This window comes from Alistipes sp. D31t1_170403_E11 (assembly GCF_015553985.1).
GTDB lineage: Bacteria > Bacteroidota > Bacteroidia > Bacteroidales > Rikenellaceae > Alistipes > Alistipes montrealensis.
On sequence record NZ_JADNHQ010000006.1, the window covers coordinates 1 to 57,671 of the forward strand.

41 protein-coding genes (1 of these 41 running past the window's edge) are annotated in these 57,671 nt (G+C 59.0%); 11 read left to right on the forward strand and 30 right to left on the reverse strand.

The window, feature by feature from the left end:
• Positions 1-367 precede the first annotated feature (367 nt).
• The 12 genes from I2E69_RS12075 to I2E69_RS12130 all read right to left on the reverse strand — a co-directional run bounded on the left by I2E69_RS12075 (position 368) and on the right by I2E69_RS12130 (position 22,501).
• Positions 368-1,150 (reverse strand): class I SAM-dependent methyltransferase, encoded by a 783-nt coding sequence (locus tag I2E69_RS12075; protein WP_195461485.1) that lies wholly within the window; start codon positions 1,148-1,150, stop codon positions 368-370.
• A 341-nt stretch (positions 1,151-1,491) separates the two neighbouring features.
• Positions 1,492-1,773 carry a zinc ribbon domain-containing protein gene (locus I2E69_RS12080; RefSeq protein ID WP_195461486.1) on the reverse strand — a complete coding sequence of 94 codons (282 nt, stop codon included), beginning with the start codon at positions 1,771-1,773 and terminating at the stop codon, positions 1,492-1,494.
• Positions 1,774-1,978: 205 nt separating this feature from the next.
• Complete coding sequence (locus I2E69_RS12085; protein WP_195461487.1) at positions 1,979-3,025, reverse strand: hypothetical protein; 1,047 nt, start codon at positions 3,023-3,025, stop codon at positions 1,979-1,981.
• A gap of 20 nt (positions 3,026-3,045) precedes the next feature.
• Entirely contained in the window at positions 3,046-4,803 is a 1,758-nt protein-coding gene (locus I2E69_RS12090) for a RagB/SusD family nutrient uptake outer membrane protein (RefSeq protein ID WP_195461488.1), read from the reverse strand.
• A 12-nt stretch (positions 4,804-4,815) separates the two neighbouring features.
• Positions 4,816-7,707: a SusC/RagA family TonB-linked outer membrane protein gene (locus I2E69_RS12095; protein WP_195461489.1), complete on the reverse strand. Its 2,892-nt coding sequence runs from the start codon at positions 7,705-7,707 to the stop codon at positions 4,816-4,818.
• 13 nt (positions 7,708-7,720) lie between these two features.
• Positions 7,721-9,586 (reverse strand): RagB/SusD family nutrient uptake outer membrane protein, encoded by a 1,866-nt coding sequence (locus tag I2E69_RS12100; RefSeq protein ID WP_195461490.1) that lies wholly within the window; start codon positions 9,584-9,586, stop codon positions 7,721-7,723.
• 13 nt (positions 9,587-9,599) lie between these two features.
• Entirely contained in the window at positions 9,600-12,791 is a 3,192-nt protein-coding gene (locus tag I2E69_RS12105) for a SusC/RagA family TonB-linked outer membrane protein (RefSeq protein ID WP_195461491.1), read from the reverse strand.
• Positions 12,792-12,877: 86 nt separating this feature from the next.
• Positions 12,878-14,467, reverse strand: a complete 1,590-nt coding sequence (locus I2E69_RS12110) for a BACON domain-containing protein (RefSeq protein ID WP_195461492.1) — start codon at positions 14,465-14,467, stop codon at positions 12,878-12,880.
• Positions 14,468-14,590: 123 nt separating this feature from the next.
• Positions 14,591-15,688, reverse strand: coding sequence for a glycoside hydrolase family 105 protein (locus tag I2E69_RS12115; protein WP_195461493.1), 1,098 nt, complete (start codon positions 15,686-15,688; stop codon positions 14,591-14,593).
• Between the two features lie 25 nt (positions 15,689-15,713).
• Complete coding sequence (locus I2E69_RS12120; protein ID WP_195461494.1) at positions 15,714-17,141, reverse strand: BNR-4 repeat-containing protein; 1,428 nt, start codon at positions 17,139-17,141, stop codon at positions 15,714-15,716.
• Between the two features lie 2 nt (positions 17,142-17,143).
• Entirely contained in the window at positions 17,144-18,331 is a 1,188-nt protein-coding gene (locus I2E69_RS12125) for a glycoside hydrolase family 88 protein (RefSeq protein ID WP_195461495.1), read from the reverse strand.
• A gap of 111 nt (positions 18,332-18,442) precedes the next feature.
• On the reverse strand, positions 18,443-22,501 hold the full coding sequence (locus I2E69_RS12130) for a hybrid sensor histidine kinase/response regulator transcription factor (protein WP_195461496.1): 4,059 nt from the start codon (positions 22,499-22,501) through the stop codon (positions 18,443-18,445).
• A gap of 433 nt (positions 22,502-22,934) precedes the next feature.
• Between I2E69_RS12130 and I2E69_RS12135 the strand changes: the two genes are divergently transcribed.
• Together I2E69_RS12135 and I2E69_RS12140 are read left to right on the forward strand one after the other, a co-directional pair.
• On the forward strand, positions 22,935-25,358 hold the full coding sequence (locus tag I2E69_RS12135) for a BACON domain-containing protein (RefSeq protein ID WP_195461497.1): 2,424 nt from the start codon (positions 22,935-22,937) through the stop codon (positions 25,356-25,358).
• A 21-nt stretch (positions 25,359-25,379) separates the two neighbouring features.
• Positions 25,380-27,389: a calcineurin-like phosphoesterase C-terminal domain-containing protein gene (locus I2E69_RS12140; RefSeq protein WP_195461498.1), complete on the forward strand. Its 2,010-nt coding sequence runs from the start codon at positions 25,380-25,382 to the stop codon at positions 27,387-27,389.
• 9 nt (positions 27,390-27,398) lie between these two features.
• Here I2E69_RS12140 and I2E69_RS12145 read toward each other — a convergent pair whose 3' ends face one another.
• From I2E69_RS12145 to dapF, 3 genes are read right to left on the reverse strand one after another with little or no spacing between them, the layout of a single operon-like run.
• Positions 27,399-28,199 (reverse strand): alpha/beta fold hydrolase, encoded by an 801-nt coding sequence (locus I2E69_RS12145; RefSeq protein ID WP_195461499.1) that lies wholly within the window; start codon positions 28,197-28,199, stop codon positions 27,399-27,401.
• Positions 28,200-28,210: 11 nt separating this feature from the next.
• Positions 28,211-28,405 (reverse strand): hypothetical protein, encoded by a 195-nt coding sequence (locus I2E69_RS12150; protein WP_195461500.1) that lies wholly within the window; start codon positions 28,403-28,405, stop codon positions 28,211-28,213.
• A 20-nt stretch (positions 28,406-28,425) separates the two neighbouring features.
• Complete coding sequence (gene dapF / locus I2E69_RS12155) at positions 28,426-29,232, reverse strand: diaminopimelate epimerase (protein WP_195461501.1); 807 nt, start codon at positions 29,230-29,232, stop codon at positions 28,426-28,428.
• Positions 29,233-29,402: 170 nt separating this feature from the next.
• Between dapF and I2E69_RS12160 the strand changes: the two genes are divergently transcribed.
• Both I2E69_RS12160 and I2E69_RS12165 read left to right on the forward strand, forming a co-directional pair.
• Positions 29,403-30,149 carry a nitroreductase family protein gene (locus I2E69_RS12160; protein WP_195461502.1) on the forward strand — a complete coding sequence of 249 codons (747 nt, stop codon included), beginning with the start codon at positions 29,403-29,405 and terminating at the stop codon, positions 30,147-30,149.
• A gap of 4 nt (positions 30,150-30,153) precedes the next feature.
• The gene (locus I2E69_RS12165; RefSeq protein WP_195461503.1) at positions 30,154-32,529 is read left to right on the forward strand and encodes a BamA/TamA family outer membrane protein; all 2,376 of its coding nucleotides are present in this window, start codon (positions 30,154-30,156) and stop codon (positions 32,527-32,529) included.
• Positions 32,530-32,582: 53 nt separating this feature from the next.
• Here I2E69_RS12165 and I2E69_RS12170 read toward each other — a convergent pair whose 3' ends face one another.
• From I2E69_RS12170 to I2E69_RS12195, 6 genes are all read right to left on the reverse strand, one after another.
• Positions 32,583-33,494, reverse strand: coding sequence for a helix-turn-helix domain-containing protein (locus tag I2E69_RS12170; RefSeq protein ID WP_195461504.1), 912 nt, complete (start codon positions 33,492-33,494; stop codon positions 32,583-32,585).
• A 183-nt stretch (positions 33,495-33,677) separates the two neighbouring features.
• Positions 33,678-34,220, reverse strand: a complete 543-nt coding sequence (locus I2E69_RS12175) for an OmpH family outer membrane protein (RefSeq protein ID WP_195461505.1) — start codon at positions 34,218-34,220, stop codon at positions 33,678-33,680.
• 31 nt (positions 34,221-34,251) lie between these two features.
• Entirely contained in the window at positions 34,252-34,758 is a 507-nt protein-coding gene (locus I2E69_RS12180; protein WP_195461506.1) for an OmpH family outer membrane protein, read from the reverse strand.
• A 166-nt stretch (positions 34,759-34,924) separates the two neighbouring features.
• Positions 34,925-37,507, reverse strand: coding sequence for an outer membrane protein assembly factor (locus I2E69_RS12185; protein WP_195461507.1), 2,583 nt, complete (start codon positions 37,505-37,507; stop codon positions 34,925-34,927).
• Positions 37,508-37,532: 25 nt separating this feature from the next.
• Positions 37,533-38,246, reverse strand: a complete 714-nt coding sequence (locus I2E69_RS12190; RefSeq protein ID WP_195461508.1) for an isoprenyl transferase — start codon at positions 38,244-38,246, stop codon at positions 37,533-37,535.
• A 57-nt stretch (positions 38,247-38,303) separates the two neighbouring features.
• Positions 38,304-39,182 (reverse strand): NAD(+)/NADH kinase, encoded by an 879-nt coding sequence (locus I2E69_RS12195; RefSeq protein ID WP_195461509.1) that lies wholly within the window; start codon positions 39,180-39,182, stop codon positions 38,304-38,306.
• 113 nt (positions 39,183-39,295) lie between these two features.
• Here I2E69_RS12195 and I2E69_RS12200 point away from each other — a divergent pair, with 113 nt between their 5' ends.
• The 3 genes from I2E69_RS12200 to I2E69_RS12210 are packed head-to-tail and all read left to right on the forward strand — an operon-like array spanning position 39,296 to position 42,070.
• Entirely contained in the window at positions 39,296-40,012 is a 717-nt protein-coding gene (locus tag I2E69_RS12200) for a pyridoxine 5'-phosphate synthase (RefSeq protein WP_195461510.1), read from the forward strand.
• A gap of 5 nt (positions 40,013-40,017) precedes the next feature.
• Positions 40,018-40,665: a GDSL-type esterase/lipase family protein gene (locus tag I2E69_RS12205; protein ID WP_195461511.1), complete on the forward strand. Its 648-nt coding sequence runs from the start codon at positions 40,018-40,020 to the stop codon at positions 40,663-40,665.
• A 4-nt stretch (positions 40,666-40,669) separates the two neighbouring features.
• Complete coding sequence (locus I2E69_RS12210) at positions 40,670-42,070, forward strand: CCA tRNA nucleotidyltransferase (protein WP_195461512.1); 1,401 nt, start codon at positions 40,670-40,672, stop codon at positions 42,068-42,070.
• A gap of 26 nt (positions 42,071-42,096) precedes the next feature.
• Here I2E69_RS12210 and I2E69_RS12215 read toward each other — a convergent pair whose 3' ends face one another.
• Positions 42,097-43,056, reverse strand: coding sequence for a DMT family transporter (locus I2E69_RS12215; protein ID WP_195461513.1), 960 nt, complete (start codon positions 43,054-43,056; stop codon positions 42,097-42,099).
• 156 nt (positions 43,057-43,212) lie between these two features.
• On the opposite strand from I2E69_RS12215, the gene I2E69_RS12220 reads away from it, so the two are divergent.
• Positions 43,213-44,121, forward strand: coding sequence for a DMT family transporter (locus I2E69_RS12220; protein WP_195461575.1), 909 nt, complete (start codon positions 43,213-43,215; stop codon positions 44,119-44,121).
• Here I2E69_RS12220 and I2E69_RS12225 read toward each other — a convergent pair.
• The 3 genes from I2E69_RS12225 to I2E69_RS12235 are packed head-to-tail and all read right to left on the reverse strand — an operon-like array spanning position 44,118 to position 45,481.
• The gene (locus I2E69_RS12225) at positions 44,118-44,513 is read right to left on the reverse strand and encodes an acyl-CoA thioesterase (protein WP_195461514.1); all 396 of its coding nucleotides are present in this window, start codon (positions 44,511-44,513) and stop codon (positions 44,118-44,120) included. The two genes, I2E69_RS12220 and I2E69_RS12225, sit on opposite strands and share 4 nt — an antisense overlap.
• 1 nt (position 44,514) lies before the next feature.
• Positions 44,515-45,096 (reverse strand): L-threonylcarbamoyladenylate synthase, encoded by a 582-nt coding sequence (locus tag I2E69_RS12230; protein WP_195461515.1) that lies wholly within the window; start codon positions 45,094-45,096, stop codon positions 44,515-44,517.
• 7 nt (positions 45,097-45,103) lie between these two features.
• Positions 45,104-45,481 (reverse strand): VOC family protein, encoded by a 378-nt coding sequence (locus I2E69_RS12235; RefSeq protein WP_195461516.1) that lies wholly within the window; start codon positions 45,479-45,481, stop codon positions 45,104-45,106.
• Between the two features lie 120 nt (positions 45,482-45,601).
• Between I2E69_RS12235 and I2E69_RS12240 the strand changes: the two genes are divergently transcribed.
• The 3 genes from I2E69_RS12240 to I2E69_RS12250 all read left to right on the forward strand — a co-directional run bounded on the left by I2E69_RS12240 (position 45,602) and on the right by I2E69_RS12250 (position 51,679).
• Positions 45,602-46,327, forward strand: coding sequence for a YebC/PmpR family DNA-binding transcriptional regulator (locus I2E69_RS12240; RefSeq protein ID WP_195461517.1), 726 nt, complete (start codon positions 45,602-45,604; stop codon positions 46,325-46,327).
• Positions 46,328-46,621: 294 nt separating this feature from the next.
• Positions 46,622-49,426, forward strand: a complete 2,805-nt coding sequence (locus I2E69_RS12245) for a GDSL-type esterase/lipase family protein (protein WP_195461518.1) — start codon at positions 46,622-46,624, stop codon at positions 49,424-49,426.
• A gap of 21 nt (positions 49,427-49,447) precedes the next feature.
• Positions 49,448-51,679, forward strand: a complete 2,232-nt coding sequence (locus tag I2E69_RS12250; RefSeq protein WP_195461519.1) for a fimbrillin family protein — start codon at positions 49,448-49,450, stop codon at positions 51,677-51,679.
• A gap of 75 nt (positions 51,680-51,754) precedes the next feature.
• Here I2E69_RS12250 and I2E69_RS12255 read toward each other — a convergent pair whose 3' ends face one another.
• The 5 genes from I2E69_RS12255 to I2E69_RS12275 form a co-directional block, all read right to left on the reverse strand.
• Complete coding sequence (locus tag I2E69_RS12255; RefSeq protein ID WP_195461520.1) at positions 51,755-52,735, reverse strand: PorV/PorQ family protein; 981 nt, start codon at positions 52,733-52,735, stop codon at positions 51,755-51,757.
• A gap of 11 nt (positions 52,736-52,746) precedes the next feature.
• The gene (locus I2E69_RS12260; protein WP_195461521.1) at positions 52,747-55,137 is read right to left on the reverse strand and encodes a S8 family serine peptidase; all 2,391 of its coding nucleotides are present in this window, start codon (positions 55,135-55,137) and stop codon (positions 52,747-52,749) included.
• Positions 55,138-55,205: 68 nt separating this feature from the next.
• Positions 55,206-56,174, reverse strand: coding sequence for a DUF4302 domain-containing protein (locus I2E69_RS12265; RefSeq protein ID WP_195461522.1), 969 nt, complete (start codon positions 56,172-56,174; stop codon positions 55,206-55,208).
• 9 nt (positions 56,175-56,183) lie between these two features.
• Positions 56,184-57,068, reverse strand: coding sequence for a putative zinc-binding metallopeptidase (locus I2E69_RS12270; protein ID WP_195461523.1), 885 nt, complete (start codon positions 57,066-57,068; stop codon positions 56,184-56,186).
• A 26-nt stretch (positions 57,069-57,094) separates the two neighbouring features.
• Positions 57,095-57,671: the 3' portion of a RagB/SusD family nutrient uptake outer membrane protein gene (locus I2E69_RS12275; protein WP_195461524.1), read on the reverse strand. Its footprint extends 1,103 nt past the window's final position; 577 of the gene's 1,680 nt are visible here — the last part of the coding sequence; its start codon lies off the right edge, out of view — the gene reads right to left on this strand; it ends in the stop codon at positions 57,095-57,097.

The following is a 57,671-nucleotide window of genomic DNA, read 5'->3' on the forward strand; positions in this document are numbered from 1 at the left end:
GGTACTGCGGTTTTCCCGTGGGAGAGTAGGTAGCCGCCTCTTCAAGGTCAGATCGAAAGGTCTGACCTTTTTTTATGCCCTACTTTGAGGTGCGGCCTTCCCTTGCTGAAAGGCTGCATTTCTTCAATCCCGCTCCTGTATCCAGGGCCGGGGTTTTTGGTGTTTACCGGAGGGAAGGGTGTCGCTACTTTGTTTCCCGATGCCGCGGCAAGAGCCGCCTAACGCCTCTGGAAGGATTGAGATCGTACAACGGCTTGGGATAAGATAGGCTCGAAGATGCTGCCTTGAATCTGTCGATTCCTCTGGATTCTGCTGCCTGATCTGTTATTTGTGAAAAAACCTCCCGGGAAGGAGGTTTTTGAGTTTTTTAGTGCTGTTTATCCCGGTTGGCTAAATATTCGTCGAGTGTGATGGGCGCTGGCCGTTTGTGGATCTTCTGCACGAGTTTTTCCCGGACGAGGTAGTAGCTGGCGCGAAGCGTGCGGTTTATTTCGACGATTCCCCCGCGTGGCGGGAAAATCTTCATGGTCATTTCCCGGTCCCATTTCCGGGTGAAGAAGCTGCTGTAATAGCCGTCTTCGGGATTTATGAGGTATTCGATCGATCCTTCCCATTCGATGCGATTGAGCATCAGGTTGGGCTCGGAGACATAGAGCATTTTGTATGGTAACGACTGGTAAGGCAGGTAGTTGAGAAAAACCTCGCCGTAGTTGTTGCGGTAGTTTCCCGGCATCTTCTCCTTTTCGTAGAATACGAGTTTGTTGTCGATAAGCAGGATTACCCAGCGGTGCGATTCTTTGGGGAACATCAACTCGCCGAGCATGCTCGGGGTCTCGATATATCCGCGTTTGCCGACCCGGACTATCTCCTCGATGAATCGGGCCGGATTGTCGGCGTGCTCGAGGACCTGGTTGCAGACCACATAGTCGAACGCATCTTTTTCGAACGGGAGTTGTTCGCCGTCGGCCTCGATGAATTGCTGGTGGGGGTAAATCAGGACCTTGCCGCAACGGTGGGTGTTGTCGTGTGGAAATTTGTCGGCTATCACATCGGAACGAAACATCGGATCGTGTCCGGGACCGATTTCGAGTACCTTATCCCTGCGCTTGATGCGGAGATCCTGGCGTCCCAATGGATGGCGGGTTATCATAGAGTGAGTTTGATGAGTGTCCTCGCAAATATAGGAAAAAACCGGCGTAAAAAATAAATCGGCCAAATATTTTCAGCCGATTTGTAAACGATTTTGTCCGAATTGTGAATCTGTTTCCGAAATTGTCGTGTAATGCTCTTTGTTCGTGAGGTTTATGACGCGATTGATCCTCGGAAAATTGCCTGGAATGCCGCGTTGATTTGCCTGCTTGGAGCCGATTTCACAAATGAAGAAGAGGGCGGGGGATCCGAAACCGAAAGCTTTCCTGTCGGACTGCTGTCTTTCCGGTTCTGTGGATGAACACTTCCCTTAAGAACTCCGGACCTAAGCCCGGGTTCTCATTATTTCCGCCATCGTTTGAGGCTCGGAAAAAACTGCTGCATGCCTGCAACCGCTTCTTCACGGGTGTAGCTGCTGCCGTCCTCGTGCTTGAACTCTTCGTAGAACTGTGCGCAATGCTGGATCATCTCCTCCATCGTGCAATCCTGCGTGAAGGCTCCGTCCTTGTAGCAATAGACGCAGTAATCGGCGCTTGCCGTTCCGTCAGCTTCCGTGCCGAAATCGGCTGCCGCCTGCAGCGGCATCCCGCAACACTGGCAAAAAATCATCTCATCCATCTTCATAGGCTTTTGTTTTGTATCCGCGGCAGACCGTTATTGCCGGGATCGGTTGTTTTTGTGCAGTCCGCCGAAAGGCGGCTCCGTTACAAAGATAACCAATTCCGGGACTCCGGAACTGTCCGGGACCTGAATTTGTTTTCGGCGGTACAAAAAACGACCTCCGGGAGGGGTATCCTGCCGAAGGTCGTTCTGTCCGGAAAATTCGAGATCAGTTGTAATTTTTCGGATTTTCGTCCTGCCATTCGTTCACGCCGTCGCGTATGCGGTTGCGAAAAGTCAGCGTATCCTTGACGACCGTGTAGGTGTTATCGCCGTTGGCGTACCGGTAGTGGAGGAATATTTTCCGGTTCTGGAGCAGCCTTGCCCGGTTGAAACTGCTGCCGAGGTCCTCGATGGGCTGTGCGGCGTCGGTCGTGGCGACCGTGACGTTGGCTCCGTCGAGCGTCAGCCGCAGCGACCCTTCCTGCGTCCCTTTGAAATTTGTCGTGAGGGCGTCGGGCGCTACGGTCGTGAGCGTGTAAACGCCGTGCGTACCTTCGTCGCTGGGAATCTTCGTGGGATATACCTCGGACGAAAGCACCGTGCCTGCGGCATCTACGACGGAGGTTGTGCCGCCGTGGTAATAGTTGCCGAAGAGCATGTTTTCGTAGCGTACGGCGATTACTTCGAACGATTTGGAGAGCAGGATCGTGTCGGCGTCGGCGCTCGTGATGCGGAATCCGAAGGCGTAGTAGGGTTTGTTGCTTGCCTGCGCGTCGGCGAGGAATGCCGCCGAATCGGCCTTGACGGTGATTGTTCCCGTATGACGGCCTCGTGAAACGGTCATTTTTTCCTCCTGGCTCACCCGGAAATATTCGCGCGGCAGGGGTGTCAGTTCCCGGATTCCGCTGGACTTGATCGCTTCGGTGACGTAGCTTTGGCTGACGTTTCCCGATGTCGATGCGCCGCTCATCACCTCGAAGGCGGTGAACGGCTCGGAGGGTTGCCCCAGTTCGTCCAGGCCGTTGTAATGCGCGAGGTTTCCGGTCACCAGTTCATCGTCCAGCAGGTAATAGACCGAACGGTCGCGGTCGTTCGACAGGACCCCGGCCAGCACCGAACCGATCTGGAATTTCATGCCTTCCCCGACCACGAACGTGCGCAGGTCGTATTGGTAGGCGATGTATACGCCGCTGTAATCGTAATCCTTGACGTATTTTTCGTAGCAGCCCGTGAGGACTGCGCTGGCCAGTAATGCAGCAAATATCTTTTTCATAAACAACATGTTTTTCGGATTTATTCCCAGTTGGACCATCCTTCGTTTTGGACGAGGCCTTTCATGCGGATCATCTCCGAGTAGGGAATGGGAACGTACAGCGAGGTGTAATTCCGCTTCTCGACTTCGGCGAACGACGTGCCCGAGCCCGTGATGACGGGTTTGCGGATCGTCTCGTTCAGTTCCGCGACGTTCGACGCCCAGCGGCGCAGGTCGTAGAAACGATGTCCTTCGAAACAGAGTTCGATGCGGCGTTCGTTGCGTACGAGAGTCTCGAAAGCCTCTTTGCCGGCCGCTGCGCATTCGTCGAGATAGGGGTCCGCCGTAGCTCCGACGCCCGGCGTTCCGTCGTTCGTGGGGCGGCTGCGCAGGTAGGCGATCGCCTGTTTGGGCGTGTAGCCGTAGAGGGGCGTTGTAGGGCCTGAAACCCGGTTGGCGGCCTCGGCGAAGGTCAGGCACATCTGTGTCCAGCGGAGGAAAAAGATCGACTTGGGCATCGTCTGGATCTTGTCGTCGGCTTTGTTCCAGCCCAGGTAGACGAATTTGCGGATGTAGTAGTTGGTCATCGTGTTGTTGACGCCGCCCGCTTCGTCGCGTCCGCCGACCTTTGTATCGAAGGTGTACATCACTTCGTTGTTCGTGATGCGCCGGACTTGGGCCCCGTTGTAGAAAATAGTGCTGTAAAACCGCGGGTCCCGGCCGATGTAGGGGTTCTGCGGGTCGTTGTCGGCCGACGGATGGCCCACCGGATAGCCGTTGGCGGCGGGAAAGGCGTCGACGAGGTTTTGTGTCGGACCCACGCCGCCCGAGCCGAGGAACCCGTCGGGATAGAACAGGTTTTCCATCGTGCTGCTTTTCGAATAGTCCGACGACCAGATGATCTCGGGGCTGTTCGGGTCGGTCCACGAGAACGATGCCGCCGGGTTGAATCCATGCGCACCGTCCTGGGTAAGTTTGAAATCCATCACTTCGGCAGCATAGCGGGCGGCCTGTTTCCAGCGCTCTTCGTCGTTCGAAGGGTTGAAGGCCGGAGACGCCCATTGCAGGTAGGTCATGGCTTTCATTGCTTTGACAGCCAGGCCGTCGAACCGGAGCCAGCGCACGGCTCCCTCGACGGCAATGTCCCCGGCCAGCCAGTCGCGGTTGGCCGCCGGGAGGTAGTAGAGCGCCGAGTCGCAGTCGCGCAGGATCTGCTCGACGCATTCGTCGTAGGAGGCGCGCGTGAAATCTCCGGCATCGGCATCGAAAACGTCGATCGGTTCGGTGACGATCGGGAATCCGAGCAGGCGCCCGTCCGTGCCCCTGCCGCCCCATTTGCGGAGCAGGTCCAGTTGATACCATGCCCGGAGCGCATAAGCATCGCCCTGCAGGGAGCGTTGTACGCGGAGGTTCTGTTCGTTGTCGATCATGTAGCGGGTGTTGAGCCCCAGGAACTTGTCGAGAAACTTGTTGGCGTACATGATGCCTTTGTAGTCGCGTATCCAGTAGGTTTTGAAGGGGTCGCTCGCCGGAGTGCCCGAACCGACGGCGAAACGCCGCATGGCGTTGGTCTGGGCGGTGATGACCACATCGTCGGTCGCCCCGTCGAGGTAGACGTATTCGCCGCCCGAATAGGACGTGGGCAGCAGGGCGTAGCTCTTTTCGACGAATCCCCGGATCATCGAGGGGTAGTCGAGCAGGTTCTGGTCGGTATAGTGGCCGTTCGGCAGCGGGTCGAGGAAATCGGAACAGCCCGCGAACGGCAGTGCGGCAAACAGGACGATCAGGAATCTTTTCATGGTCATGTTCGGTTAAAAGGTGAATTTGAATCCGGCGGTAAAGGTCCGGTAGAGCGGGTAGGTCGAGACGCCTGCATTGATATTCTCGGGGTCGACATCCTTGATGCCGCTGATCGTGCAGAGGTTTGCGCCGCGCAGGAAAATGCGCAGCCCCTTGACGGCGGATTGGCTGCGGAAGCGCACGTTATAGCCCAGTTCGATGTTCTGGATTTTGAAAAATCCGCCGTCGCGCAGCCAGAAGTCCGAACCCTGGAAGTTGTTCGTGGCCTTGATGTAGGTCAGGCGCGGGTAGTCGCCGCCGATGTTGTCGCGGACGAAATTCGAGATGCTGCCGGTGCTCCAGCCGTTCCAGAAATAGCGGTTGGTCATAGCCGTAACGTATCCGGCACGTCCGGTCCCGACGACGGTGAAATCGAAATTGCGGTAGCGCACGTTGATGCTCAGCGAGTAGTCCACCTTCGGCGAGGTGTTGCCGATCACGCGCGTGTCGTTGCTGTCGATCAGGTTGTCGCCGTTCAGGTCGGCGTATTTCAGGTCGCCTACTTCGACATTGTCGTCGAAAAGCTGCCGGGGCGAGGTCTCGATCTCTTCCCGGGAGGTGAATTTGCCCAGGCAGACATATCCGCGGTAGGCTCCGGTCATCGTGCCGGTTACCCGCTGGTAGTCGTAGACAACGTTTTCGTTGTAACGCAGGTACTTGCCCTTCGTGGTCGTAAGGCTTCCGCCGATGGTGTAATGCACGTCGCCGATCCGGTCCGACCAATAGAGCGCCGCCTCCCAGCCCTGGTAGCGGATGCGGTTGTAGTTCTCGTAGGTGTTGATGCCGTCCATGCCGTAGAGGGCGGGCAGCGTGCCGCTCATGTCGGTGATGATGCCGTCGCGCAGGGCGTTGTAATAGCTGGCCTCGACCGAAAGGCGGTTGCCGAACAGCATGGCGTCGATGCCCACGGTGACCTCCTTGCGTTTCTCCCACGTGAGGTCGGGGTTGCCCAGCCGCGAGATGGTGTTGACGTAGGACTGGTAACTGTTCGTCGAGCCGATCCACTGGTAGCCGGTGGTATAGGGGCCGAAGTTGATGCCTTTGCTCTTGACGTAGTAATCCTCGTAGAGCTCCTGCGACCCGAAGGTGTCGTGGCCGATGATTCCGGCCTGGCCGCGTAGTTTCAGGTAGTTAACCCATTTTACGTCCTGCATGAAACCCTCCTCGGAGATCACCCAACCCACTCCGAACGACGGGAAGGTCCCGTAGCGCTTGCCGCGCTGGAACATCGACGATCCGGCGTAGTTGACTACGGCCTGGAACAGGTATTTGTCGCGGAAGGCGTAGTCGAACGTCCCGATGAGCGTCTGCTGGCGTTCGCGGAAACTGTTGCCCGAGCGGTCCACCGATTCGAGGTAGTAGGTCGCCGATGCGCCGACGCGGTGGCTGTCGTTGTGGTATTCGTAGCTCAGTTTCTCATGGAGGTAGAGTCCCTGGTGGGTCCATTTTCCCATGTTCGACTTGCCCGATACCTGCGTGCCTTCGTGCGAGGTCTTGACGCTCTCGCCCGTAGCCGGGTCGTAGATTACGGCCGTGTAGTCGGGATTTTTACCGATGCGGGTCATGTTGAAGAGGTTCAGACCTACGTAGGACTGGAATTTCAGCCCTTTGACCAGCGACCCGAGGTCGTAGGTGAGCGTGGCGTTGACTACGCCCGAACGCCCGCGGTCGGTCGAGAATCCGTTTTCGGTCAGCGAGGCGTAGGGGTTGTTCGGGTAGGTCGAACTGACACCGTAAATGGTGTTGCCCGTCTCCTCGTCGCGCGAAACGACCAGCGGGAAGGCCAGCGCCGGAACCGTGAGGACTTCGCTGATGGCGTTTTCGAACTCGATCGTCGCGGAACTGCCGTAGCCGTAGCGGGGCTGGCGGCGGAAGGTAAGCCCTCCGGCAAACCCGAAGTCGATGTCGAGGTCTTTCGTGATGGCGGCTTTGAGGTAGGTGCGGACGTTGATGCGGTTGAAATCGGCTTTGCTCCCGACCTTGTAGATGTCGCCCTCGCCCGTATAGCCGATGTAACTGCTGTACTGGAGCTTCTGCGTGCCTCCGTCGATGGATACGTTGGCCTTGTAATAGGGCCTCGTGTCCGAAAACATCATGCTGCGGTAGTCGACGTTCGGATATTGCAGGTCGTTGGGGTCCTTGCGGGCATAGGCCGCGATCGCCTCGTCGGAGTAGAGCGGGGTATAGCCGCTGTTGATGCGCGCCTGGTTGTTGAGCCGGGCGTATTCGACGCCGTCGACCCATTCGGGAAACCGGTCGACGACGCTGACGCCGCTTTCGAACCCGAATTTGATGCTCCGGCCGTGGGTCAACCCGCGCTTGGTGGTGATGTTCAGGATGCCGTTTGCCGCCCGCGATCCGAACAGCGCCTTGTCGGCCACGTCGCGGATGAGCGTCATGCTTTCGATCTCCTCGGGATCGAGCTGCAACTGGGTCATGTAGACCGGCATACCGTCGACGACGTATACCGGGGAGAAGCTGCGCGTGTAGAGGACCGTGCGTGCCGTTCCTCCGGCATAGGTTACGCCGGGAATACCGGCTTGTTCGCGGACGGCGAGTCCGGCGATGACGCCCGTGAGCGAGTTGCGGAAATCGTTGGTCGGGTATTTGTCGATGTCCTGCTCGTAGTAGGTCGTGGCGTTGCCGGTCGCAACCGCCTTGCGGGTCGTACGGCCATAGGGCATGTCGAGTTTCTGGTAGATGCGCATTGCCCGGTCGGCCTTGACGATCGAGTCGGTCCGGAGTGCTTCCACGGTCGTTATGGCCTCGCCGGAATCCGGCCCGGCGTGGCGCGCTGCGCCGTAGGCCGTTGCTGCAAAGAGCAGCAACGCCGTGCCCATCAGGTATTTGTAGCTGTTTTTCATAGTCGGTCGGGGGCTACCAAAGTTCATTGTTGACGAAGTTTTGCATCTTGTTGGCCTCTTCGGTGGGGAACGGCAGGTAATACATGGCGTTCTTCCAGTTGGCCTGGCGGTTCGAGGGGATGCCCCGGCGGATGTAGCGGCGTCCCCGGGGGTATTCGGCCGAGACGGCTGTTTTCTCGATGTACATGCCCATCAGGGGCTGAGTCATCGTCTGCGGGGCGATCTTCCAGCGCCGGATGTCGTGGTAGTAGTGATGTCCTTCGAAGGCCAGTTCCACGCAGCGCTCATTGCGGATGCGCTCGCGCATCGACAGGGCGTCGCCCGTGAATTTGTCGAGTACGTCCGGCATTCCGGCCCGCGACCGGATTTTGTTGACAGCCTCCGTGGCCGTGAGGGCCAGGCCTCCCGCCGTACCGTTCGGGCCATAGGCTTCGTTGACCGCTTCGGCGTAGTTCAGGTAGAGTTCGGCCATGCGGATCAGCGGGTCGGTGTGCTGGTGGGCGGCCGAGGTTCCCAGCGCGCCGTTCCACAGCTTGTTGACGTAATAGCCCGTGTTGGAGTAGCCTTTCTGGTCGTTCGAACCCCAGGCAATGCCGAACGTGCGGGCGTTGTTGTTGAGCGACGAGGTGGGATAGGTTCCCGTGGCGGGGTCGTAGTGGATGTTGACGCCCGACGGGCATCCCGCCACGACGCTGCCGTCGTGGAGAATCGTCTTGTCCATGCGCGGGTCGCGGTTGGTGTAGGGGTCCTGTTCGTTGTAGTGGCCCGCGGCTGCGGCTGCAATGCGGTCGGTTTCGGTCAGGAGCGGATCGCCGTCGAGGGTTTCGAAGCGGTCGACGAAATTCTGCGTCGGGCAGTCGCCGCTGGCATTCGTGTAGTTCGAAACGGGGTAGCCGAAGCTGGCCGACCACGTGGAGGTGTTGATCTTGCTGCTGCCGTAGTTCCAGGCCCAGATGTGTTCGTTGGTGTATTTCGTGCCGTAGAAATTGCTGTTCCATTCCGCAAAGGGAACCAGGTCGTATCCGTATTGCCCGGCCAGGCGGATGGCTTCGGCGCAGGCTTCGGCGGCGTTCTGCCAGTCGCTCTGGCCGTGAAGGTTGTTCAGTTCGCTGGCGGCGTAAACCAGGCAGCGGGCCTTGAGGGCCTTGGCCGCCACGCCGTTGGGATAAGCCATGTCGCTGCTCGTGAGGTGTCCTTCCGAACCGGGCAGGGCGTCGCGGCGCACTTTCCCGGCGGCCACGAAGTAGTCGTAGGCGCGGTCGAGGTCCTCGGCGCAGCGGGCGTAGGTTTCCCAGGCCGAGAGGCGTGTCATGTCCCAACTGTCGTCGGCTTCGAGCGCTTTGTCGAGGTAGGGCATGCCGCCGAAGACGCGGCAGAGCGTGAAGTGGGCGAAAGCCCTGACGAAATAAGCCTGCCCGATGAGGTCGTCTTTGTCGATCTGCTTGGCGTTCTGCACCATGTCGATATTTTCGATACACTTGTTCGCGACGCGGATAATGCGGAACATCGAATAGGAGATCGGGCGGAGCGAGGTGCTGGTGGTCCACTCCGTAACGTTGGCGCCCAACGCTCCGGCCTTGATCTGCTGCGCGCGCAGCCAGCGTCCGCCGTCGCTCATGTCGGTCAGTGCGTACCACGTAAAGCGACGGGTGTTGAAGTCGATGTAGAGCGGATAACCTAATTTGATGTTGATGTTGTCGCCGCTGTCCTTCTGTCCCGTACGTCCTTCGTAGACGTTGTTGAAATAGGCCTTGAAGTTGTCCCAGGTCGAGAAGACCTGGTTCTCGTCGAGTCCGGTTTCGGGATCCATGTCGAGGTAATGGCAGCCCGGAGCGGAGAGCGTGCAGGCCAGCAGGAGGGATAGTATCAGTTTTTTCATATGCTTTCCGTTTTTAGAATCCGATTTTGACACCCAGTTTGACGCTGGTCATCTGCGGATAGAATCCCGAGGTGAAGGTCGTGCTCTGGGGATCGCCTTCGACCAGGCTGGAGAAGGAGAACAGGTTGGTCGCCGTGAGGTAGAGGCTCAGGCTGCGGAAACCCACACGCTGGCGGAGACGCTTGGCGTTGAACGTATAGGCGAAGTAGACCTCTTTCAGGGTCACATAGTCGGCCTTGCGCCATGTGCGGCCCGCAAGCATCATGTTGACCCCGGCGTCGCCGCTGCCGCCCGCCCACATATACATCGGGTGTCCCGACGTGCCGCCGTAAACCAGTGTGGCGTGGTTGGCGTCCCGGTTGTCCGGACGCCAGTAGTCGAGCTGCGATTTGGTAATGCGGTAATCGCCCTTGTTGAATTCGATTTCCCAGCTCTTGTTGTATTCGACCCACTTGCCGAAGTTGGCGTACCACAGCATGCTGAATTCGAATCCCTTGTAGTTGAACCCGGCGTTGAACGAGCAGATGGCCAGCGGGTACTGGCTGCCGGCGATGGCGTGCAGGTCCTTGTCCGAGAGTTGTCCGTCGGCCGAGTAGTCGAGGTATTTGTAGGCGCCGATGTTGACGAAGTTCCAGTCGGTCGTATAGGCGGGGTAGTTGTGGATGTCGTCGATGGATTCGTAGTAACCCGAGTCGACGATGTCTACGCCGCTGGTTTGTCCCTTGTAGGGTTTTCCGGCGGTTTTCTGGTAGTCGGGCGCATAGGGCGCATCCTCGTAGTTGGTGATGCGGTTTTCGTTGAGCGAGACCATTGCCGAGAGGTTGTAGCCGAATCCCGAAGCGGTTTTGTCGGCCCAGCCCAGTTCGATGTCGATGCCGTGTTTCTTCATGCTGCCGCGGTTTACCTCTTTGTAGGAGGTTCCCACCAGCATCGTAACGTTGGGCGAAACGAGCATGTTGGTACGTTTTTCGTCGAAAAGGTCGAGGTTCAGCGTCAGCCGGTTGTTCAGCCACCCCATTTCGATACCCAGATCGCGCTTGCGGGCCTCTTCCCACTGTGCGACGAGATTGGCCGCCGCGCTTTCGTAAATGTAGCCGTCGCTGCCGCTCGAATAGCTGCTGAAATAGAGCCAGCGCGAGTCGGAGCTGTCGCTGCCGACAAGGCCGTCCGAATAGCGGATTTTCAACTTCGACCACCAGGGCATGGCGCGTTTCCACCATCCTTCCTGCGACGGAACCCATCCCACGGCTACGGCGGGGAAGAATCCGTACCGGTTCTCGGGCGAGAACTGCTCCGATCCCGTGTATCCGAGGTTGCATTCGAACAGGTATTTGTGCTTGTAATCGTACGTTACGCGGCCCACGAGTCCCTGCGTGCGGTAGGGGAAGTTCGTGGTTTTGATGTTTTCGCGCTGGTTGAACAGGGCGAGCGCCGTGACGGTGTGGTCGCCGAACGTGCGGTTGTAATCCACCGCTCCCTCCCAGTAGAAGGTCGCGTAGTAGGTGTTCTCCATCGAACCCCGCGTCACGGAATAGGGAGTCTGTTCGTAGACGACCTCGCTGGCCGCGGAGTAAACCCACGGATTGCCTACCCCCGAGTCGTACCGGTCCCAGTCGATGTAGAACGTGGGATTGCTGTTGGCGGCCGTCTGCGAGATGCGCGAATAGTAGGTGCTCAGCGAAACGTTGGCTTTCAGCGAGAGTCCCTTGGTGATGAAGTCGAGTTTCTGTTCGAAATTGAGGTCGGTGTAGAGTTTGTTATCCGTAATCTGGTCGAACTCGCCCGTCGAGAGCGTCGTTCGGGCGTTCTTGAAGTAAGCCGTGCGGTGGCTCGAAATGCGGCCTCCCGTGGCGTCGGGATAGTCCGTGTCGGGAATCTCGTCCAGCACCCATGCCGGGAAATAGTCCGGGTACATCATCGGAGAGGCGGAATACATCATGTTGAAAAGTCCCGAGACACTCGATCCCGTGGGTTTATCGCGGATGCCCAGCACGCCGCCCACCTTGACCGACAGTTTGGTCGTTTTCGTCACGTCGAAATCGAGGTTCGAACGGTAGTTGATGCGGTCGTAACGGAAGTTGGCGTTGCTCCATTCGGAGAAATCCTTGAAGATCGAACCCTCGTGGGTGTATCCCAGCGAGAGGAAGTATTTGACGCGCTCGGAGCCTCCCGAGACGTTGTAGTTGGCATTGATCGTCTGGGCGCAGTTGCGCATGACGATGTCGAACCAGTCGTTGTCGGGATAACGGATCGTGTTGAGCCGCGACGAAGGCCGGGCGTATTCGTCGATCTGCGACTGGGGGATCAGCGAGCCGTAGCTCTGGGCGTTTTTCAGCGCCACGTTGAGCAGCGAGGCCGTCTGCGCCGAACTGATGTGGTCGGGAATTTTCGTCGGGAAGTCGAGACCGTAGGAGAGCGATACGTTCATGCGCGGCTTGCCCGTCTTTCCCGTACGGGAGGTCACGATGATGACGCCGTTGGCTCCTTTGGCGCCGAATACGGCAGTCGCCGAAGCGTCTTTCAGCACCGAGATCGACGCCACCTCGTTGGGGTCGAGGTCCGTGAAACTGCGTTCCACGCCGTCGACGAGCACCAGCGGCGCCGAACCGTTCCAGCTCGATACGCCGCGGACGAAGATATTCGCGTCGTTGTTGCCCGGCTGGCCGCTCGCCTGGATGGTCGTCACGCCCGAGAGTTTACCCGTAATGGCGTTGGTGATGTTGGTCGTGCCGGAATTGACGAGCTGTTCGTTGTTCACCTGAGAGATGGCGCCCAGCACGCTCTCCTTCTTCTGCACGCCGTAGCCCACGATGACTACGTCTTCGACCTTGTGGGCCTCCTCGGCGAGCGTCACCTTCAGGGGCGAGGTGTCGACGACGGCGATTTCCCGCGCCTGGTAGCCCAGGAACGAAATATGGAGTACGGCGCCTTTGCGGACGCGGAGCGAGAATGCTCCCTGTCCGTCGGTGATCGTGCCGCCGGCGGTTCCTCCTTTTATCGTGACCGCTGCGCCTGCGATCGCTGCGCCGTTGGTGTCGACGACACGCCCTTTGGCCTGAATCGTCGGTTGCTGCGCCTCGGCAGCCTGTTCCCTGGCGGCAACCGGTCCTGCCGCGACTGCGAACAGCAGCATCAACAGCGTCGCGCCCAGGCAGCGAAGCCTGGCGGACGTTATTGAAAACGGGTTGAGGTAGATTTTTTCCATGTATGAAGTTTATTTAGGTTCGGGGATGTGGCTGCGGGCCGCCGGCCGGTACGAAGGCCGGCCGGCAGTCCCTGCGGCTCGGTTTTTCAGGGGTCGATCCGGTAGAAGGCGATGGCGTCGAGTTCGCCCGTCGACCATTGGCGCAGGCGGATCGTTCCGGCGCTGCCCGGTTTGGCCAGCAGCGCCTTACCGTCCGTGCGGCAGGCTCCTGCGGCGCAGCGGAGGCGTATGCGGACATTGCCGTCGGCGATGGGCTGGGCGAAGGTGATGGTCTCATTGATGTCGATCACTTCGTTGGCCTTCACGAGTTCGAAGCCCGCCGTCACCGTCGTATTGTCGACCGGGAAGATGAATTCCTGCGTGCGGGAGGCTTTCCATTCCCCTTCGTCGAAATAATCGATCGACCAGTATTTGGGCGCTGTTCCCGTTCCGCTCAGACCGCAGCGGAAATTGACCGACGTTCCGGCCGCGAAGTCCTTGACCGGGATGACGAACTCCATATTGTCTCCGGTCCAGATCTGCTGGATGGCGTAATGTCCGTTCCCGTCGCTGCTGATGATGAATTTAGTCGTATAGTCGGGTGTTTCGGCGACGTGGTTCCACTGTCCGTAAGCCGTCGTTCCGACAGGCTGGTCCGGAAGGATTTTTCCGCTTGCCGGCCAGTCGGCGTTGACGGTTTTCAGCGTTTCGTCGGTGAGCGTCCACCAGGCCAGCAGGAGGTTGCCTTTCGCCTCCTGTGAAACCGCGATCACGACATCTTCCAGCGCCGGGTCGTCGGCATGGATGGTCAGCGTGCCGTTGCGCGCCGCGCCGCCGTTCGGTTCTGCCGTAAGCGTCACTTCTGCCGGGGCCGCGGATGCTGCGCCCTCGGCGGGCGATACGGTGAGCCAGTCGAGGTCTGTTTTGGTGACGGTCCAGTTGCGGTTGCTCTGGATATGCAGGGTCGTGGGAGTTTCCGGTGCATTGGCGAAGGCGAGTTCGTTCTCTTCGGCTCCCGTGACCACGAGCATCGGCTCGTCGCGGTAGGCCGTCTGGCGGACCGTTACGACGACCGGTTCCATGCCTGCGGCGCGGAACGAAACGGAACCTTCGCGGGCGTCGCCGCCGTTGGCCGTCGGGGTCACGGTGATCGTGGCTTCCTGTTTGCGCGAGCCGGACAGCGGGGCGACTTCGGCCCAGCCGAGGTCCTGTTTGTCGGCCGTCCAGTCGACATTGCTGTACAGCTTGAAGGTGACGGGCTGGATGTCGGTGAATTCGAACGCCAGCGTGTTGTCCGTGAGTCCGCTCAGGGTGATGGTCGGCGTGATGGGATAGGCGTCCTGCGTTACGGTTACTGTTTGCACGCAGGCTCCGGCGTAGATGGTCAGTTCCCCGCTGCGTTCCAGGTCGTCGTTCGCTTCGGCCGAGAGACGGATCGTCGCCGGGAGTTTCGAGCCGCCGTTCATCTGCGATACGGTGAGCCAGTCGAGGCCGCTTTTGGCGATCGACCACGTTTTGTTCGATACGATGGTGAATGTGATGTTCTCCTCGGCGTCGCAGGTGAATCTCACCCTGTCGTCCAGTCCGCTGACCTCCACCCGGTCGGCGGCTTCGGTGGCGGGGTCCGAGGAGCAGGACGCCGCAACGACTCCCGACAGCAGGAGCATTGCCGCGCATGCAATTTTTAAGGTCGTCATTCTGATGGTTGTTTAGGTTCGGTGGTCAAAAGTATCTCAAAGCATCCGATTCGTTTTTCACGAGTGTCTTTGTTTTTTGTCGCAAAGTCGCATCCGGCTCTGCACAGGGCATGCAGTGCGGAATTACATTTTCACGATCTCCGAAGCCGCCATCAGGAAGGCTCCGACGCCGTAAACTTCGGTCATGTCGCGTGTCGCCGAAGCGGGCGATCCGCCGATCGGCTGCACGTATTCGAGGCGTCCGTCGCTGCGCACGTGGGAGCAGAGCGCTTTCCAGCCTTTGCGTGCGGCTTTCCGGTAGGTGCTTCCGGTCAGGATGCCGCGGTTTACGCCCCATGCCAGTCCGTAGGTGAAGAATCCCGAGGCGCTGTTTTCAGGCATCGGATAGGTTTCGGGATCGAGCATGCTGGGATGCCATGAACCTTTCCGGTCCTGGCAGGCCACGACCGATTCGGACATTTCGACGAAAAGCCGCCGGTAGTACCCGTACATCGGATCGGTTTCGGGGACGGTTTCGAGCAGGATTGCCAGCGCTGCGTAGCACCAGCCGTTGCCGCGGCTCCAGAAGACCTTCTCGCCGTTCTTTTCCCGCTTGGGGATGAACCGGGCGTCGCGGTAGTAGAGCCGCTCGGCGGGGTCGTAGAGCGCTGCCGTCGAAGCATAGAATTCGCTGTTCATGAATTGCAGGTACTTCGGGTCGCCCGTGATTTGGGTCAGCAGGGCATAAACCGGCGGGGCCATGAACAGCGCGTCGCACCAGCTCCAGCGTTTCGACCCGTTCTTGGCTTTGATGTGTAGTTTGGTCTTCGCCGGGAACGCAATGACCGAATCGGCCCGCTGGAGGACGGGACGGAGCATTGCCGTGTCGCCGTAGCGCTGGTAGAGCATCAGGTAAGCCTGCCCGACGCAGATGTCGTCGGCGTGGTACTGCCGCCGTCCCATACACCAGTCGTTGCGGCGGCCGATGCCGAGTACGAACTCTTCGCAGGGTTTGTAACCCGACGTTTCGGCCCAGACGACCATTCCGCGGTAGAGGGCGCCGTTGGCCCAGTGCTGGTCGCTGCGCCGGTCGCCTTTCGAAAGGTAACGGCCGAAGTTGTCGATCTGCCATTGCGCTACGCGGTTGGCGATCTGCGTGTCGCGTTTCCCGGCTTCGGCGCTGGCCGGGGCGCCGAGGATTGCCGCCGTGAGCAGCAGGAACGTGATAAGTCGTTTATACATGGTGTGTCGTATTGGAATGGGTTGTCTAATTGCGGGGTTTGCCGCCGGGAACGGGCTCGGGTTTCTGCCACTCGGCCTTCATGGTGTAAGGCATGCGGAAAACATCGCCTTTGTCGTTGCAGAAATAGAGGTACGAGATGCTCAGGCTGTCGGGATTGCCGTCGGCCCAGAACGCATAGAATTTCCGGTCGGCGTTGAGCGGCCGGCGGGCATAGCCGTGGTTGCGCGGGCTGTCGTGGGTCAGCGTACGGACGCGTTCCCACGTTTGGCCCTTGTCGCGGCTGCGCCACATGACCATCTCGCCGCCCGTGCCCCAGTACTGGGGGCCTGCGTCGGTCGGTGCGACGACGGTCCATACGTCGTTGCGGTCGATCCAGAGGCTGCCGCTGTCGTAGCAGTGCGTCGAGGTGGTGATCTTGCTGTAAACCCATTCGCGGCCGTTCCAGTGGACGGTGTGCCATTGGCGGATGCCGCCGTCGGGGCCTGTCAGGTGGTTGTCGCTCGTCAGGTAGAGGATCACGGGCTGTCCGTCCGTTCCGAAATTGATGTCCTTGATGTAGCAGTTGCGCTGTTCCGACTGGTAGTCGTGTACGAGTGCATTGTTTTTCGACCGCGTGATCGGCAGTTCCACCGGTTTCCCGTCGATCGTCGTCCAACTCCGGCCCCAATCCTCCGACTGGATATAATAGATATTGGTGCGGGTGTCGACACTGCCGTTGATGTGGCGGTTGAAGCAGCACATCAACTTGTCGCCGCAGAGGTTCGAGAACTGGTAGTGTCCCGATTTGGTCTCGCCCTCGTCGATGATCGAGGCGATCTGCCGGTAGTCGGACCATTTGCGGCCGTTGGGGCTGCTCTGGTAGAACAACTGCCGCACGCCGTCGTAACGGGTGAAGAAGAGGAAGAATCCCTTTTCGGGGTGGTAATGCACCTGCGGGTAAGTCATGATGCTTTCGTTGACATACTCGAATTCGGAGATGTCATAGGGCTTTTTGCTGCGATAGCGGATGCCGGGGCGCTTGTTGGCCCGGCCGGCGACGAATACCCAGATGTATCCTTCCCGGTCGATCTGGATCGTGGGATCGTCGTGGGGGTCGCAAACGCCGTCCACCCCTTTGTCGAAGACCACGACCGGACGGCGCAGCATTCCGGTCTTATGGTCGTAGCAGCCCGCCATGCAGAGCAGGTATTTCTGCTCCTCGGAGGGTGTGCCGCCGTAGACGAAGAAGGTCTTGTCGACCTGGGGCGCATAGACCGCCATCGGGATGTGTTTCATCGTGTAGGTTCCCAGTCCGCCCGAATATTTGGCTCCGTAGGCCGAACGGGCCTGTCCGATCGTGAACCAGATGCCGCGGTATCCGTCGGCGGTTTGATTGTCCATTGATGTGTGTTCCTGCGCTCCCGCGGCCCATACCGTGAGAACGAGTGCCAGTGACGCTAAAATCTTTTTCATGGTTATTTCTGTGTTTTGTAGTTTTTAAGCCGGAGCAAAGCTTCGAGGAAATAATAGTCGCCGTAGATGATCGGCACGTCGACCTGCGAACCCGAGGGTTTCGACCCTACGCTGTGGTCGATCAGAAAGCCGCACTTCTTCCCGGCGGGAATCAGGTAACGGTCCGAAGCGAGCGACGTGAGGATTTTCCGGGCGGTCCCGTAATAGGATTTTTCCTTTCCGGGGGCGTATTTGGCCAGTTCGAGCAGGGCCGAAGCGGTGATGGCTGCTGCCGAAGCGTCGCGTGGTTCGTCGGGAATCCCGGGGGCGTCGTAGTCCCAGTAAGGCACGAGGTCTTCGGGCAGGCGGGGATGGTTGATGAAATATTCGGCGCATTTCACCGCGCGGTCCAGGTAGCGCGGATCGCCCGTTTCGCGGTAACACATCGTAAAGCCGTAGAGCGCCCAGCTCTGACCGCGCGACCAGGCCGACGCGGCCGAATAACCCTGTCCGCCGCGCTGTCCGGTGACACGTCCCGTTCCGGCGTCGTAACAGACGATGTGGAAACAACTGTTGTCCGGGCGGAAGTGGTTTTTGAGCGTGTTGTCGGCATGGCAAACGGCGATGTCGTAGTAGCGCTTGTCGCCGGTGAGTTTCGAGACCGTGAACAGCATTTCGAGGTTCATCATGTTGTCGATGATGACCCGGTAGGGATTCGGGTCGCCGTTTTTGTTGTCCCACGAACGGATCAGCCCGACGGCCGGGCTGAAGCGGGTGAGCAGGGCGTCGGAAGCGTCGATCAGCAGTTGCCTGTACGCCTTCTCTCCCGTCAGCCGGTAGGCTGCGGCGCAGGGACAGCCCACCATGAACCCCAGGTCGTGGGTTTTGGTGTAGCGGCGCAGCGTGTCGAGGGGCGCCGTTCGGCGGCGGGCCATGTCGAGCCATTTCGGGTCGCGGGTATATTCATAAAGGAACCAGATATTTGCCGGGAAGAATCCGCTGATCCAGCCCCTCGCCGAATTGGTCTTGATCGTTCCGTCCGTATTCCACGAAGCCGGGAACAGGTCGGGCGAGGTGAGCAGCGAGTCCAGCAGGGCGGTCTGCCGTTCGGCGCGGGCGAAGGATTTGCGGACGATGCGCTGCGCTGCGGCATCTCCTGCGATGAATGCGAGCAGGCAAAAGGTCAGTACGAGTCGAAGCGTTTGTTTCATGTTTTTGGGGGTTGGTTTTGTCAATGCAAAGGTATTCCGGCGGCGTTTAAACCTTCGGTACGGCAGTCTTAAAAATATGTCCGAGAATCTCAATCGGCCCTCCGGGAGGGGTCAGACCCCCCCCCGCGTCGCGTAATCTTTCGGCGTAATACCGAAATGCTGTTTGAAGCAGCGCGAGAAATGCGACTGCGAACTGAATCCCAGCAGGTCGGCCACTTCGTTGAGGCGGTAGTCCCGGCTGCGGATCATTTCGGCCGCCCGGTTGAGGCGGTAGATCAGGATGAAATTGTTCGGTGTGACACCCGTCAGCGACTTGATCTTGCGGAAGAAGCTGGCGCGGCTCATGCACATCTCACTGCTGAGGGCATTGATGTTGAGTGTGCTGTCCGAAATGTTGTTGTCGATCAGTTGGCGCAGTTTGTCCACGAAGGCCCGGTCGGCGGCCGAGAGTTTCACCTCCTCGGTTTCTGCCCCGTCGGACGTTTCCCCCGATTCGGAAAGAATCATGTCGCGCAGTTTGCTGCGCGTAGTCAGCAGGTTGTCGACCACGGTTTGCAGCAATTCGGGGTTGAACGGCTTGGTCATATACACGTCGGCGCCCTCCTGGTAACCGACGATTTTGTCCTGGTCGGTGACTTTCGCCGTGAGGATCACGACGGGAATATGGCTCAGCACTACGTCGTTCTTGACCTTGCGGCAGAGTCCGTATCCGTCCATCTTCGACATCAGGACATCGGTGATTACCACGTCGGGCATTTCGGCGTTGATCAGGTCGAACCCGTCGACGCCGTTGTCGGCAACGAAAACATCGAACCGCGGGGCAAAGATCGAGCGGCAGTAGAGTTGCAGTTGCGGATTGTCTTCGACGAGGACGATTTTCGGCCGCGATTCCGAATGACCCCCCCCCAGCCTTCCGGGCAGTTCGTCGCCGGAGAATATTTCCCGGGCAGCGGCCGCCGTCATGCCGTCGATGAATTCGGCGGAAACGGTGGGCTCGCCGACGAGGTCGTACAGCGTTTCGTCGACCGGGATCGCGAAGGTGAAACACATGCCGCCTTCGGGCCGCACTTCGGCTGCGATGCTGCCTTTGTGTACCAGCAGCAGTTGTTTGACATAATGCAGGCCGATGCCGGTTCCGGTTGTGTTGCGTTCACTCTGGGTCAGGCGTTTGTAACGTTCGAAAATACGCCCTACGTCCTCCTGGCTCATGCCGATACCGTCGTCGGTGACGCTGACGACGAGGTAGCGGGACGATGCGGCCGCTCCCGCGAGTTTTTCGGGGAGCGAGTCCGTGAGTGTCAGCGCAACGTCGACGTGACCGTGTTCGGGTGTATATTTCAGGGCGTTGGAGACGAGGTTCGAAAGGATTTTGCTGAATTTGTCGGCATCGACGGCGACGACCATCCGTCCCGGCGGTACGCTCGTCGTTTGCAGGTCGATGTTCTTTTCCCGGGCGAGGCAGGCGAAGCCGTCCGTCAGTCGGTTGACGTAGGGTATGATATCCTGCCGGCAGACCGACAGCGGGAGGGTGTCGTTTTCGATGCGGCTCAGGCTGAGGGTCTGGTCGATCAGTTTGAGCAACTGCTGGATGTTGTAGTTGATCAGGTTGACCAGTTCGCGCGAGCGTTTTTCATCGGTGATGCCCGGCAGCATGTTTACCGGACCGTAGATCAGCGAGAGCGGCGTGCGCAGTTCGTGGGATATGTTGGTGAAGAAGTCGATCTTCATGTTGGTGAGTGCCTTTTCGCGTTCCAGCTCCGTGCGGGCCAGTTCGAGCTCCATTTTTTGCAGCCGGCGGCGCAGGTAAAGCCGGTTGGCAAACCAGGCGGCTCCGCCTGCCGCGGCGATGTAGAACAGGAAGGCATACCACGTCAGCCACGGTGAAGGCTTGATGACGATTTCCAGCCGCTGCGGCTCTTCGTTCCAGAATCCGTCGGGGTTCTGGGCCTTCAGTTCGAAGGTGTAGTGCCCGGCGGGCAGGTGTGCGTAGTTGGCGCTGCGGCGGTTTTCGACATAATTCCACTCCTCGTCGATCTCGCCGCCGTAGAGCCGGTAGGCGTAGCTGACCTTCTCCGGCGAAAGGAACGTCACGGCTTCGTAGTTGATGTCGATGTTGCGCTGTTTGTGGTTGAGGACGATGCGTTTGGTGTCGTTCAGCGGTTTGGTGAGGACTTTGCCTTCCGAGGGGTGCTGGACGATGCTGTTGATCCTGATTTCGGTCAGTACCAGCGGCACGGGCGACTTGGTGATTTTGGGGATGACGCGGCCCGGCGCGAACTGCGCCAGTCCGGTGTTGCCGCCGAAGTAGATCATCGCCGACGTGTTGAGCGAACAGTGGGGGTAGAACTGCTGGGTCTGGAGCCTGTCGGACTGGAAGTAGGTGGTGACCCGCTCCGTCGAGGCCGTGATGAGCGAAAGTCCGTAGGAGGTGGCGACCCAGGTGTTGCCCTGGGGGTCCTGTGTAATGCCGGCGATCTCGTTGCTCGCGAATCCGTCCCGGAGCGTGTAGCTTCGGAATCCCTGCTGCGGGTGGTAGCGCAGCAGTCCTACCGAGCGCGTACCGATCCAGAGCGAACCGTCTTTGCCGCAATAGAGGCAGGTGGGGCGGCGCAGGGCTGTGGCGATCATGCTGTCGGCCGTTTCGATACAGGGCCGGGCGTCGAATTGCCGGGTATCGACGGTGTAGATACCCTGTCCGGACACGGCGGCCAGCATCGTGGAGTCGTCGAGCCGCACGACATCCTGCACGTCGCACTCTTTGAACCCGGCTTCCTGTAGCCGGGTCCCTTCCCAGAAGACGAGTCCCGAACGCGTGGCGGCCCATACCCTCCGGCGGGCGTCTTCGCAGAATCGGTTGACAAGGACCCGGTCGGGCAGCAGCGTGTGGCTGCGGATGTTTACGAGTTCTGTGGTGCACACCGCGATCCGGTCGTCGATGTTGGCCCACAGCCGCCCGGATGAGTCGTAATGGAGCGCCGTGATGCCGTTGCTTCCGAGTTGCTGCATGAGCGGGCTGTTCTCCGTCGTATGCCACCGTGTTGCGTATTCCCGGTTGTTGTAGCCCAGCAGGCCTTTGTAGTGGCTGCCGATCCAGAGTGTCCCGTTTTCCCCGATCGTGATGGCGTTGATGTATTTGCCCAGCGTCTGCTTGCCGAGGCGCGCCATCTGCGAGAAGTTCTTTTTGTAGGCAAAGCGCACCGAATATCCGCGGTCGGCCGTACCGACCCAGACGTTTCCTTCGCGGTCGCAGAACCCGCAACTGAAATCGCTCGTATAGTTGAGTTTGTAGAACCGGTTTACGACGTTGTGGTCGAAGACGTGGTTCGAAAGGTCGATTGCATGGAGGTTGTCGCCCTGTGTGCCGATGTAAATGGTGGCGTCGTCCGCCGGGGTCAGCATCGTGACGTTGAATTCGGCTGCATGGGACAGACACCGCAGCAGCCGGGGGTCGGTCGTGGGGCGTCCTGTCGCGGGGTCGAGGACTACGATGCCCTGTTCCGTGCCGAACCAGATACGGCCTTGTCGGTCGCAGCATCCGCAACGGAACTTTGCCGGGCGTGCGAGGACCACCGAGTCGCAGAGGCCCAGTTTCCGGTCGTATTTGAAGACGTTCTGTCCATCGGCGCTTCCGCCCCAGAAATAACCCTGCAGGTCGGCTTCCAGCACCAGGGGACGGTGGTAAGGCGAATCCTTCCGGGCCAGTATCGTGCGGCTGGCGGCGTCGAAGAGCACCATGCCCGCAGGTCCCGAACAGACGATCTGCGGACCGCTGCGGGTGATGTGGTGCAGTCCGCGTTCCGTCAGCAGGCGCTCGAAGTTGTCGTACAGCGGGTTGTAGATGCAGATGCCGCCTGCTGTGGCGATCCAGAGCGTGCCGTCGTCGTCGGTGCGGATGTCGTGGACCCGGTTGGCGGGGAGCGATGCCGGATCGTCCGGCTCGCTCTGGTAGTAATAATAGGTCTGTCCGTTGTAGCGGCAAAGTCCGTTGTCGGTTGCGATCCAGATGTAGCCGACCTTGTCCTGCGCAAAATTGCGAATCGTCAGGTTCGGCAGGTGTTGTACAGCCTGCGGGTCTGCGGAGACGCCCCCGCAAATGCAGAGAAGCAGCGCCAGCAGGAGCAGGCGTCCGCTGGTCGGGGCAGGTATCTTGTCGGATAGGTGTCGGTTCATGGGGCCAGTAGCTTGGGAAGGGCTATAACAAATGTAGGGACTTTTTCGGGTATAAATGGTATACTGAAGTTGTTATTTTCCGATGTCGGACCGTGTGTCGTAAAACCGGGGAGCGCCGCGATTCCGGCAGTTTGGAGCTTCGTACAAAGAAAGGTATTCCCCGGGGTTTATTTTTGTCTGCCCGTGTCAAAATTTTGTCTTTCCGTTCAGGCGTAGTCGGCCGCGGCGCCGGGGTGTATGTCCGCGGTATTAGTGAAAAACCGGCTCCGGACGGCGTTGTACCCCCGATAAAGGCGTACGCATGTGGCCCTTTCGGTAGTCCCGGAGAGGATCGCGGGCGGCTTTCCGGGTCCTTTGCGCAGGCTTGCCGATGCCGCATTTTAATTTTATTTTTGCTCGGAACAACAACCTAAATTCTACAATTCAACGCATTATGAACCCCTTCAAATTTAACCTTTTCACCGCTTTGTTTCCGGTTTTTGCACCGATCCTCTTCGGGGCCTGTTCCGGAGACGACGGGATTGCGCCCGAAGCCGACGAACTGCGTGTTTCGGGAGTCGAACAGGAGTTCACCATTGCAGCTTCGGATGTGGCGCAAATCTCCTTCACGGTCGAAAGCAACCGGGCGTGGGAACTCGTGAAGTCCGGTCTGGAATGGGCTGAAGTCAGCCCTGCCAGCGGAGCAGCAGGCATTCCGGTGCAGGTGAAGATTACTCCTTATTCCAATATCGGCGACCTGCGTACGGGCACAATCGCCGTCCGAGCCGGATCGCAGGAGCACACCATTACGATTCATCAGCAGCCCTCGTCCGACAGCCCTTCGATCGTCATCGAAGGACTGACCGACGGGAGCATCGTCTACGATGCCGAGGGTATGCCTCAGAGTTTTCGGGTCAACGCCAATGTAGCCTGGGAAGCCGTGACGGAGAATCTCGACTGGCTTACCGTCGCACCTTCGAAAGGCAGCGGCGGTACGACCGTGCGCGTCGTAGTCACTCCCGAAGAGAATGACGGCCCGGAACGGAGCGGCACGCTGATCATCAAAGCCGCCGCCGCCGAACGGCGCATCCCCGTCAGCCAGCAGCACAAACCGCAGAGCCCTGTTATCGCTATCGACGGATTGGCCGATAATTACGTGCGCCTTACTGCCGGAGACGCTCCGGTCCGTTTCCGCGTGAAATCCAACTATGCCTGGACCGTCGACCGTACGGGTAGCCCCGACTGGATTGCGATCACACCCGATGGGGGTGCGGCGGGCGAGACGGTGACCGTCGAGGTGAAACCCGGATCCAATACGGGTGATTCGCGCAAGGGGCGTTTCTCGATCACCGCCGTCGGGATAGAAGGCGCTGCCACCGAGACGTTGTCCGTCGTGCAGGCTCCTGCGGCGGGCTGCGGCTGGGTGCTTTTCGAAGATGATTTCGCGTGGGCGACGACGCCTACGGATGCGATGTTCAACGTCGCTGCGATGGATCAGGGCGCTGGAATACTCCTCACCAACCTCTATCCTCCGGTGTCGAGCGTGATAACCGACCCGCTCGGTACGGGTTGCGAGATCATGCGGGGATACACGCGCGGCGGATGCCTGAAATTCGGCACGGCGAATTCGCTGGGTCGCTTCACGACCCCTGTATTCGCCGAAATCGAGACGAAAATGGACCTGACGGTAACCTTCCGGGCGCTGACCATGCGCGATTACGAGGCTGTGCTGGAAGTCTATTGTGACCAGGGAACGTACGATGCGATGGATTTCAAACGGGTCCCCGTGGGCCGCAAGTGGGCCGAAGATCCGTTTCAGGATTGGTACGACGTAACGCTGAACATTACGGGCGCCACGCGCGGCTGCCGCCTGCACATCCGTTCGGAGAGCGAGACCGACTGCTGCTGGTATCTGGACGACGTACGGGTCACCTCCCTGCGCAGCGATGCCGTGCCGGGCATCGTCATGGAACCGACGCGACAGATTATTTGCGTGACCCGAAGTGCCGCGGCAGCTTCCGACGGTACGTTCGAGATAGACGTGAACTGCAATACGGAAGTTTCGGTGGAGATGCCGTCGTGGGTTTCGCAACTCTCTGCAACTTCCGTCGCCTTCGGGTCGGGACAGCGTGTTACCTATAAATTCCGGGCTTCGGAAAACACCACGGGTGAAAAGCGTGTGGGCCTTGTTCGGTTCTTCAATGCCGCCGAGGGGCTTTCTTCCGAAGCCGAGGTGGTGCAGGCCGTGCACGGTCAGTCGGTTACCCGGGTTCAGTGGTGGCTGGGGGCCGATTACCTCTCCGACTACGAATCGACCTGGGTGTCGGAGCACCATGTCGCCGCCGAGCGCGGAGGCTCTTCCGCTCGTCTCTCCTATGTCGCGGGCGGCGTCTCGGAGACCAGTCCGAAATGGACGTTAACCGGTAAGGCGCCCGTGTCGTGTCCCAATGTCACCTATGCTTGGACCGGCGATTACTGGCTCTTCGAAGCGCCGCTCGACGGCCTTACGGCCGGGGTGCGCGTGAAGCTTGACTTCGTCATGATCTTCGGGAACAAGTGTCCCAAATACTGGATGCTCGAATACGAGGACGGCGGCGCCTGGAAACCCGCCCGGAGCGTCGAAACCGCTGTGGTCGAGGACGGTTCGGAACTCTCCTACAATATGGCTTTCGTACAGGACGCGTACAGCGTCGTTTCCCAGGACGTTGCGCTCTCTGCCCCGGCGCCGGACGGCGTGGCACGTTTCCGCATGCGCTGCATGTCGGGAATCATGACGCAGGGAGCCGCGGCGAGCAAACCCCAGAATACGGGCATGCGTATTGTCAATGTCGACGGCGACGGAACGGAACGCCAGCCTTCGGTATCGCTCATGGAGTAATTTCAACGAAAAATGCACATTATGAAACGCGTCGAAAATTTCAGTTCGTTCTTTTCCCGGAAAATAGCCCTCTTTGCGATCCTGTCCGTTTTGCTGGCCAGTGTCGCCTGTGAGCGGGACAATACCCGCGAAATCCGGCCTCCTGCGGCCGAAACCGTTTGGATTACAGGCGTCCAGTTGCCCGCCGACGAGGTCGTGGCAGCCGTGGGCGAGACTTTCGAAGTCCGTGGGCAGGGCTTCGGCGATAAGGATGTTTTTCAACTGGTCGTCGAAGGCGGCAGTACGAAGAAAGCCTATTTCCTGCCGATGGAGGCTGCTGCCGACAAAGCCGTGGTGACAATCCCGCAGGGCCTGCCCGACGGAACCTATGCCGCCGTCGTGCGGCGGGCCGAGCAGGAACAGCGGCTCGGACAGTTGAGTGTCCGTATTCGCAATGTGGACGTGCAGGAGGAACTGCCTGACATTGCCGGAATGAATGTGAAAGGTGTTGTGCGCGACAAGAACGGGAATCCGCTGTCCGGTGTGGCGGTTTCCGACGGCGTCGAAATCGTGACTACCGACGAAGAGGGGCGTTACTATTTCTATTCGGACAAATCGCTGGGCAGGGTGTTCATTTCGCTGCCTTCGGGGTATATGCCCGAAACGGTGATGAACATTCCGCAGATTTCGCGCCGGTTCATGGCGACGAACCTTTCGGTCGAGCAGTTCGATTTCACGCTTCGGCCCGTGAATAACGACCGCTGCGTACTGATCGCCTCCACCGACTACCACCTGGCGCGCCGCAACAACGACCTGGAACAGTTCCGCGATTTTGTCAACGATGTCAACCGCTTAATCCTGACCGAACAGCGTCCGGTCTATGTATTGACGATGGGTGATCTGGCGTGGGACGAGTACTGGTATAAGAATTACTTTACGCTCAGCGATTTCATCACCGAGATGAAGGATCTCAATACGGTCGCCTTCCATTGCATCGGCAACCACGACCACGATCCCTATTACACCGAGGACCTGGCCGCCACGCGGCAATGGCGCGACCTGGTGATGCCGGCCTATTATTCGTTCAACATCGGAAAGTCCCATTTCGTCTGCCTCGACGATATCGTCTACGTCAACAACGGCGGGGCTGTGGGAACGATCGGGGACAAGAGCTATCATAATTACGTTTCCGAGGACCAGATCGCGTGGCTGAAAAAGGATTTGGCGCTCGTCGAAGACAAGGCCGCTCCGCTGTTCATCATGATGCACGCGCCGCTGGCTTATCCCAACGCCTCGTTCGGCAATACATTTTACGACGAAGCGCATGCGCGGGAGCTGCTGGCCTGTTTCGAAGGGTTTTCGGAGGTTCACGTGCTCACGGGACACAGCCACGACAACCGTAACTGCCAGCTTACGGATGCTGTCATGGACCACAATACGGGCGCAGTCTGCGCCTGCTGGTGGTGGTCGGATGGCTATTCGGGCCGTCATATCTGCAAAGACGGTACGCCGGGCGGATATGCGGTCTACGAGTTGGAGGACCGTGACCTGACGTGGTATTACAAGGGGACGGGAATCAGCCGGGACGTGCAGTTCCGCACCTACGACATGAATAAGCTTTGGCTCGATCCCGAAACCTATCTGGACGACCGGACCATCACGGTCGACGGCACTCCCGTTACGATCCGCGACTGGTTTTCGCAGCAGGCCTACGGGCAGTCTTTCAACAGGCTGCGCAGTGATAACTGCGTGTATATCAACTGCTGGAACTGGGATCCGGAGTGGAAGATCGAAGTGGTCGAAGAGGGGCGCGGCAGCCTTGCCGTGAAGCGGCTCTGGGAATACGATCCCCTGCACCTGATCACGTATGTGATTCCGCGCCTGAACAAGGGCAGCAGGCCCTCGTTCACGGCCAACAAGATGGGACACCTGTTCAGCGTACAGGCATCGGACCCGTCGTCGACGCTCCATATCACCGTAACGGACCGTTTCGGCAGGGTGTATACCGAAACGATGAAACGTCCGAAGAACTTCAACGTCTATATCGAATAGCGGATTGCGTTATTCGCCGTTCACGAAACCGAGGATTGCCCGGGCGGCCGTCTCCGGCTCCTCCAGAAATCCCATGTGCCCCGCATGTTCGAGCCATACGACTCGGGCCTGCGGGTGCTCTTTTACCATCTTCTCGGCCGCCTCGACCGGGATATAGCCGTCCTTGCGTCCGAGGATGAAGAGTTGGGGAACCTTCGAGGCGCGCAGCATCTCGTTCCGGTCCTTGCGGGCGATCATGCCGTTGAGCAGGGCTACGATGCCTTCGTCTTCGGTGACGGCAACCTGTTCGACGAGGTCTTCGATGTAATCTTTCATGCGGGCACGGTTGTCCTCGGCAAATCCTGCTTCGGGAGCCACACGAGCCAGCGTATCTTTCTTCCCCGCCTTCACGAGCGCGATTTCGCGGCGGCGGTTTTCGGCCTTTTCCGGGGTGTCGGCATTGGGTGTCGAACTGAGCAGCACCACGCCGTCGAGCATCTCGGGATGGCGTTCGCAGAAAGCCAGAGCCACATAACCGCCCATCGAGTGTCCCACGAGCGTGCAGCGTGCGATTCCCAGTGCCCGCAGGGCGTCGGCCACCGTGTCGGCCAGGAACTCCATCGAATGCTCCTCGCCCTCCACGACCGAAATGCCGTGACCGGGCAGGTCGAGCGTTACCACGCGGACCTCTTTGTAGAGATAGGGTACGAAATCCTCCCAGACGAGCATCGATTCGAGGTATCCGTGCAGGAGCACTACGCACTTGTCCCCTTTCTGGGAGTCACAGATGTGCAGGGCGGTGGGGCCCGCCATGATAAATTTTTCGATCATTGAAACTGAATTTATTCCTCCTCCTCGTCGAGGTAATCGAGAACGGATTCGCGTTTGAGGGGGAATATCGGTTCCTCTTCGTCCTCCTCGTCGATGCTGCTGTACAGCGAGTGGCGCTCCTTGCCGCTTTTGCGGATCGGGTCGAGGCGTTTGGCTTTCCGAAGTTCGTCCGCGTCGTGTTCGCGAATTCCCTTTTGTGTTTTCATGGGGAAATAAAAGGTTGATTTTAGAAATTTTCGCTGTCGAACATCCCTTCGAAAACGCGGCGTGCCGGTCCTGTCAGGCGTATGTCCGTATAGGTTTGTGTTCCCTGCTCATGCGAAAACCGTACCGCAAGCGCTCCTCCGGGTACGGTAATCCGGAAATCGGTCGTCAGCGGCTGGTGAGCGAAGGCAGTTACGATGGCTGCCGCAGTGGCTCCCGTGCCGCAGGCAAGGGTCTCGTTCTCTACACCGCGTTCGTAGGTGCGCATGCGGATCGCGCCGTCGCCCGCAACCTGTACGAAATTGACGTTCGTACCCTGCGGGAAGCGTGCCGTATCGTGGCGGATGGCCCGCCCGCGGCCGATTACGTCGGTCGCTTCGAGGTCGTCGACAAATTCCACATAATGCGGAACGCCCGTGTTGAGGAACCACCAGCCGTCGCCCGTGCGGATTTCCCGTACGGCGATCATGCCCAGTTCGATCTCGCCCGACATGCCTTTAACGCGGCAGATACGGGCCGTGTGAAGCCCGTCTGCGGCGTCGAAGAATTTGGTTTCTCCGCCGATGCCCCGGTGTTCGGCGAACAGCGCGAAACAACGCGCCCCGTTGCCGCACATCTCGCCTTCCGATCCGTCGGCGTTGTAGTAGCGCATCGAGCAGTCGATCTCTGCGCTGCGCGCAAGGGTCATCAGTCCGTCGGCCCCGATGCCGAAATGACGGTCGCACAGGGCTGCGATCAGTTCCGCACGGGGCGTGAAGCCGCCTTCGCGGTTGTCGATCAGGATGAAGTCGTTGCCTGCACCCTCGTATTTTGCAAATGCCGTCTGCACTTTTTATCGGTAAAGGTCGTGTTGTCCTATCCGGGAGATAGGTGGTATATCCTTGGCAAAAATAGTAAAACTTCTAAAAGTTTTGCTAATTTTGTGACAAAATATCCGCCAAAGTTCGCAACGGCAGGCGGTTGTGTTATTTTTACAACAGGATTCAAAAATATTCCTTTATGAAAAGTGTGCTTTTCAAGCATCGTTCGATACGTAAATTCCGCCCGACGCCCATTCCCGAAGAGGTGTTGCATGAATGCCTCGAAGCTGCTTCGCGCGCCTCGACGTGCGGCAACATGCAGCTCTATTCGCTGGTGGTGACCCGCGATGAGGCGTTGCGCGAGAAACTCTCGCCATGCCATTTCAACCAGCCGATGGTCCGCCAGGCGCCCTGCGTGGTGACTGTCTGCGCCGATGTGCACCGCTTCACGATGTGGTGCGAGCAGCGCGACGCCGATCCGGCCTACGACAATTTCGCATGGTTCCTCAACGCTTCGGCCGACGCCCTGCTGGCGGCGCAGAACCTCTGCGTCGAGGCCGAAATGCACGGACTGGGTATCTGCATCCTGGGAACGACGATCTACACGGCGGGCGACATTTCGCGGATACTGGAACTTCCGAAGGGTGTCATTCCGCTCACCACCGTCGTCATGGGTTACCCCGACGAGTCGCCCGAGCTGACCGACCGCCTGCCGCTGGAGGCTGTGGTCCACTACGAGAAATACACCGATTATACGGCTGCCGAAATCGACGAACTGTGGGCTGAGCGCGAAGAGTCGGAACTCACGAAACGCCTGCTTGCCGAGAACGACCTGCCGAACCTGGCGAAGGTCTTCACCGAGCGCCGTTACGTGCGTAAGGACAACCTCGCTATTTCGCAGTCGTATTTCGCGCTGCTGAAAGAGAAGGGATTCTTCAACAACTGACGGGGTGCAGGGATGGTATCGCATATTCGCCGCCGTGCTGCTGGGCCTCCTCTGCTCGGCTTGCAGCGTCACGCGCCACATCCCCGAAGGGCAATATTTCCTGCAAAAGGTAAAGATCGAGGACGACAAGTCCACGCCCCGCAAGGAGCGCATCACGGCTTACGACATGGAGAAGTACGTGCGGCAAACGCCCAACAAACGTTTCCTCGGGACGAATTTCTATGTCTGGCTCTACGAGCAGGCCAACCCTGCAAAGGATAACCGCTGGAACAACTGGAAGCGCAAGATCGGGCAGGCGCCCGTGACGCTGGACATGGGGCTGACCGAGAAGAGCGCCGAAAACCTGAAGGTCTACATGGACTCGAAGGGATTCTTCTCCTCGCAGGCGACCTACCAGGTCGACACCACTTCGCGCCGCAAGCGGGCGACGGTCACATTCCGGACGCAACAGGGCGAACCCTACCGCATCGACTCGATTTCCTACGAATTCCAGGACAAGTTCCTCGAACAGATCGTGCTGCCCGATACCGTACATACGCTGTTGCACACGGGCGACATTTACGATGTGTCGGTGCTCGATGCCGAGCGGGAACGTATCACCGCTTACCTCAAGGAGCGGGGATACTACAACTTCTCGGTCAACAACATCTATTACAGCGCCCGGATGTTCGAGCAGGAGCGGCTGATCGATCTGCGGCTGGTCGTCAAACAATATCTTACGGGCTACAACGAACGCGGACAGGCCGTCATGGATAACAACATGGTCTACCGTATCGACCGGATCAATATCTTCGCCAATTACGACCCTACGGTCGCCCGGACCGATACGACGCTGCTTTCACGGCTCGATACGGTCTACTACCGCGGTCTGAACATCATCTACGAAAAACGGCCCAACCTGCGTCCCTCGGTGCTCCGGCAGGCCGTGCCGCTCTATCCCAACTACGTCTACAACTCGGCGCAGGTCAACCGCGCTTACTCCGACCTGATGGCGCTGGGCTATTTCAAGAGCGCCAAAATCGCCTTCGAGGAGCAACCCCAGACGACCGATGTCACCAATATCGTCTCCTTCATCGGCGCTTCGGCCGATTCGACACAGACGCTCTATACCCGAGAAGGCTACCTGACATGCAATATCCTCTGTACCCCGACGCTCAAACAGAGCGTCAAGGTCGACCTCGAAGGAAGCACTACGTCGAGTTTCTACGGTCTGAAGGCCACCGTCGGCTACCAGAACCGCAACATCTTCCGCGGCGCCGAATCGTTCGATGTCTCCTTCACGGCGGGTTACGAGTTCATGAAAGCGCCCGACGCCAAACGCAAGCGGGCCACGGAGTTCGGCGTCACGACCGGACTGACCTTCCCGCGTTTCCTCGTGCCCTGGCGTACGGGGCGGTTCCGTACGGTGAACCAGCCGAAAACGAAAATCGAACTGTCCGTCAATTTCCAGGATAGGCCTTATTACGCCCGTACGCTTTCGAGTGCCGGCATCACCTACATGTGGACCAACAACCGCTATTCGACGTTCTCGCTGCGGCCGGTCGACATCAATGTGATCGACATGACGCGGCCGGTCGATCCGGAGTTTTTGGGCGAGACCTCCAACAAGTACCTGATAAACAGTTTTAAAACCCAGTTCATCGGCGGCCTTTCGTTCGGTTACGGTTACAACAACCAGCGCAAGAACCTCGGCGGGAACGCCACGAACATCCGCTTCAACGCCGAGACTGCGGGCAACCTGATCGATGCCGTCGAGCATCTGTTTTTCTCTCCGGCCCGCAATAAGGATTACTATACGATTTTCGGCATCCAGTATTCGCAGTATTTCCGTACCGACCTCAGCCTGAGCCGTAAAATCATGCTCGGCGATGTCTCGGCGCTGGTGGGACGGCTCTACGGCGGTGTGGCGATGGCTTACGGAAACTCAACGTCCGTGCCTTTCGACCGTCAGTTCTACTGCGGCGGCAGCAACGGCATGCGCGGCTGGACGCCCCGAACCTTGGGGCAGGGGTCGGTGGCCAATCCCCACAACGACTTCCCGGTCCAGACGGGCGACATGAAACTGGAAGCCAACCTCGAACTGCGTTTCCCGATCTGGGGAATGATTCACGGTGCGACCTTCTTCGACCTGGGCAATATCTGGTATATCCGGCGCTATTCGGGGGAGTCCGAAGATTCGGTTTTCCATTTCGACAGTTTCTACAAACAGTTGGGATTCAATACGGGTCTCGGCCTGCGTTTCGATATCAAATTCGCCGTGCTGCGCCTCGACTGGGGTATTCAGTTGCACAACCCCAACAACCCCGTGGGCGAACGGTGGATTCACGATTTCAGGTGGAAGAATACGGCCCTCAATTTCGGCGTCGGCTACCCGTTTTAATTTTTCAGGGCCCGTTTCGGGCTTTCTTCTTTTACCACGAACGGGAAATACATTTATTGCTTTGCCTTGTACTGCGACGGCGACATGCCGGTATTGCGTTTGAAGTAGCTCCCGAAGAACGATTGGTTGGGAAAATTCAGGTAATAGGCGATCTCCTGTACGCTCATGTTCGAATATTTGAGCAGTGTCTTGGCTTCGAGAACCACGTAGCTGTCGATCCATTCTGACACCGATTTGCCGCTGATGCGTTTGATCAGCGTGGTGAGGTATTTGGGCGTGATGCACAACTGCCGGGCATAGAATCCCACGCTGCGCTCGTGGATATAGTGTTCGCCGAGTAACTGGGTGAACTGCTTGAAATACTCCTCCGCACGATTGTGCACCGGGTTGTCTACCTCGGGGTGTTCGGCAAGGTAATGGTTCAGGATGTCGCCTACTTTGTAGATTGTCGCGGCAATCAGTCCGCCGATAATATCCTGCGAAAAATCCGTCTCCGGATTTCGGAGTTCCTGCTCGACCATCGCGATGAAACTGCGGAGTGCGTGGCTTTCCGTGGGGGTGAGTTCCAGGCAGGGATGCATTGCGAATTGCAGGAAGAGCGGCATCATGCGTTTGGTGTCGATATTGATACGCCCCAGCAACTCCGGTGAGATCACGATGACGTGGGCCCGAAACTGGTTGTTGGATTGTATCTGCAGGATGTTTTTGGGCCCGAAGAGAAACAGCGAATCCTTTTTGAGGCGGTATTCCTGGAGATTGAGTGTTCCGGTGTTTTCGCCCTGCGTACCCACGCCGATGACAAAGGCGTCGATACGGCTCGGGAACCGGAAGGCCTGCATTTCCGATTCGCTGTTGGCTGCGATACATTCGCCCATTACCCCCGGGCGACTTTCGCCTCCGGCCATCGTGACCAGTTCGTTCAGGGTGAAGTTGGATATGGGCATTTCCTGGGGTGTCTTGTTCATTTTATTCTTGAATTTGGACAAATGTAATAATAATCTGTAATGAAATATTCAATAAGTTCGATTATGCGACTTTTTGAACAGTACAACCTCCATTTCGACCTGGAACACCTCTAAATAAAAACGCCGACTCATTCGAGTCGGCGTTTTTATCGCTCTGCGGAAAGATTCCGCGAGATGGCTTGATTATTTGGCGGCAGGTGCTGCTGCGGGAGCGTCGGTGATGCCCAGCTCCTTCTTCACAGCGGGTGCAACGTCGGTCAGCGTAGCTTCGTCGAAGTACGCCAGCGAACCCGTCGAAGTGTCGAATACAACGGTGAATCCACCGGCTGCCGATACTTTGTCGATTGCGCCTTTTGCTTTGTCGATGATCGGGGCGAGCAGTTCGTTCTGCTTCTTCTGGTAGTCTTGCTGTGCACGCTCCTGGAACTCACGGGTGCGGTTCTGCATATCCTCCAGTTCCTTCTGCTTCATCTCCTTGATTGCGTCGCTGTAAGTGTTGAAATTCTTTTGGAAATCCTGCAGTTTGGTGTTGAACTCGACGTTCATCGTCTCGATGTTGTCCGACAACTCCTTGGCGAAGGTGTCCATGTTCTCCTGCATCGTTTTAGTCTCGGGCATCGCCATGATGATCTCCTGGGTATTGATGCGTCCGAATTTCTGAGCGAAGAGCGACGTGGAGCCCATCACCAGCACAACCGCAAGGGTTAGTTTAATTGCTTTTTTCATACAGTTTTATCAGTTAATGTTTTGATGTCGCTTATTTCTTGAGTGCGTCGATCACCTGCTGCGTCCGCTCCACCGAAGGATTGGTGTAGAGCAGCGTGGGGTTGTTCGCCGAGTCGAGAACCAGGTCGGCTCCCGCCTGCTTGGCATAGGCCTCGATCGCGGCGAAGACCTTCTTCTGGATCGGGCTGATCATCTCGATCCGCTTTTTCATCAGGGTTCCGTCCTGTCCGAACAGGCTTTCCTGATACTCTTGAGCCTCTTTTTCCTTAGTCAGGATGGCATTCTCACGCACCTGGCGCGCTGCCGACGAAAGCGTGGTTTTCTGGTTTACGTAATTGTTGTAGAGTGCTTCGACTTCGGCAAACTTGGCGTCTACCTGATCCTGGTACTGCTTGGCGAGTTTGTCCAGGTCGGAAATCGCCGTATTGTAGGCGTCGATCGATTTGAAAACTTTCTCGCTGTTGACGATTATGTAGTTCTGTGCTGCGAGGGTTCCTGCCGTCAGAACGAATGCCGCAATTAAAATCAGCCGTTTCATAATCCTTTGTTTTAAAGTTAATATTCCTTCCGGTTTCCCGGATTTTTGCTATAAATATAACTCTTTTCTTTCAAATATATTGCCATCGCCGCCTTAATTTACGTTCCTTCAGGCGAAGGGAATTCCAACCGGGCTGTCGCTGGTGACGTGCAATCCGGGGTTTGGCTTAGAATTGTTGTCCGAGCACAAAGTGGAACTGGCTGCCGCTCTTGGTCGAGGAGTTGGCCGGAGCGTCGAATCCGTAACCCCAGTCGATGCCGAGCATACCCACCACGGGAAGATAGAGGCGGACGCCGAAGCCGGCCGAACGCTTGATCTTGAAGGGCGAGAACTTTTTCCACGAGTCGAACGCATTACCGCCTTCGAGGAATCCGAGCACGTAAATCTGCGACGAGGGTTTGAGGATGATCGGGTAACGCAGCTCGGCGGTGTATTTGTTGTAGCCGCGCGAGTAGTTGTTCGAAGGATCGAGCGCTCCGTCCTCGTAACCGCGCATCGAGATGATGTCGATACCGTAAATATTATATCCCGACATACCGTCGCCGCCGACCTCGTAACGCTCGAAAGGCGAAACCTTATACTTGTTGTAGGCGCCCAGGTAGCCCATTTCAGCCTTGAGCATCAGCACGAGGTTCGAGTTCCTCAGGAAGGACTGGAACCATTGTGCCTTGAACGCCCATTTATGGAATTCGACCCAGCGGTAACGCTCCTGGTTGGCCCGGTCGGCCTCGGCGGTCGTCGAATTGGAACTGTTGGCGATCTGCTCCAGTTTCTTGTAATCCTTGCCGTCCCAGAGCGAGTAGGGGAGCGTGGCCTGCACCGAGGCGCTGAATTCCGAACCGCGGCGCGGGTAGATCGGCTGGTCGACCGAACTACGGGCGAACACCAGTTTGAGCGATGCCAGGTTGGCTGCACCGTTCGTCATCACGAACGACGACCAGTTTTTCAGTGCGTAGCGTTCGTAGCTGGCTTCGGCGTAGAATGTGAAGTAGGGGTCGGGCCAGTTCAGACGCTTGCCCAGGCCGGCTGCGACGCCGTAGGTCCGGAAATACTGCGTCGAGGTCTGCCATACGTAGTAGGCGTTGTTCTGCTCCGAGAAGTGTGCCGAGAGGGTGAACGAGTTGGGTTTCTTACCGCCCATCCAGGGGTCGGTGAAACTGAAGGCGAAGGCCTTGTAGTAAGTACCGTTGGTCTGCGCCGAGAGTGAGAGCCGCTGGTTCTGGCCCATCGGGTAGGGGCGCCATGCGCCCTTTTTGAAGGTGTTCTTGATCGAAAGGTTGTTCAGCGTGATGCCCACCGAACCCACGAAGGTTCCCGAGCCCCAGCCGCCGGCGATGTTGAACTGGTCAGAAGCCTGCTCCTCGAGGGGCCAGTTGACGTTTACCAGTTCGTTCGAAACGGGTTTGATGTCGGGCATGATCGCCTCGGGGTTGAAGTGTCCCATCGAACCCAGCAGGCGGATGGTACGCATCAGCAGTGCACGGTTGTAGAGTTCGCCCGGGCGGGTATCCAGCTCGCGGCGGATCACTTCGTCGTCGACGCGCTGGTTGCCCGTGATGCCGACTTCGTTGATGGTGAACTGTTTACCCTCGAAGACTTTGACTTCGATGTCGATCGAGTCGGGGGCGATGATCGTCTCCGCGGGTTCGATCTGCGACATCAGGTAGCCTTCGTTCTGGTAGAGCGACGACACGGACGAAGCCTCGGGGTCGGTCTCCTTGCCGATACCCAACTGTTTATGCATCGTCTTTTTATCGTAGATGTCGCCTTTGCTGACGCCGAACATCCGTTGCAGGTCCTCGGTCTGGTAGACCGAGTTGCCTACCCACGACACGTTGCGGATGTAGTATTTGTTGCCTTCCGACACTTCGAGGTCGATCCCCAGGCGTTTTTCGTTGATCGGGTAGATCGAGTCGCGCACGATCGTGGCGTTACGGTAACCGCGCGAGTTGTAGAAGTCGATCAGCAACTCCTTGTCGGTTTCGTAGTCGTTCTCGTTGAGTTTCGTACCCTTGAAGAAGTTGATCGACTTCTGGTGGGTCTTTTTGAACGTGCGGCGCAGCCGCTTGTCCTTGAACTGCTCGTTGCCGATAAAGTTGATCTTGCCGATCTTCACCTTGTCCTTGCGGTCGATCAGGAAGGTAACCGTTACGGCCTGTCCCGGACGCAGCGTATCGTTGTCGATGCGCACGTCCACCTCCGTGTTGCGGAAGCCCTTTTCTGCCCAGTAGTTATGGATGAGTTTTTTGTTCTTGTCGATGACATAGTCCGAAAGTTCGCTGCCCCGCTTGAGCTTGAGTTTCTCCAGCAGGTCTTTCTTCTTGCCCTTCGAGATGCCCTCGAACTCCCAGTTGTAGACGCGGGGACGCTCCTTGAGGAATACCTCCAGGTCGAGGCTGTCGCCCTCGATCTCGGCGCCGATCTTCACGTCCGAAAAGAACCGCTGGCTCCAGAGCCGCGAAATGGCGTTGGAGATGAAGTTGCTCGGCAGGTAGACCGAATCGCCTTCGATCAGTCCGGCCGACGACTTGAGAATGTCGGGGTTGAGGTATTGCACGCCGTGGACACCGACGTTGCGGATGTAGTAGAGCCTGGGTGCACCCTCGTTCTTGAACATCGGGGCATCTTCTGAAATCGCAGGCTTCGGAGCCGCCGTCGTATCCTGCGGATTCTGCTCCTGGGCGAATATATTCGAGCAGCATAGCACAAGGGCCGCTGCTGCCGTGAATATCTTACCGGAATAATTCATCTATTTAAATCTAATCTAAGGTCATTTATTTTACCAGCCCGAAGCGGCGTTCGCGTCGTGCGTATTCCTCCATTGCGCGGTCGAATTCCTCTTCCGTGAAATCGGGCCACAGTACTTCGGGAAACCAAAGTTCGGCATAGGACGCCTGCCACAGCAGGAAGTTGCTCAGCCGCTGCTCGCCGCTGGTGCGGACGATCAGGTCGGGGTTCGGGTAGGGGGCCGTATCGAGTGCGCTGCTGATCGTACCCTCGGAAATCTCCGACGGGGCGATCTCTCCGGCCTCCACGCGGCGCGCGATTTGCTGCACGGCGTGCGTTATTTCGCTGCGCGACGAGTAGTTGAGCGCCAGGATCAGCGTCAGCGTCCGCCCTCCCGCGGTGCGTTCCTCGGCCTGTGCCAGGTAGCTCTGCACCTTCTCCGAAAAGCGGCTCCGGTCGCCGATCATGCGTACCTCGACGCCCTGGCGGATCAGTTCGGGCGTTTCGTTGATGACGCTTTGGCAGAAAAGTTCCATCAGGGAGTCGACTTCTTCGGCGGGCCGGCCCCAGTTTTCGGTCGAAAAAGCATAAAGCGTCAGGTATTTCACACCCCACCGCGCAGCAGCGCGCAACGATGCCCGCACGGGTTCTACACCCGCCGCATGGCCTTCGTAACGCTCTTTGCCGCGCAACTCGGCCCAGCGGCCGTTGCCGTCCATGATGATGGCGACGTGTTGCGGTATGCGTTTCTGATCGCTCATATTAGGGCACAAATATAGGGAAAAATTCTGTTAACTATGGAAAAATACAATAAATGATTAACTGCGGATGTCGATTCCCCACATCATCTTATTCCGTAACGTGTCGTAAAATGATATATTGTGCGATACGGCCAAAAAAATCGTCTGTTCGGCGCGTTCCACGGTGAACGTTGCGCCGTGTGAAATCGGGTAGGTCCGATTGTCCAGCGTAACGAACGCATCCGACCGGCGGGCATGTACGTTGAGCGTGATGATACTCGTGTCGGGAACCACTACCGGGCGCATCGTGAGGTTGTGGGGCGCGAGGGGCGAAATGATGAGGCACTGGCACGTAGGGGCTACGACGGGGCCTCCGGCGCTGAGCGAGTAGGCGGTCGATCCGGTGGGGGTCGAAACGATCACCCCGTCGCCGTGGTAGGTGGCTACCATCTGGTGGTCTACATAGGTCTCCACCGAGATCATGCCTGCGCCGTGGCGCTGGACGGTGAATTCGTTGAGCGCCAGCTGCGATTCGGGCTGGCGGGCGAATTCGCCCGTGACGCGCAGCATCGAGCGCGGCTCGGTCGAAATGTTTCCGTCGGCGATTTCCCGGAAAATGAGGTTCAGCCCGTCGCTCGGGGCGCTGGTAAGAAAACCCAGGTGGCCGGCGTTGATGCCCATGACGGGAATCGGTGCGCCGCAGAGGCGGTGAACCCCTTCGAGCAGTGTTCCGTCGCCTCCGTAGCAGACCATGACGGTTTCGGCAGGCTGTTTGCCTATGTATCGTCCGTAGACTTTTTCCGGCGGAAGTTTCGTATCCGTGGCCTGCTCGACCAGGGGTGCGAACTCCTCGTTGACGGCGTAATCGAAGCCGAACATCCCGATCGCCTCGATCAGTTGACGTATCTCCTCGGGGGTGTGGGCGATCTGCGAACGGGAAAAAAGTATGATTTTCATCGGCGGAGTTTCGAAAAAATAAGTAACTTTACCACGCCGGAGCGACTCCGGGGCCTTTGCGGCCCGGCAATGCGCCGAGGTTTGGCATATCGCCAGCAAATATAGCGAAATTTATGACAAAGTTAAGTGTTAATATCAATAAGATTGCCGTGGTGCGCAATTCGCGCGGCGGCAATCTGCCCGACGTGGTCCGGACGGCTCTGGACATCGAACGGTTCGGCGCCGACGGCATCACGGTTCACCCGCGCCCCGATGCGCGCCACATCCGCTATGACGACGTGCGCAACCTCAAACGGGTGCTTGCGACCGAACTCAACATCGAGGGCAATCCCATTCCGGGGTTCATCGACCTGGTGCTGGAGGTGGTTCCCGCGCAGGTGACCCTCGTGCCCGACGCGCACGACGCCATCACCTCGAACGCCGGATGGGACACCGTCGCCAACCGTGATTTCCTGACGGGCGTCACGGAGCGTTTCCATGAAAAGGGCATCCGGGTCTCGATCTTCGTGGACCCTGTCCCGGAGATGGTGGCCGGGGCGAAGGCATGCGGCGCTGACCGCGTGGAGCTCTATACCGAAGCCTATGCGCGCGAGTATTCCGACGGCCCGGAACAGGCCGTGGCTCCGTATGTCGCCGCCGCCGAGGAGGCCCGCCGGCAGGGGTTGGGGCTGAATGCCGGTCACGATCTCTCGCTGGAGAACCTGCGCTGGTTCGTCGGCCGCATTCCGTGGACCGATGAGGTGTCGATCGGCCATGCGCTGATCTGCGACGCTCTCTATTACGGATTGGAAAACACCGTGCAGCTCTACCGACGCGAACTTAAAATCTGACGATTATGAAACGCATCCTGATTCTTGCCGCCGCATTGCTTGCCGCAGGTGCGGCCTTTGCGCAGAGTGAATACAACCTCCAGCGGCGCAGCCTTTTCGAAGTCCTTCCGGTGCTTTCGAGCGACATCGTGTTCCTGGGAAATTCGATCACCGACGGCTGCGAGTGGGCCGAGTTGTTCAACAACCGCCACGTCAAGAACCGCGGCATCAGCGCCGACCGCTCGGGCTGGCTGCTCGACCGCCTCGACCCGATTATCGCGGGACATCCCAAGAAACTCTTTCTGATGATCGGAACCAACGACCTGGCCGGCGGCGCTTCGCCAGAACAGATCGTGGCCGACGTGGCCCGGCTGATTGACCGTTTCCAGGCCGAGTCGCGCTGGACCAAAATCTACGTACAGAGCATCCTGCCCGTTAACGGCGAGGCTTTCTCGAAATACAAGGGGCACTACGCGCACAGCCACCTGATCGTGCCGACGAACAAACTGCTCGAAGCCCTGTGCGACGAGAAGGGCGTCACCTACCTTGACGTGTGGGGTGCGCTGGCCGACCACGATGGACGGCTGGACAAGCGTTACACCAACGACGGCCTGCACCTGATGGGCGAAGGCTATGTGGTGTGGCGGGACGCCATCAAGCAACACGTGAGGTAGCCGCGTGCCGTTGTCGAATCCCATATTCCGGCGGATTTCGCGTCTTGCCGACGCCGAGGGTGTGAGGGCCTTCGTCGTCGGAGGCTACGTGCGCGACTACTACCTGCGGCGTCCTTCGACTGACATCGACGTGGTGGTCGTGGGCAGCGGCATTGCGCTTGCCGAAGCGCTCGCGCGTGAACTGAAAGCCAAAGTATCGGTGTTCAAGACTTTCGGGACGGCGATGGTCCGCGCCAAGGGTATTGAGGTCGAATTTGTGGGAGCCCGCAAAGAGTCCTATACGCACGATTCGCGCAAGCCCGAGGTCGAACCCGGAACGCTCGAAGACGACCAGCGGCGGCGCGACTTCACGATCAATGCCATGGCGTGGTCGCTCAACGACGCTACGTTCGGCGAACTGGTCGACCCTTTCGACGGAATGTCCGACCTCGAAGAGTGCATCATCCGCACCCCGTGCGATCCCGATGTCACTTTTTCGGACGATCCCCTGCGTATGATGCGCGCCGTGCGCTTCGCGTCGCAGTTGGGCTTCACCATCGAGGAGGAGACTTTCGAGGCGATCTGCCGCAATGCGCAGCGCATCAAAATCGTTTCGCGCGAACGCATCGCCACCGAACTCAACAAGATCGTCCTTTCGCCGGTTCCCTCGATGGGTTTCGAACTGCTCGAACTGACCGGGCTTCTGAAACTTATTTTCCCCGAGATGCACAACCTCAAAGGGGTGGAGAAACGGGGCAAGCATGCCCATAAGGACAATTTTATCCATACGCTCAAGGTCCTGGACAACGTGGCGCGCCGTTCCGACGACCTGTGGCTGCGTTGGGCCGCCGTGCTGCACGACATCGCCAAGCCGCAGACGAAGGCCTACGACCCCAAGGTGGGCTGGACCTTCCATGGCCACGAAGTGTTGGGCTCGAAAATGGTTCCGGCTGTTTTCCGCCAGTTGAAGCTGCCCCTGAACGAGCACATGAAATTCGTGCAGAAGTTGGTTTTCCTTCATCTGCGGCCCATTATCCTCTCCGAAGACCTCGTGACCGACTCGGCCGTCCGCCGGCTGCTGTTCGAAGCGGGCGACGACGTGGAGGCGCTGATGACCTTGTGCGAAGCGGACATCACCTCGGGTATCGACGCCAAGGTGAAACGCTATCTGGCGAATTTCGAACTGGTGCGCCGTAAAATGAAGGATTTGGAGGAGCGCGACCGTGTCCGCAATTTCCAGCCCCCGATCTCGGGCGAGCTGATCATGGAGACCTACGGCGTCGGGCCGGGCCGTGTGATCGGCGATATCAAGGAGATTCTCAAGAACGCCATTCTCGACGGCGAAATCCCCAACGACTACGATGCGGCCTATGCCCTGATGGAGCGGCTGGCGGCCGAGCGGGGCCTGACCCGGGTGACGCGGTAACGGGGCGCGGTTCCTGTTTCGCGGCGCTACGACCTGTCGGTTTCTTTGGAATCCGGCATTTTAAGTTTCTCGGCCTCCAGTTGGGCCCGCGATTTCGACTTGGTGACGAGCCATACTCCGACGAAGACGCACAGCGCGGCGGCCGCTTTGGTGAACCCGAACGTGTCGAGGCCGATGGCCACCGTGAACAGTACGGCCACGATGGGCTGTACGTAGTTGTACATCGACACGACCGTCGGCCGCAGGTAACGCTGGGCGACGGGGACCATCAGGTAGGAGAAGAAGGTCGCGCCGACCACGACGTAGCCGATTCCGGCCCACGTTTTGGCCGCCAGTCCGGCATAGTCGACCTCGGTCAGCGGGCGGTAGTAGATCACCACGGCGGCCACGGCGGCAAAAAGGAACATCCATTTCATCGTCGTCACGGGCGAGTAGCGGACGATCACGTTGCGGAATGCCGTGAGATAGGTAGCGAAACTGATAGCGCTGACGATGCACAGCAGGTCGCCCTTGATGCTCGACGTGTGGCCCGCCCCGTGCTGGCTTACGAGGATCAGGATCAGCGCCCCGGCGCATCCCAGGAAGACGCCTCCGGCCTTGAGCCATGTGATCGGTTCGCGCAGGAACAGCGTCGCCAGCACCATCGTCAGTACAGGGACTATCGTGGCGATAATCGACGTGTCGATGGGCGAGGTGAGCGACAGTCCCCACAGAAAAAGCATCTGGTTGAGCTGGATGCCGAACACCGAGGCGAACAGCAGCAATACGATGTCACGCGGTGCTACACGTTCGCGGGGCAGGAAGAGCGAGACTGTCCAGAAGAGCAGTGCGGCGCCTACCATGCGGTAGACGCTCAGCGCAAAGGGGCTGACCCCTCCGGGGTTGGCCTCGGACCAGAGCACGCTTTTGCCGATCGGGGCGTTGAGTCCCCAGACGATGTTGGCGGCCAGCAGGGCCGCATGTCCTTTCAGTTTTTCCTTGTCCATTTTTATTTTGCATTTCACGGAATCGCAGCACTTATCAGGTCTTGACCCGCGATTCCTGCCGTTGCCTTTAAAACCCGCCTCTTAGGCGGGCGGTAAAATTTGGTGCAATAATTGCCTCGTAGACCTTTTGTGAGTAAAACGCGCTATAATCTCGATCTGGTCTTTGCCAATGTCTTTTTCGGGGCGAATTTCTCGTTCTACGTCTCGCTCACGCGCAATTACCTCGACTTTCAGCAGATTTTCATGCTGCAGGTGCTTTCGGCGGCGGTTTTCTTCATTCCCTTTGCGCTCTTCTCGCGTTACTCCTACCGCATCACGTGGCGCGATGCGGGCAATATTCTGATCGTCACGCTGCTGATCGTCTACGGCTGGATGTACATGCTGCTGTGGGGATCGTCCTACACTTCGCCTATCGATGCGTCGGTCATCGCCACGCTCGGCCCCGCCGTGACGCTGATCATGGACCACCTGATGCATCCGCGCAAATACATCAAGGCGCGTATCGTGGGGGTGGTCTGCGCGCTTATCGGTGCGGGAATCCTGATTTTCAGCGACGGATTCTCGCTCACCCACGGCAGCCGTGCGCAGGGGAACCTGTTCGTGCTGGTGGCCGTGGTGGCCATCGCCATCAATACGGTGATTATCAAGCCTCAATTGGAGAAACTGGGCACACTGGTCGTCATGGGATGGTACTACATCATCGGACTGGCCGTTACGGCGCCCTTCTTCTGGAAATACATCGACCATGTGCAGTTCCTGCGGCTTCCGTTGCAGGCGCAGGCCGAACTGGCCTATATCCTCATCCTGGGAACGGTCCTGCCGATGTATCTGCTTTACCGCGGTACGGAGAAGCTGACCTCCGTCCATACGGCGCTTTACCGCTACATCCAGCCCGTGATCGCGGGCATCCTGGCCATTACGCGCGGGCAGGCGCATTTTGATGCGGCGAACGTCACCGCGATGATCTTCATCTTTGCGGGCGTTATCCTGGTGGTCGTCGGTTATAAATATTATGTCCGCCACGGGCTGCCGAAACTGCGCAGCGACGGGCGGCTGGAACACTAGTCGGCCAGCAGCCGTTCGCGCCAGGCGCCGGGAACCGGTTCGCTCTGCTGCCGGGCAAAGTCGAAGACGACCATCACCGAACGGCTTTCGCTGCGTACCTCGCCGCCGACCAGCAACTGCTGAAACAGCGTCAGGCTCTTCGTGCCCACCTTTTCGCAGGTGGTCGTCACCCGCACGGGGTCGTGCATCCGCACCTGCCCCTGGTAGGAGGTCGAAGTCGAAACGGTGAGAATCCGCAGGTCGCTCAGCAGCACCTCCGCGCCCAGCACCTTTTCGTAGTACTCCATCTTGCCTACGTCGAAATACATCTGCTGTGAAACGTTGTTCACATGCTGGAAGGGGTCGACATCCGAGAAGCGTTTCTGGATGGGGGTTTCGAGGGTCCGCGCCATCTTATTCGCGGATGATTTTCACCTCGCCACCTTCACCGAATGCGATGATCGACGAGGCTTTGCGGGTCGGTTTGCCTTCGAAACGCGGGTTGACGACGAAATCCACGCCGTCGACGACCTCTTTGTCCACGTCCTGCAACCCCACGGGTGTCGCTTCGCCCGAGATGTTGGCCGAGGTCGAGACGATCGGTTTCCCGAGTCCCTTGAGCATCCGGCGGCAGAATTCGTGGTCGGGGATGCGCACGCCGAGCGTCCCTTCGTCGGGAATTAGGTTTTCGGCGACGCCTGCGGCTCCGGGCAGGATGGCAGTCAGGGGACTCGTCGCCATTTCCATCACCTCGAAGGCGATGCCCGGGGCTTTGTTGACGTAGCGCACGGTCATGTCGGCCGAAGCGCACAGCACGAGCATCGATTTTTTGTTCTCGCTCCGCTTGAGGCGGTAGATTCGCTCCACGGCGGCGGCGTTCGTCGCGTCGCATCCCAATCCCCAGACCGTGTCGGTGGGGTAGAGGATGATCCCGCCCGCCCGCATTACGCGCACGGCTTCGTCGGCCTCTTTCTGCATTTCGGTTTCTTTCTGCATGACCGGATTAATTTATAGGTAAGATTTCGATCCAGTAGTCATCCGGGTCGTTGATGAAATAAAGTCCCATGTCGGGATTCTCGTAGCAGATACAGCCCATTGCACGGTGGTATTCGCGTACGTCGTCGTAGTCGCCCGCCACGCGCATGCAGAGATGGCTCTCGTTCTCGCCCAGCTCGTAGGCTTCGGTGTGGTCGCGCAGCCAGGTGAGTTCCAGTCGGAACGGGGTTTGCCCGTCGCCCAGGTAGATGAGTGTGAACGAGCCGTCGGAGGCCTGCTTGCGGCCCACTTCCTTCAGTCCGAGTGCCTTGTCGTAAAAGGCGATGCTGCGTTCGAGGTCCGTTACATTGATGTTGAAATGGTCGAAACGACTTTTGATTTCCATGATCGCTTGTTTTTGTTTCGCACAAAAATAGGCAAAAAAATGCGAATTCTTAATTATGAATTCTGAATTGTTTTATACCTTTGCACCACTGAAAGAAAAAACCGAAAAAACGATAATTGTATGGGAAGAGCCTTTGAGTATCGCAAAGCGCGAAAAATGAAACGCTGGGGTCACATGGCCCGTGTCTTCACCAAACTGGGAAAAGAGATCGAAATCGCCGTTAAGGCCGGAGGTCCCGATGCTTCGGCCAACACCCGCCTGCGTATTCTGATCCAGAATGCCAAGGCCGAGAACATGCCGAAGGAGAACGTCGAGCGCGCCATCAAGCGTGCCACCGAGAAGGATGCCGCCGATTATAAGGAGGTGATCTACGAAGGATACGGTCCCAACGGCATCGCGTTCCTGGTCGAAACCGCTACCGATAACACCAACCGTACCGTAGCCAACGTACGTATGTACTTCAACAAGTGCGGCGGTACGCTGGGCAATAGCGGTTCGGTAGGCTTCATGTTCGACCACAAATGCGTCTTCAAGTTCAAGTCTGCGGGCGATGTCGATCCCGAAGAACTGGAGTTGGAGATGATCGACCTGGGTGTCGACGAGTTCTATCCCGAGGAGGACGGCATCACGGTCTATGCTCCTTACGAGTCGTTCGGCGCCATCCAGAAGTGGCTCGACGACAAAGGTTTCGAGATCGTATCGGGTGAATCGGTACGCATCCCGACCGACGTGAAGGAACTCGACGCCGAAGGCCGCGAATCGGTCGAGAAACTGGTCGAGAAACTCGAAGAGGACGACGATGTGGTGAATGTTTACCACACGATGAAGGAGCCCGACGAAGAGTAGGGACTGTTTTCGATCCTGTGGCGCATCGCTAGAATCCCCGGACGGCATTGCCGTCCGGGGATTCTGTGTGTTAAGGGTGGCGAAACGGGGCGATCCCGGATATGGACGGGTGCTTTCGGTTGCTGGGACCGAATTTCGGCCTGGCAGCTAAAATTGGCCTTATTGTGTACGATTTTCATCCTGCCCAAAAGGAGGCTTGCGTAAATTTGTTCATGATTCGGAAACTGTCGTGTCGGGCATTCCCGGGCATCGGGGCTTTCCGAGGATACCAACCTTAAACCTTAACTTCAAATTATGGAGAAACTGCGACTCTTAACGCTTTTGTTTTTGACGCTGGTTATCGCAGCCTGTCAAAAAGATCCCACGCGCGACGGATCGTCCGATCCGGATGTGGTCTCATTCCAGGGATCGGCTTCGATCAAAACTGTGGATCCGGCTGAAAAGGGCCTTGAACTGATCTGGGAAGCCGATGTCGACCGGATCGGTCTGTTTGTGGCCGACGGTGAGACCGTCGAGCATGCCAATATTTATTATGCGGCCTTTTCGTCGGCGGCAAATACGCAGTTCGTCTGTCCCTCGCAGGACCGGCGGATCGTGTGGAACGCAGGCGCGGCTGCGCGCGATTTCTACGCCTATTATCCCTATCGTACGACATACGACGAATTGACGGCTGTTCCGGTGGCGATCGCCGCGGAGCAGAAGGGGCCGCTCGGCGGTACGGCGCATCTGAAACGATTGGTCAACCTGTATGCTGTGTGTGAGGGCGTGAAAGGCCCGGCCGAGAGCGTATCCTTGCCGTTCGGAAGCGTTGCCGCGGTCGTCGAGCTACGGCTCGCCGCCGACCGGACGTTGTCGGAGGTTCGGAACATAACGCTGCGCAGCGCCGACGGTGCGACGCTGGCTTTCGAAGCGGGGACGCTGAACCTGCTGAACGGAGAGGTAACCCCCGGGGAGCAGACGGCGACCGAGATAAACTATGCGGTCGAAGGACCAGCGGCGATTTCACGTACACCGGCGAGTTTTTTCCTGGCTGTGAATCCCGTGCAGGCCGGGCGGACGCTCGAAGTGCTGGTCGATTACGGTGACAAACAGTTGTCGCTGGGTTCGGCGGTCGTTCCCGAAGGCGGTATTCCCGCCGGACGGCTGACCGTCTTCTCGCTGGGTTACGAATTCCCGCAGCGCATTGCGGAGGACCTGAGCGCCGACGGTACGGCGAACACCTATCTGGTAACCAAACCCGGCACGACCTATAAGTTCCGTGCGACGACTAAAGGCAATGGTACACCGCGCACCTATTCGTGGTCGGTCGACGGCCGTCCGGTAACCAAATCCTATTCCGAGGCCGATCTGGCTATCGAGCCTGCGGCGGCGAAACTCGTGTGGTACAACTCGCCGAAGACGGCCGACGGCTGGGTGCGCGAAAGTCCTGTGATCGTCGAATCCGTAGAGTACGACGACTGGGAGGGCAACGTCTATTTCACCACTCCGGCCGAGTTCGTTCCCGGCAATGCCCTGATCGCGGCTTACGACGCCGGCGGCGAGGTGCTTTGGAGCTGGAATATCTGGGCTGTCGAGAACTATGACTGCGACGCCGAAGCACGCCAGGTGGGCCGCTATACGATGATGGGCCGTAACCTGGGCGCCATGGCGGGGCGCGAGGTGATGAACTCCTCGGACAAACGCGCGGCGGCCTGGGCTTTGGGCAACTATTACCAGTGGGGACGCAAGGACCCGTTCCCTGCGGCTGCGGAGTACGACGATGCCGGGCTCGGCAGCGAGATGTACTGGGGACTTCCGACTTATACGCCCGTCGAGGGGCTGCAGCAGGATTATTCCTCCGAGAGTTGGGGAGCCGGCAACATGATGTTTGGCAAGATCGGGGCGAACAACGCCTATGCCGTGGGCGACAAAACCGTCGACGATGCCGTCGCCCTGTCGGTGAAATACCCCTACCGCTGGATGGCCAAGGAGGTCAGCGGCGTTCAGGCCGACAACTGGTACAGCTCCTATTCGTGGTTCAACAATACGGGTTCGGCCGAGAATCAGACCGGATGGTTCTGGCTGTGGGGCAGCGAATATGTCGGCGACAACCTGAAGAGCGTTTACGACCCGTGTCCCGCGGGCTGGAAGGTGGCGCCGCCCGAAGCCCTCGATTTCGCCCTCGGCAGCGTCGCGTCGCTCGATGAGAAACCTTTCGGACGTTACTCCCGTGAATACGATCTCTACTTCCCTTATACCGGGCAGCGGCAGTCCGCCTTCAACGGCAGCCATATCCGGTCGCTTACCGGCAAGATGCTCGCACTGACTAGCTCCAGCGCCGGCGGCAATTATTACCCCGTTCTGGGCGTTCTGGGCGGATATTCGTCCTACAACTCCTATACGGGCGCCGGTTATCAGTTGCGCTGTGTCCGGGAGCAGACGACGGCGATGCCCAAGGGGCGTCTGGAAGGTCCGCGTGCCGTCCTGATCGGTAACTCTATCACGGAGGTATGGCAGGCGCGTACCGAGAACAAGACCTTCTTCTCCGACAACGACTTCCTGCCCAAGGGCATCAGCGGTCAGACCTCGCTCCAGATCAGTGCGCGTTTTTACAACGACGTGATCGTCAACGATCCGGCGTGCGTGGTCATCGCCTGCGGCGTCAACGACCTGGCCGAGAACGACGGACAGCCCTGTTCTGTCGAACGGGTCTTCGCCGACATCCGGCTGATGGCCGAAACGGGCGCTGCAAGAGGCTTCAAGGTGGTCGTCGGCTCGACGCCCCCGGCCAACCGGATCTGGTGGCAGAGCGAGGACTGGAACGCCGCCCATTCCGATATCGGGCAGCGCGTCATCGAACTGAATAAGCTGCTGAAACAGTATGCCGAAGAGCGGGGTTTTGTCTACGCCGATTACCATTCGGCGCTCAAAGACGATCAGAACGGACTGAAACTCGAATACTCCTGGACTTCGGATGACCGTGTGCATCCCAATGCAGCAGGCTATGCCGTGATGGAGAAGATCCTCAAGGAGGCCGTTGACAAAGCGCTCTACGATCCCGATGCGACGGACGGCGACGGACAGATCGACGACCTCGACAAATGGGAGGGCTGGGAGTAACCTTAAAACACTTAAAACACGATGAAACGAACCTATTTCATACTGTTGGCCGCTTTGCTGACGGCTGCATGCGCCGGGAACGGCGATACGGTGTCGCCGACGCCGCACGAGGGCGAGATTCTCTTCTCGGGATCGACGGCCGGCCCTGAGGTCCGGACCTCCTACGAAGATACGGAAACCGCGCTCCGGGTAAACTGGGTCAGGAACGACCTGATCGGTCTTTTCGCCGAGTCCGGCGGGCGGAGCCTGGGCGCAAATTTCGCCTACAAGGCGGTGGCATCGGGTGCGTCGAGCGATTTTACGGCCGCTTCGCGGCTTAATGTGATCCGCTGGGCCGACGCAACGTCCGATCACGATTTCTATGCTTATTATCCCCATGCGGAGACAGCCGCGGTCGATGTGACGGCCGTTCCGGTGTCGGTTCCCGCCGTGCAGACCCGTGCGGAGAGCGATCCGCTGGCGACCCTGGCCGCCCATGATTTCCTCTACGCTGCTGCACGTGGGATCAAAAAAGGCGACAACGCCGTCAGTCTACAGTTCAAACACCTTTTTTCAGTGCTCGAAATTCGGCTGACGACCGACCTGCGCGCGAAACTCGAAGGCGTGATTTTCCGCTGCGTTTCGGACGAGAAGGCCGCCGTGTCGATGGAGAACGCCACGGTCGATCTGCGTACGGGCGAAATGAACCTCTCCGGGGCTGCGGTTTCCAATGCCGTGCGGCTCGACTGTTCGGGCAACACCTCCGACGCCGAGGCGCTGGTGCTGCATCTGGTCGTAACGCCCGGGCATGCCGGTGAGACGTTCGAAGCGGTCGCTTTGGTCAACGGTAAAGAGTACGTCTTCGCCACCGTGAAGGCCCCGTCCGACGGCGGTATTCCGGCGGGTAAAACGGTGGTCGTCGAAGGGGAGGCAGCGCTCGATCCCGAAGATGCGCTTCCGGTCGTCGACCTTAGCGCCGAGGGTACGGCTAATACCTATTATGTCGATGCTGCCAATACGTTCTATCGCTTCCGTGCCGACGTAAAGGGCAACGGCAAGGCGCTGACCTGCGGCGGCCTCTCCTACACGGAGGTGGATCTGAGGATCGAACCGAAAGCCGCCCTCGTGCTGTGGTACAGTTGTTTGCAGACGAGCTATCTGCCGTGGATACAGGCGTCTCCCGTGGTGCTCAACAGCGTGAAACTCAAGAAGGACGGCTATATCTACTTCGATACGCCCGAAACCTTCGTCAACGGCAATGTGGTGATTGTGGCGATCGACAAGGAACTTGACTCTGAGCAGATCGAGGCCGGTGCGGACAACCGCATCTCGAACGCCGAGGTACTCTGGAGTTGGAATATCGTTTTCTCGGAGGGCTATGATCCCGACGCCGCGGAGAATTGCATCGTCAAGGGCGGCTATACCTTCATGGGCCGCAATCTGGGCGCCGTGATTGATTGGTCGCAGGCCGACATCAAGCCTAACCAGCAGCAGGAGTCCGTCGACCTGGCCTGGACTTCGGGTAACTGTTACCAGTGGGGCCGCAAGGATCCGTTCCCCGGCCTGTCGGATTACACGAGCGGCAATGCCTATTACATGACCGGGCTGTGGTTCGCTCCGGCTTATACGCCGATTCCGGCGCTGGACCGGGGAACCTTCGAGGCGTGGGGCCGGCAGGCGCATCATCAAATTATCGGCAATACGAAGGCGACGGTCGTCATCGACATCAACACGACGCTCGGAGCGGGCTATGCGTCGCAGGATGCGTTCGACCTGGGCCGGACCAATCCCCACCTTTGGCTCTACAAGAACCAGAATTACCTGACCGACAATGCCGGAAAAGCGGCCTGGGGCAATCCGTCGAAGGATGCGCACGGCGTGAAGACGATCTACGATCCGTGTCCCCGGGGCTGGAAGGTGATGAGCAAGCAGGCCTGGATGGCGCTGACGGACAATGAAAACCCCGACGCTGTGGTCGACGTTTCAAAGACCGGGCGCGGTATCTGGCTGGACGGCAAGTGGTTCTTTCCGCTGACGGGCGGTGCGCAGCATTGGCACAATTCGGATGCGTCCTGCAACGGAACTACCTGGGGTGGTTCCTGTGCGACTTATTATGTCGACGGTCCGGATTATACGGATTGGGGACACGTCGGAGCCTTCGTGACGGAAAGTAATTTCCCCAACGATGAAACCAAGCGGGGCGTTACCTGCAAGTCGCAGAACACCTATTCTGACCGGGGTGCGGCGGTGCGCTGCATCCGGATCGACGAGTAGTGGTTCGAACCGGTATCGGAAAAAGGAGCGGTACACCGAGTGTGCCGCTCCTTTCGTATGGATGCCGCCGGCCGTTTACAACAGAAATCCGACCGAAAAGAGAAACGTGTCGTTCAGCGGGTTGAACTTGTCGCCGCCCAGACGCAAGGCGGCGTCGCACCGCACGGGGCCTGCGATGAATCCGCAGCCTAGCGAAGCATAGTTGCCGGCTCCTTTGTCTTGCTGGCCGAGGTGGTAGCCGCCGCGCACGACGCCGTGGCGGAAAAAAGTGTATTCGACGCCTGCGGCCAGACCGGTGATCCCTCCCCGGAACTGGTGGCCCAGGTCGAGGGCGACGCCGAGCACGTGGTTCGGGCGGAAAGGCAGGTGGAGCGAGCCTCCGAGCGCGCCGCGTGTCGGCAGGCCGTAGCGCTTCCCGTCGGACGCCTTCACATCGGGTCCGATGTCGGCCAGTCGTAGTCCGACGATCCAGCGGGCGCCTTCCACGGCGCGGAGCGTTCCGCGGTAAGCCGCGCCGATGTCGAACGAGACGCCCTGTATGGGCTTCTCGCCGAATCCCTGGTCGGAACGGGCATAGCGGGCTGTCAGCGAGAGCGCCAGATTCCGGCCTATGCGGCGGCCGTAGCCGATCTCCGCAGAGAGGTCGCAGGGACGGGCCGTTCCGGCCGGGAATCCCTGTTCGTCGGTCAGTCCGACCCGGGGGCCGCGGAAATAGCGTACGCCGGCCAGCAGGGCGTTCCGTGAGTCGGGCGAGTAAAAGCCTCCCGCGCCGTAAAGCACGTCGGCGCCGTCGAAAGCCGTGTCCCAGGGGCCGGTGAACAGGGCGGCCCCTGCGTGCCGTTCGCCCACGAGACTTAACGCGGCGTTGGCGTAGATGGCCAGCGGATTGTCCGCGACGGCTGTCGCGGCTCCCGCCATGCCGGCCGTGCGGGCGTCGGTTTCCATGCCGAGAAACGGCATGATTCCGGCGTCGGCGGTCTGGGCTTGCGCCGCATAACCGCCTGCCGCGAAGAGAAGCGCCGCGGCGAGGCGTTTGATCGATTGGTAGGTATACATGGTGTTTGCGGTTATCGTTTGATGATGTGGCTGCTGAGTTTGCGGCTGTTGCACTCGACCGTGCAGGTGTAGGTCCCGGGTGTCAGTCCGGAAACGTCGATGCGTCCCGTGTCGCCGTTGTCCCCGGCGCGGACCGAAACCTGCGCAGCGAGGACCTGCTGTCCCGCCGCATTGTGGAGCCGGATGGGGAAATCGCCTTCGATGCCCGGAATGCGTACGTTGAGCACGTCGCGGCACGGGTTGGGGAAAAGTTCCATCGGGGCGCCCGTGCCGTCGACGATCGCTTGGAATTTGGATGTCGCCGTGGCGCCGTCGAGGTCCTTCGCCGTTACGGTCAGCGTCGTGCGGCCTGCGGCGCGGGGCAGGACGAGCAGTTCCGAGTCCTGCACGCGGCATTCCGCGACCTCTTCCGCGGAGGACGAAACGACGAACGTGAGCCGGTCGCCCGGCGCGTCGGCATCGGTGAAATGCTGACTGAGGTCGATGCTTCGGCCCGCTTTGTCATCGCTTTGTAGGAAGAGGTTCGGAATCGCTGCGGTCGCTTCGGGCGCGGTGTTTTCGCCGGTCCGGACGGAGATGACGACCGGGTGGGACGGAACCCCCGACGGACTTCGGCTGACGATCGCCAGGCAGTAGACCTGCCGCGGTTCCAGCCCTTCGATCCGGCAGGTGAAGGTCTCGCCGAGCCCCGCCGCTGAGGCAAAGGTGTACCGGACGGCCGTGGCGGGAATGTCGCCGACCGTGGCGGCTGTAAATGTCCGGGTGTCGGCGTAAACGTCGAACGACGCGACGGGACGTTCCGGGTAGCATCGCGGAACGCTCCACGACAATTCTGCATGGGTGCGGTGTCCCGATGCTGCGATCGTCCGTTCGTCGACCGGGTCCGGCTCGGCATCGTGGAAAAGGACGTATTCGGCGTCGACCAGCCCGTTGCCGAGCATTCCGGCATATTCGGGGTTGATCGATTCTGTGAATTGCTTTCGTCCCGAGCTTACGAGTATTTCCCGCAGTTTTTCGCTGGTAAAGCCCGGCCCCTGCGTACCGAATGCGGCGACGGCGAGAGCCGCGATGCCCGAAACCTGCGGCGCGGCCATCGAGGTCCCCGCGGAGTAACCGTAGCTGCCGTTAAGCGTGGTGCTGAAAACGCGGAACCGTTCGTCGCCTGTGGCATGGCCGCCCAGAGCCGCGAGGTCGATCCACGGGCCGTAGTTGGACCCTGTGACCTTACGGCCGTCGATGCCCAGCGACGCCACGGCCACCACTTTCTCGTAGGCTCCCGGGAACACCGGGTCAGAGATGCCGTCGTTGCCCGCCGCGAAAATGACGATGCCGCCCTTCATGGGACCCGTTTGGTTGCCGTCCTCGTCGCATCCGGCGTATTCGATGAAGTAGTCGATGGCCGCTTTGCCCGACTGCGACAGGTCCGCGAGGCCGGGAACGTAGGTCCAACTGTTCTGACTGATGACGGCTCCGTGGTCGGCCGTCCAGGTCATGATTTCCTCGATCGTCGCGGCGTCGCGCCCCGGCTCGTCGAAAATCTGGCAGCTCATCAGGCGCACGCCGCTTCCGGGCGTTCCGTCGCCGCCCGCGATGCCGCAGACGCCGATTCCGTTGTTGTTGACGGCTCCGATCGTGCCTGCGACATGCGTGCCGTGGCTGCTGGGGGTGATTTCCGTGTTATGGCGGCAGAAATTGTAGCCGCAAGCGCCCTGTTCGTCGTGCCAGATGTTTGCCGCCAGGTCGGGATGCGTGTAGTCGATGCCGCCGTCCACCACGGCGACGATTATATCTTTGTGCCCGGTGCTGACGCTCCATGCCGGGAAGATGTTGAGATCGGCCACAGCCGTCGATCCGACGGCGGAACCCTCCCGGCGGTAGAGCCACTGATTGACCAGCAGCGGGTCGTTGAATCCGGAGCCGGCGGCATTGCCCGGACCTGCGGCGTCGAGCGGTCCGGAACTGACTTGTGTGACCGCAGCACCGGCGGGAACCATGCGCGGGACGGGTTCGATGCACTCGACTTCGTCCACCCGGCCGAAGCGCTTCATGGCTTCCCCGACGGAGATCGTCCCGGAGAAACGAACATCGTACCACAGATGAAGTCCGGCCCTGCGGCGGCGTTCGCGGAAACGGTCGCCGTCGGAAAAGACGCGCTGTACGGCGGTTGCTCCGGCGCGGGTGGCCGCGGCGTCGAACGCCGCGATTCCCGAGCCGCTGCCGCTGCGGGTGAAGGCGCGGGTGTCGAGTTCTGCGGCTGTTCCGCGCAGTTTGATCCGGAATACGCCGGGTACGTAAAGTTCCTGTGTTTGGATTTGTCCGCCGCCGGGAGCGGCGCCGGACTCCGGTTCCCCGGCGCAGGCCGTCAGCAGGAGAAGCGCCGGAAGGAGAGAGAAGTGTTTCATCGGTTTTCAAAGGAAAAAAGTCCGGAGCCGGCGGGCGGCATCCGGACCGAATGAATGTTTCTTACGGATTACGGAATCAGTTTGATGTCGAGGAATGAGTCGGTACATACGTAACAGTCTGATGCCGAGGTGGGTCCCAACTGCCATTTGAAGGTTTGCATCGTCTGGCCCGGGAGACCGAGCGCCTCGCCCCGGAACGTGTAGGGGGCGTAGATCTGCATGACGTTGTCCGGCAGATAGATGACGCTGACCGGATCGCTGGCTTCGACCGTTTCGTAGACCGGATTTCCCGATTCGTCCACCTTCCCCCGGCCGTACTCGTCGGAGGCCTGACGACGATAGTTGTAGCGGAGCGTCCAGACCTTGCTGGCGGCGTACTGCCGGAAGTTGGTCGTGAGCGTTGCATTGGGCCGCGTGAGGGTTCCGATCTGTTCGCCATTGGCCGTTACCTTGAACTCGGTCTCGTTGATCGCCAACTGACTGTTGCGGATGGCTTCGAGATAGCTCTCCGGGGAGTATTGCCCCGAAAGCGGCGTCATGCGAATCCGATTGCCGGTCTTGATACCCCGCAGGATAATCTCGTCGAAAGCCGGAGAGAGCGACATGAACGTGAATTCGTAATCGCCTTTCCATCCCTGATAACCTGCGCCGTTGTCTCCGGGGAACGAAAAGAAATGCAGGTAGTCGTTGTGGGTTGCGAATTTAAGCATGGGCCCGGTCGAAAATTCGATCCGGTATTCCGATTCCGTCCGCAGGGGATCGGCCTCGATGAAGGTGCTTCCCTCGAACCATGCTTTGACCGTGCGGTCGTCCTGGAATTCGACGATGTAGATCCAGCCGCCGTAACCGAGGTTTTCGTCGGGGAAGTACTCCATCACCCACGTCTTTCCGGCCTGCAATGCGAATTTGTAACGTTCGAGCGTCTGCTCGATCCGGGCCGAGGTCGATTCGCCGAAGTTGTCGTCCGAATCGTCGCATGCGGCGGCCGAGAGCAGCACTCCGGCCAACAGCAGCAATATGTTGATTCTCTTTTTCATAGGTTCAGTTTAGTCTTCGAGGTTTGTCCAGTCGATGTTTCCGAGTTCGGAGATCCGGCGTAGGTAGATGTCGCTCCATTTCGCCGCGTCTACGCCGAAATCGTCGCGGAGCCATGCGATGAGGATCGCGCGCTTCTTCTCGATTTTGGCGCGTCCGTCCGCGCTTTCGATCGAGGAGAGCATCGACTCCCACTCCTGGGCGTTCATGCTGATCAGGCGTCCGCCCGTCTCGGCGATATCCTCGGCGGGACTCGAACGCGCATACTTCGAGACGAAGCCCAGTTCCATGAAGTCGTTGCCGCTTTGGGCGTACTTGTCGCCCACGTAGTCGCTCTGCGTGATGGTGTCGTAGTCGCTCGGCACGGGGTATGTACCGTCGAGGATGTGCATGAACTCGTGGAGCATTGTTCCGGCGATTCGTTCGCTGTCCTTCTCGCGGTCGAAGAATTTTACGCCGAGGACGTTGATCTGAAGGCCGTTTTCGGCCGAAGCCAGCACCGTGTTTCCGGTGCTGCTGATTTCGAAACTCCCCACCAGGTAGAGTACGCGCGGAAAATAGCTTTTTGCGAAGAGCAGCGGGTCCTTCCGGTCGGCCATCAGCTCCGCCATGGCGTCGAGCGTCGAGTATTTGATCAGTTTGGCCACTTCGATCGATTTGTCCACGGGCGGCGGTGACACCCAGTAGTTGAAGTGGGTTTCGCGGTCGGGCATGCGGTATTCGAAGCGGATGTTGTAGGGCTCCGTGTAGTGCCGGTCGAGCCAGAAGTCGAATTCGGTCTTTTCCTCGGTGGGATCGACGAATATGCTTTTTCCGTCCGGTTCGTCCTTGTCGCACGAGGTCGTCGCGCCTGCGGCGAGCAGGAGCAGGAACAGCGGTATGATTGTCGGTTTCATATTCAATATGGATGTTTGGCGGATGGTTACTGACAGAATGGATGGTCGGGACGGTTCTCGTTGCGGGGATTCGCCTCCAATCCGGCCGTGATGACCTCCTGGGGCAGTTGTAGGGCGCGGCGAAGGTCTTTCTCGCCGAGCGTGGCCGCAACCGTGAACCCGGTCGTGTTGTCGTCGTTATAAGCCGAGTCGTCGAAGCGGTCGACCACGATGCCGTAGCGTTTGATGTCGCTCCAGCGCAGTCCGTCGGCGATGGTTTCGATGCGGCGGCAGAAGAGCGCGCATTGCAGCATGTACTCCTGTTCGCCGGCCTCGACCGGAAAGCCGTGGGGATGGAGCGGCTTGCGCGATGTCGGTTCCAGGGGCGTGTACTCAGCGATGTAACGGTCCGACGAAGGATCGCCGTAGACCTCGGCGATGCGTTCGCGGGTCAGCAGTTCGATGTCGTTCTGTCCGACCAGGTAGAACGAACCAATCCAGGCATTGAGGTCGGCGACAGCCTTGTCGTACTCCTTGAGGTGGATGTAGGCCTCGGCGCGGCTCAGCACCGTTTCGTTGGTCGTGAACGCCACCATCGTCGAGCGGCCGATTCCCACGCCGGTT

Excerpts from the sequence above, each read along its gene's own strand:
- I2E69_RS12245 (WP_195461518.1), top strand. The coding sequence starts at position 46,622 with ATGGAGAAACTGCGACTCTTAACGCTTTTGTTTTTGACGCTGGTTATC.
- I2E69_RS12190 (WP_195461508.1), bottom strand. The coding sequence starts at position 38,246 with ATGAGCGATCAGAAACGCATACCGCAACACGTCGCCATCATCATGGAC.
- I2E69_RS12205 (WP_195461511.1), top strand. The coding sequence starts at position 40,018 with ATGAAACGCATCCTGATTCTTGCCGCCGCATTGCTTGCCGCAGGTGCG.
- I2E69_RS12135 (WP_195461497.1), top strand. The coding sequence starts at position 22,935 with ATGAACCCCTTCAAATTTAACCTTTTCACCGCTTTGTTTCCGGTTTTT.
- I2E69_RS12160 (WP_195461502.1), top strand. The coding sequence starts at position 29,403 with ATGAAAAGTGTGCTTTTCAAGCATCGTTCGATACGTAAATTCCGCCCG.
- I2E69_RS12140 (WP_195461498.1), top strand. The coding sequence starts at position 25,380 with ATGAAACGCGTCGAAAATTTCAGTTCGTTCTTTTCCCGGAAAATAGCC.
- I2E69_RS12270 (WP_195461523.1), bottom strand. The coding sequence starts at position 57,068 with ATGAAACCGACAATCATACCGCTGTTCCTGCTCCTGCTCGCCGCAGGC.
- I2E69_RS12260 (WP_195461521.1), bottom strand. The coding sequence starts at position 55,137 with ATGAAACACTTCTCTCTCCTTCCGGCGCTTCTCCTGCTGACGGCCTGC.
- I2E69_RS12195 (WP_195461509.1), bottom strand. The coding sequence starts at position 39,182 with ATGAAAATCATACTTTTTTCCCGTTCGCAGATCGCCCACACCCCCGAG.
- I2E69_RS12240 (WP_195461517.1), top strand. The coding sequence starts at position 45,602 with ATGGGAAGAGCCTTTGAGTATCGCAAAGCGCGAAAAATGAAACGCTGG.
- I2E69_RS12145 (WP_195461499.1), bottom strand. The coding sequence starts at position 28,199 with ATGATCGAAAAATTTATCATGGCGGGCCCCACCGCCCTGCACATCTGT.
- I2E69_RS12250 (WP_195461519.1), top strand. The coding sequence starts at position 49,448 with ATGAAACGAACCTATTTCATACTGTTGGCCGCTTTGCTGACGGCTGCA.
- I2E69_RS12265 (WP_195461522.1), bottom strand. The coding sequence starts at position 56,174 with ATGAAAAAGAGAATCAACATATTGCTGCTGTTGGCCGGAGTGCTGCTC.
- I2E69_RS12110 (WP_195461492.1), bottom strand. The coding sequence starts at position 14,467 with ATGACGACCTTAAAAATTGCATGCGCGGCAATGCTCCTGCTGTCGGGA.
- I2E69_RS12230 (WP_195461515.1), bottom strand. The coding sequence starts at position 45,096 with ATGCAGAAAGAAACCGAAATGCAGAAAGAGGCCGACGAAGCCGTGCGC.
- I2E69_RS12105 (WP_195461491.1), bottom strand. The coding sequence starts at position 12,791 with ATGGAAAAAATCTACCTCAACCCGTTTTCAATAACGTCCGCCAGGCTT.
- I2E69_RS12170 (WP_195461504.1), bottom strand. The coding sequence starts at position 33,494 with ATGAACAAGACACCCCAGGAAATGCCCATATCCAACTTCACCCTGAAC.
- I2E69_RS12125 (WP_195461495.1), bottom strand. The coding sequence starts at position 18,331 with ATGAAACAAACGCTTCGACTCGTACTGACCTTTTGCCTGCTCGCATTC.
- I2E69_RS12095 (WP_195461489.1), bottom strand. The coding sequence starts at position 7,707 with ATGAAAAACAGCTACAAATACCTGATGGGCACGGCGTTGCTGCTCTTT.
- I2E69_RS12120 (WP_195461494.1), bottom strand. The coding sequence starts at position 17,141 with ATGAAAAAGATTTTAGCGTCACTGGCACTCGTTCTCACGGTATGGGCC.
- I2E69_RS12130 (WP_195461496.1), bottom strand. The coding sequence starts at position 22,501 with ATGAACCGACACCTATCCGACAAGATACCTGCCCCGACCAGCGGACGC.
- I2E69_RS12090 (WP_195461488.1), bottom strand. The coding sequence starts at position 4,803 with ATGAAAAGATTCCTGATCGTCCTGTTTGCCGCACTGCCGTTCGCGGGC.
- I2E69_RS12085 (WP_195461487.1), bottom strand. The coding sequence starts at position 3,025 with ATGAAAAAGATATTTGCTGCATTACTGGCCAGCGCAGTCCTCACGGGC.
- I2E69_RS12200 (WP_195461510.1), top strand. The coding sequence starts at position 39,296 with ATGACAAAGTTAAGTGTTAATATCAATAAGATTGCCGTGGTGCGCAAT.
- I2E69_RS12080 (WP_195461486.1), bottom strand. The coding sequence starts at position 1,773 with ATGAAGATGGATGAGATGATTTTTTGCCAGTGTTGCGGGATGCCGCTG.
- I2E69_RS12185 (WP_195461507.1), bottom strand. The coding sequence starts at position 37,507 with ATGAATTATTCCGGTAAGATATTCACGGCAGCAGCGGCCCTTGTGCTA.
- I2E69_RS12100 (WP_195461490.1), bottom strand. The coding sequence starts at position 9,586 with ATGAAAAAACTGATACTATCCCTCCTGCTGGCCTGCACGCTCTCCGCT.
- I2E69_RS12150 (WP_195461500.1), bottom strand. The coding sequence starts at position 28,405 with ATGAAAACACAAAAGGGAATTCGCGAACACGACGCGGACGAACTTCGG.
- I2E69_RS12180 (WP_195461506.1), bottom strand. The coding sequence starts at position 34,758 with ATGAAACGGCTGATTTTAATTGCGGCATTCGTTCTGACGGCAGGAACC.
- I2E69_RS12075 (WP_195461485.1), bottom strand. The coding sequence starts at position 1,150 with ATGATAACCCGCCATCCATTGGGACGCCAGGATCTCCGCATCAAGCGC.
- I2E69_RS12175 (WP_195461505.1), bottom strand. The coding sequence starts at position 34,220 with ATGAAAAAAGCAATTAAACTAACCCTTGCGGTTGTGCTGGTGATGGGC.
- I2E69_RS12115 (WP_195461493.1), bottom strand. The coding sequence starts at position 15,688 with ATGTATAAACGACTTATCACGTTCCTGCTGCTCACGGCGGCAATCCTC.
- I2E69_RS12255 (WP_195461520.1), bottom strand. The coding sequence starts at position 52,735 with ATGTATACCTACCAATCGATCAAACGCCTCGCCGCGGCGCTTCTCTTC.
- I2E69_RS12215 (WP_195461513.1), bottom strand. The coding sequence starts at position 43,056 with ATGGACAAGGAAAAACTGAAAGGACATGCGGCCCTGCTGGCCGCCAAC.
- I2E69_RS12235 (WP_195461516.1), bottom strand. The coding sequence starts at position 45,481 with ATGGAAATCAAAAGTCGTTTCGACCATTTCAACATCAATGTAACGGAC.
- I2E69_RS12225 (WP_195461514.1), bottom strand. The coding sequence starts at position 44,513 with ATGGCGCGGACCCTCGAAACCCCCATCCAGAAACGCTTCTCGGATGTC.